This window comes from Anaerocolumna sp. MB42-C2, assembly GCF_030913705.1.
Classification (GTDB): Bacteria; Bacillota; Clostridia; order Lachnospirales; family Lachnospiraceae; genus Anaerocolumna.
On sequence record NZ_CP133190.1, the window covers coordinates 2,615,172 to 2,672,842 of the forward strand.

Sequence of the window (57,671 nt, forward strand, 5' to 3'; positions counted from 1 at the left end):
TACGCTCAATATTATTGGTCATATCAGAGATTTTTGTTGCTGTTGTCTGTATATCATTTGCATCCAGTTCATATTGGTTACCCATCTCCACAAAAACTTTATAATCAGGCGTTACAATCTCCCGGATAAAAGTTAACATCTGCCTTGCATTTTCAAGGAGGTTATGAAAGGCTAGCTGAACTTTATCCGTAGTTTGAGTAATTTCATTTACGGTTTTAGTTGTCTGGTCTGCCAGCTTACCAATCTCTTTCGCCACTACTGCAAATCCTTTGCCCTGTTCTCCGGCTCTGGCAGCTTCGATGGAAGCATTTAATGACAGCAGGTTAACCTGTTCGGCTATTTTGGAAATAGCTGCTGCCATGATTCCTATTGATTCAACTATTTTAGCATCTTCCATACTTTTATCTAATTGTTTCTCATTCTTTTCAGATAGCTCCATAACCTGATCAAAGGAAGTACTGCTTCTTTTCTGAACTTCTTAGGCCCTGCCTTTAATTGCATAAGCCTTATTATGGCTGATGACCGTCTCCTGGGACAGGATATTGATAAATGCATTCACCTCTTCTACTGAGGCATTCACTTCTTCTGTTGCGGCACTGGAACTTATGATATCTTCGTTAATATTTTGTATCGCTGAATCAATCTGATTAAAATTATTTGACAATTTTTTCATAATCTCATCCAGTTGGATGCTGGTTTTACGGATATCCTGGGAATTGTCTTTCATAGTCTGTATCACTGCTTTATTATTCTGAAGCATCTGATTCAGTGCTTGTCCCATCTGTCCGAACTCATCTTTTGTCTTTATATTAACTCCCTGAACTGAAAAATCACCGTCAGCCAGGCTAAGTGCAAACCGGTTAACTACTTTAATATTTTTTATTACTCCTCGAACCAGCAAAATAATTACTGCAAATAATAACAACAGACCTGCCGTACAGATCGTAATCAACTTAAATAATAAAGTATCTAATGGTTGATTCATCTCCGACTCAGGCATCTGGATCATAATCCTCCACCCCAGATTCCCGACCCTACTGTAATATGTTTTATAAACGATACCTTTCATATCAAACTCACCGGTTCCGTTGTCTTTTTGCAGCATAACCTGCCCCATGGATGCGAGGGATTTATTCTCTTCTTCTTTAATATTGGCAGTCATAATTTTAGACGGATCTTCATTTGATATATAGAGTCCGTCATCTGTAAGTAAGGTAATCTTACCTTTTTTCCCAATGGTAACCTTATTTATCATATCCTGTATGGAGGATATCTCCATATCAATGGTGATAACTCCAAGGAATTTCTCACTTCTGTCATACATGGGTACTGCACAGGTAGCCATAGTTGTATCCAGGGTGGAATCATAATAAAGCTCCGAAAATACAGGTTCTTTAGAATCTATGGCATTTTTATACCAATCATAACTTAAATAATCATATTCTTCGTTACTGTAATCATAAGTGACCACCGGAGCATCTTTATCCTTATATGCATAGGGTCCAACATACTTTTCCTGCTTATCATAAACATAGGGTTCAAACCAGATACCACCGCCAAAAGCCAGATTGCTTTCAAATATGACTTTACCCAGCATATCCTCGTATTGGGTTAGTTTCGTTGTCGTATAATTGGATTCAACATTTCTGGCTATCTGAGACGCAATGGTAGAAATCTTTTCTGTCTTTAACAGAATATTATTGATCTGCGCCTCCAGCTCGGCATTCATATTTTGCTGTATCTGATTATCGATAATAGCTTTACTGCTGGTATAACTGACAATAGATAATAAAATCATTGAAAGCAGACTTACGGTTAATAAAGTAACTAGCATTTTCGTTCCAATTGTTCTGAATTTCATAATCGTCATCTTCCTTTCCACACTGCGGTAAACTATTATTATTTGCTCCTTTACGACATTGCTGAAAATATTAGCAGTATTATACTTTACTTTTCTACGCTTTACAATAGCAATCCTGTTAAATCCATGTTAAAATCAGAATATATGTTACTGTTCACTCCCCTGCAAAAAGCAGCAGTTCCGTGAACAATAACACGCTTCGCGATGCACACAAAACGCGAAAACAGCGTTTTGGCGCTGCAATTCTCCGGTTTTCTGTGACAATACACTCACAAAAAACACGTCGCGTTTATTAACCTGTGAACAGTAACGAATATATTCAGTATAGATATCAAACTAAAAAATCTCTGATAAAAATCAGCAAATAATGATATCATAGTTGACTTATTGAATAATCGGATATATAATCTATTTAGACATAATTCTAAATAGAATGAAGGAGGCAGTTCTTTGGGGTTTGCGGAAACTTTTAAAGCTTTGTCAGACCCGGTGCGGCGGGAGATATTAGTTATGCTTCGCAACGGTAAATTATCCGCGGGCGATATTGGCAAAGAGTTTGCTATGACCGGCGCTACAATTTCATATCATTTGTCACAGTTGAAAAAAGCGGGGCTGGTAACTGAAAGCAAGTATAAGAACTATATTTATTATGAATTAAATACTTCGGTCTTTGAAGAAGTTATGCTGTGGTTTTCACAGTTTGGAGGAAATGAGGATGAAAAATAAAACAACTATTTTGTCGACTATTCTATGTCTCCTGCCGATGGTTCTCTCGGCTGCCGTATATGAAAAACTTCCCCAACAGGTGGCAGTACATTTTGATATCTCCGGGAATCCCGATAACTATGTTCCGAAGGTGATCGCAGCATTCGGTATCCCACTTCTGTTAGCCATAATCAATTTATATACAAATTTTCGTGTGAGCAAAGATCCAAAGGTTGAAAATGCATCTTCCTCACTTCGGGCGATCACAAGATGGCTTGTTTCGCTTCTATCTGTAATAATGGTTCCGGTCACATTATTTGGAGCTATGGAGAGAAAAATACCAATCATCATGCTCACGACGGCAATTACCGGTGTTGTAATCGTAATCTGCGGAAATTATCTACCCAAATGCAAGCAGAACTACACTATAGGCATTAAACTTCCATGGACATTGGATAATGATGATAATTGGAACCGGACCCATCGTTTTTCCGGTTTTGTCTGGGTGACCGGTGGTTTTATTATCATTATCAATGCGTTTATTCAGATACCGAATTTACTGACTGCTGTAGTTATAGGTCTGGTATTGCTGCCGTTTTTATATTCGTATTTATTTTATAAAAGCCAAAAGACACAGGGTTGATAGGCAACTATCTTTCCCTGTGTCTTTACTTTTCTTTAAGCCTTGATTCCTGATTCAGATTTTAGTCCAGTTTATTTCTCATAATCCATTAATCCATGCAGCAATATCCATAATTACCTGAGGTTCTACATGGTTTGGGGCATAATAAACTGAAATATCGGGAATTCCGTTTGCTGAAATCTGGTTGGGCATAAACAGATGGCTAAGACCCTCATAGAGGTGATAAGTAACATTATTACGTCCTTCCAGAGTCGTCTGCCATAGTTTATAGTCTTTGTCCGGATAGATTTGAAAATCAGCACTGCCCTGCAGAATAAGCATTGGAACTTCTAAATTTTTTACTATTGCCATGCTGTCAATGTCGTTAAGACTTTTCCAGTAGTTTCCTGTAGCGCCCAGGATATAATCCGTACCGGTTGCATCTTTGGCTTTTGTTTTTTCAATCTCAGCTTCAATCTGCTTAAGTGAATCATTTTTTTGCTGTTCGGTTAGTGTATTTTCCGCATCGATTGCTGCTTTGCACTGGTCAAGCATTATGTCCTGTAAGGAGCGTAAGGAGCCGGCCATCGATATAAAACCTTTTATTTGGAAATTATCGTTAGCAATTTTAGGTGCCAGCATTCCACCAAGACTGTGTCCTAATAAATAGATCCGTTCTGTATCCACCCTTTTATCATTACAGAGCATTTTAACTGCAGCCGCCGCATCATCCAGCACCTCATATTCAATTGTATCCCCTCCATCGGCAGGATATTGATAGGTAGATTTATTATAACGAAGTGTTGCTATCCCTTGTTCGGCAAGACCAAAAGCAATATCTTCGAATGGGCGGTTTGGTACAGGTCCAAGCGACTCATTCATGTCATGAGCTCCGGAACCTTGTATCATTATAACTACCGGAGGTTTCTGCACACCTTTTGGCAGGGTGAGCATACCCGGCAGTTTTTTCTCACCGACAGTGACCGGAATTTCTTCCCACTTATCTGAAGTCTGAGGTTTCGGCGGAGCCTTTGGTACAAAATTAGTCCAAATGCCAACAGGTACACCACTAGAATTATAGCTGATTGTTATAATTATATTATAAAGTGTGCATTCAACCTCTTCCGCTACGATACTCATGTTTTCCTTCTGGGAATACTTGCAGCTAATAACCTTGCCAGGTTTGCCGGTCTGTACCATTATCTCATCCCAGCCTTGTTTCAACGCACTTTTTGTAATACTCTTTCTTATCTGTTCGGCAGAATCTTTATAAAAGTCATCGAAATTCCCCTTTATAAATTGAGATACATAATTGGAAGTGCGCTTTTCTAAAACCGCTTTATTATTTGATGTATTTGTTGTGTTACCGGTATTACTTTTTGCAATAACTCTTATTGGGTTATTGCTCACGCTGAGACTTAAAACCATTACAATAGTAAATGTTAAAATTAATTTAAATTTCTTTGCAATTGTAAGCATATCATTACTCCTTCGCTTTAATATAATTTTATTTATGTACTACTTCAGAAATACAGTGAGTAAATAATTAAGATAAGAACTCTTAATGTTACAATAACGGTAAATATCTTAACAAAAGGATACCTGCCGAACGAACTTAATATCATAATGAATCCTGTGAGCAGAGAATCACACCAAGGGTAATCCCATTAAATCACCTCTTTCTATTTAGGATTTTATCTAAATACATTTTACTTCTATTACCACTTACTGTCAATGACTATTTAGATATTTTTCTAAATAGCTTGAACGCATGAGTAAACTATTAGCTCTGCATAATTTGTATACTTTGGTCCGAAAATGTTAAACTTGCGAACGCCGGGGATGCAAATTGAATAATTCTAAGAGAGCTGATATCAATAATAGTAAAAAAAGCAGCAAAAAAACAAAACTGCAAATAATTAATGTCCGGGGCATCCACACCCATACCATGTAATAGTTATAACCGGCCAGGTATGGCCAGAACCCTAAAGCTAACGTCATTCCAAGACATAATACACCTTTCATTATTAACAGGGATTTTTTAAATTTAGTTTTGGACTTCCTCTTTTTAGAGACATCTTTTTTTGACGTCTTTTGCCGAATTATAATTAGGATAATAAGTACTGCTCCTATAACAATACCTATACTTAGAAATTTATCTAACGGCCCATTTATTGAATTCTGTCGATACGAACTCTCACCCAAAAAAGCCCTCATAATGTTCTGAGATATATCAACCGTGTGATTACCTTGAATATTGGACATAACACATACTGATCTACCAGTTTCAGGCATTATGATAATGTTTGATGAATAACTTGGGTTACTGCCACTATGAGTAATCATTTTCCCATCTGCTGATGTTTCCCAGCCATATGTATAATAAACCGGCTTCTTTCTAAATTGACTTATTACGATTGTATTATCTTCCTCTATTTCATGAGATTTTTTAATTAATCTTGACAATTGTTCCGGTACATCCTCTCCCCCCATTTGAGCATTTAACCATAAACCCATATCAGAAGAACAGGTTATTAAATATCCGTCAGCCAGGCATCCCTGATAGCGGGGAGCATTATATTCTCTTGCTTTCATAAAAAACTGCGAATAACCTTGGGCCATTTTACCGGTATTGATTGCATATGGATAATCAAAAGTACTATTTTTCATTCCCAGAGGAAACAGAATTCTATCTGTAACAAAGTCTTCATATTTTTCTCCTGTTACGGCTTCTATTATATATGCCAGCAGATCATACCCAATATTAGCATATTCGTATTGTGTACCCGGCATAAAATCAAGCTCTGTTCCCTCCGTAAGTCTGACCGTTTCTTCAAGGAGATCTTCTGACGTTCCTTCCGGGAAATGATTCATTATGCTACTGCGTAACCCACTGGTATGCTGAAGTAATTGTTTTATCGTCACTTTCACATTTTGGTCCTGATATCTCACATGAAACCACGGTACATATTTTGATACATTATCATCAATGGATATTACCCCATCATCCTCCAGAATAAGTACGGCAAGGGCTGTAAATGCTTTTGTTGTTGAGCCAAGTTCGTATAGGGTATTCTCAGTTGCTTTTTTCCCATCATTTATATCAGCATAACCAAAATTATAATAGCTCGCATCCGATCCATCTGTTATCACTATTGATACACCCGGTGCATTTTCATCCTCCATGGCATCTTTTATCATCTGCTTTACTTGCGGATTATTTATTACATCGGATATATCATGATTAGTCTCTGCAAAAACCTGTAAAGAGTAACTATTAAATATTAATATAAAAAGCAGCACTACAGTCGTAACAATTTTACTTTTCCCCATATTTACCTCACTTTTTTGTTAGATTTTTTTCTAAATACAATATTACCGCTCGTACCAATTAATGTCAATTGTATTTCGAAAATATTCTAAATAGTATTCGCAGCACCCACATACCAACACAGCTTCTCCCGTATCACCTGATAAAAAAAGAAATCAAACCCGAAAGTCTGATTCCTCTTTCTATGCTAAATTAAGCAATAATTCTTAAGTTTTAATACTTCAATTATATGCTGCAAGAAATATAAATGCCTACCTTTTTTTAAATCTTCCGCACTTAGTCAGTCGATCCGGTAATTTCGGAAGCTTACCGACAGACTTTTTAATTGCACCTGCTTCGCAGACTTCAATACATCTTCCGCATTTTGTACAATCAAATTCATCAATCATATGTATATATCCACTTTTTCCTGCGATACAATCCGTGGGACATATATCCATACAATCTCCGCAGCCCTGACAAATTTCAGGATCGATATAGATACCTGTTAATGCTGTACAAACATTTGCCTGACAAATTTTCTTTTTAATATGAGTTTCATATTCTTCATTAAAATTATTTAAAACACTTAATGCTATATCTGAAGATGTCTGACCAAGAGAACAGTTTGTACTATATGCCATCGCATCTCCAATTTCATTGATTATCGGGATATAATCAAGTTTACCCTTACCCTCCGTAATGTCTTTGTGCATATTCTGCAGCTGAATTAAACCTTCTCTGCAAAAAACACACCTGCCGCAGCTTTGCTGTCTTGAAGCTGATAAAAGTTTTTCTGTTTCACAGATCATACAATCATTGTGAGTAAATGATTGTATAACCCCATTCGTGATATTTGCTTGTTCTACCGTTAGGTTCAGGGCATCCGGTTTATAAATTCGACCGCCAAGCCTCAGTGCCTTAATCTCCTCAACTCCCGATAAAAGATCCGATATCTTTATATCCGGTAAAACTTTTCTTAATTGTTGTCCATTGACTGATACATAAACTCCGCAGCTATATTCGTTATTCAAATATTCTACTATTTCACCTGCGGTAATCAGATGAATAATCAGGCTCCCTTTATAATGCCGATGGTCTACAAGTCCAAGATTGATATCTATCCCATAGGTATTTGCAGTTGCCTGCAGTTCACTGACATATGCTTCTGCATATTCCGGAATACAGATTATTTTATCCTTTATATTTAAAGAATAGGCTATTATACTTAACCCCTCCATAATCTTTACAGGGTTTTCTTTCAGGATATCCAGAAGTACACCGGATGTGTCGCTATTATCTAAGGCAGCTACTAATTTCATTGAATTACCTGTCTTATGGCTTTCTGCCATAGCAGCATCAAGCTTTTCCGATAGCTTCTCCCGGTGCACACCATAGTCTTTTAACCCGGCTGATACAAGTTTTTGTATTATGTCTTCCGGTTTCATCTTTTTGACTTTATCCAATGTATTCATGGCTGATTCACTTCCTTACTATTGAAATCACCCCATAACCTGGGCTTTTCAATTTTTAACCTTAAGTCACACTGCAAACATCTTCCTGCTTCCCCACATACCTCTCCGGTCTCTAACCCCAGATCAACAAGATTAAAGTTGTCTTTTCTTTCTTCTGGAGCAAGAACTGATGAATGTTTACGAGATTGATATCCAAACTCCTTAAATTGCCCGATATAAGGCTTGACATTATCACTGGGTGCCAGTATTTCTGTAATGTCTCCATCCCCGCCCAGATACCGGTCAATTTCTATTGCCGCTGATCTTCCTGAAGCAACCGCCATTATAACAGATTTTGTTCCATAGATTCCATCACCTGCAGCGAATATACCGTTCACCCCTGTAGCAGTAGAATTATCCTTTACAATGATTAAGTTCCCTTTTCTCAGGGGAAGACCTGCTTCCGGTATAATACCAGGTCTTTGTCCAACTGCAAAAATAACTGTATCTGCATCAATATGGTGTTCTGAATTTTTTTCTTTTTGAATCATAGGCCTTTTATTTTCATCAAATGTAAAGGATTCCACATTCATAAAGTCTATACCGGTAACATGATCGGTACCGGTAATTTTCTCAAAGGTCTGACCAGGGTGTATCAATATTCCTTCCTCTTTAGCCTGTAAGATTTCCTCCTGATCTGCAGTCATATTATCTGCCGATTCAAGACATGCCAGATGAACTTCCAAAGCTCCAAGCCTTCTTGCAGTTCTGGCACAGTCAAATGCAACATTCCCACCGCCAAGCACTATTACTTTACTTCCTATACCTGTATATTTCCCCATACTTGCATTTCTTAGGAAATCAACATTTAACAGAACTTCAGGCAAATCATTACCATCCATTGGCAGACGTACTCCTGAATGATTACCGATTGCTGTAAGTACAGCATCATATTCTTTCAATAGTTCAGTTATTTTTTCAATCCTTGCATTTGTTGTAATCTGTACTCCTGCTTCTTTAATTACACTTATTTCTTCCTCAATAATTGATCTTGGCAGACGGTAAGCCGGTATACCATAACGTATCATACCTCCCGCCTCGGGAAGAGCTTCTTTAATCGTAACTTCATGCCCCTGTTTTCTTAAGTAATAGGCTGCCGTCAAACCGGCAGGACCGGCCCCGATAACACAAACCTTTTTACCGGTGTTCTCTAACTGCTTACCTTTTCCCTTCCAATATAATCCGGTATCATGTTCCGCTGCATATCGCTTTAAATTTCTGATAGACATAGGTTCATTGAGTTCTTTTCTATTGCATTCCTGCTCACAGGCATGGGAACAGATATATCCGAGAGTTTTCGGGAACGGAACTTTCTCCCGAATCACTGCTGTTGCTTCATCGTATTTTCCATCTTTTACATACCGTACATATCTGGGTATATCTGTATGAGCGGGACACGCATATTTACATGGAACTAAGGTATCTTCTCTGCTAGTATTGGAAGCTGACAGCTGTAATTTATCTCTAATTGTACCGGTTGGACATACTTCTGCACAAGCACCGCAAAATCTACAGTCAGAATCTATCAGTAACTGATTATGTAGTGTTCCGACATAGGATTCCAGTTCCTTTTTTCGATACTGTAACACTTTAACACCTCTTAGTTCATTACATGCACGTACACATCTTCCGCAGAGAACACATCGGTTCATGTCATGAATCAATAGCGGATTTCGTTCCTCTGCCTGAAACCCCTTGGTACGCATTTTCAAACGGCCTGTTTTAGGTCCTATATATTGAATAAGTGCCTGCAATTCACATTGACCATACTTAGGGCAGGTAGTGCAGTCTTCCGGATGCCCGGTTAATAATAATTCCATTGCCAGTTTTCGAAGTCTTGTTATCTCCTGACTATTGGTCCTGATCTTCATTCCATCCTTAGCTTTCAGGGTACAGGAAGTAACAATTCCCTGTTCTCCCTCCACTTCAACAATACACATGCGGCAAGAACCAAGTTCACTTAAATTTGGATGATGGCATAGATGCGGAATGTAAATGCCTGCATCTAACGCACAATCCAAAACATTTTTATTATCTGGTACATTCAACGAAATTCCATCGATTGTAATAATTGCCATTTTTATCTCCTCCATTTATAATATTGGCTCGGTTATTTCATCTCTTTGGGCCGATTCGACTGTTTTTGAGAAAATACAAATGTGATTACACATAGAACTGCCATACCAATCAGACTGATAATGAATTGATTCGCAGCTGAATTTTTTTTCAAAAAACCCTCCGACAAATATTTTATTATAATCGGTGAAATCAAACCGCCAATTCCTCCAATTACAGCAAATATTCCACTGGCCTTAGCAACCGCTTTTTCATCTACAATAATTGAAATTATATAAGTCGCCTGCGCCATAAAACAACTTAACGACATACCGCATAAAGCACTGCCGAAATATACCCCGGTTAATCCTGGAATAAATAAAATTGATGCATAACCGGAAGCCGCCAATAAGACAGCAAAAGGAAGGGTAAATTTATGAAATATCTTTGATATTTTAGCAAATACCGCACCAATGATTAATGCAAATGCCGCATTGATTGCCGTTACAACTCCTGTTACGGCAGTATTACTGCTTATCTTCTCTAATACATAAATCCCGATATTGGTACTGTAAGAGGTTATAAACAAAGTATGCAAAAATGATAACACCGAAATAATATACACTTTTCCATTTAATTTCATTGTTTTTTCCTTTGCCTCACTTACCGGCGGAGTATGGGGAAGCAGTATTATAATACCGGCCATGGATACAAACGCTATTACATATACTAAGAAGTAATACCGGTAGCCTAACCCAGCCAGTATACCTCCTAGAAGATTACTTACCATACTGCCAAAACCCATACCCACAACATGTATTCCGATATATGCAGCCCGTTCTTCTGCTTTAAAGAATTCAGCTATGATTGCTGCATTGATTGGTGAGACAATACCAAATCCAAAACCAATCAAAAGCCTTGTTGTGAACATAAAGGAATAGTCTTTGATAAAGAACGGCATTACCCCACACAGCCCGATAATAAAGAGGCCAATGGCTGCAATCGTTTTTTTACTTAATCTTGTTGTTAACCACCCAATGAGCAGAGAACCTATGATCAGTAATACATAAGGTATTGTCTGCAACAACTGAACAGCACTTGTTCCCTGAGATTGATAATTCTCATTGAGTACTCCTAATACCGGCATAATACCTGTAATATTTAATCCGAACGCAAATGCTATCATAAAAACGGATAATGCAACTTTTTTATTGCTCATATAATATGTCCCCTTTGCCTAATTAATTTATCTGTCAGCTTATATTCATTATTTCTCCGTCCTGCATGATAGTTACTAAATCAGGAATAAGCGCACAGCAATGCCAACTATGCGCTTATCCTTATATCATTAACTATATTTCTTTCACGCCTGTTATTCCTGTTGATTCACTGATCCAGCTGCATTTCTAGCTGCTATTTTTTCTCTGATATCAGTCATTTTGCTCTCAGGTAAATTATAAAAGATCAACGGAATAATGGAAATCAGGAAGAAAAACATAGGTATTAAGTTTGCTGAAATATTAATTCCATTTTGTACCCCGGGAGTTGGATCCTGTCCGGCCACATAACCAAACCACCCAATAATAGCAATTCCCAAAGCACTTCCTATAGCGGATGCAACCTTTGTCCCAAGGCCATTCATAGCAAATGCCGTACCGTCACTTCTAATATTATGTTTAATATCGTAATCATCAATTGAATCAATGATCATTGCACTTCCGCAAGGTCCTGCAATATAACCCAAACCATAAACGATATGGCTTACAAATAGATACGGTATGTTAGTATAAGGTCCGAAGAAAATCATTGCCATACCGATTGCCTGAATTAACATTGCTATGATACAGGTTGTTTTCTTACCGAATCTTTCAATGAACTTAGGAGCAAAAGGCATTACTATTGTACCGACAATCATCTGCATCATCATAAATACCGTAATAAACCGGAAATCCTTAACACAATAAATGTAGAAGTATACAGCAACACCGATTCTGCCGAATAAACCTGCCATTGAAATAATCGTATAAAGAATAACCATCATTAAGTTCTTGTTCTTCGCAATTGCCTTCACAGTTGTCTTTAATGGAACCTGTTGTTCCTTTTTGACTGTAATATTTTCTTTACATAGAGCAGCCACCAGCCAAAAGATAGGAAGTGCAACCAAAGCAAAGATAGCAGCCGTCTTCTGATACCCGTCAGACTGCACACCATTTCCAAAATATTTAACCAAAGGAAGCGTAAACAGATTTAATACAATCATACCAACGGTCATACCAATCATCTGCGCGGCATATAAACGATTAATCTTTTTCGGGTCATTTGTCATAACTGCAGGCATTGCAGTATAAGGTACATTGACAACGGTATAACTCATGCCAAGACCAATATAGGTAACATAAGCATATATTAATTTACCGGTACTTCCAAAACCTGGGACTGTGAATGTTAAGATTGTAAATATAACCAGTGCTGGTGCACCGATTGCTATGTACGGCCGAAACCTTCCCCATCTGGTATGGGTTCTTTCCATGATAGCGCCCATCATCGGATCGTTAATTCCGTCCCATATTTTAGCAATTAACATTAATAGTGCTACAGCACCTGTAGCAAGTCCAAATACATCGGTGTAGAATAAAATCAGATACGAGCTAACCATTGTCCATGACAGCTGTGATGCAAAGTTTCCCAATCCATAGATACCAATTTGAGCTTTTCCCACACTTTTTACTTTCTCCATAAGTAATCCGCCTTCCTATTGATTTATATATTCATCAAATTTTTCATATTTTTCAAGCATTTTAGGTAATGTATCTTTATTCGCCATAAGTTTTGGAATACATACTTCTTTCATCCCTTGAATTTCGTAATAATGTTCATATAAACCATTCATTGTGCTGCGTGCACGATTTTTCTGCTCTTCACTGAAAGTAACAATAATCTTATTATTCTGAATCTCTAAATTACCAGTAATACCGCATACAGGACATTCGATATTAGTACTGCAGTCCTTACCAATGCTAAGCAGGTTATTATGACATACCGGGCAAACTCCCCTCTCCCCCATCCATTCTATTTCATCATAAGGTCTTCCTACCGATTCAGCCAATTTGCGCCCCAGATCACCACATTGTTTTATTAACTCTGTATCAAATACGGGATTTGCTTTTCTGCCCTGATCATATGCATCAATATGTCCGACAGCTTTCATATAACAAGAAAAACCAAACAGATGCATTAAGGGAAGTCCCAAGGAAACCCAGTTCTGCGTAGAAGCACCCCCAACCGAGATATACCCAACATAACGATCCTTAAAATATCTCGGATCTAAGAGTTCGTCACCCGTTTTTCCCTCTTTCAGTCTCTTCTTCTGCTCTTCCTCTAATGCTGCCCTGTCGTGTGCCGGGCCAAAGCGGTCAACAAAGTTCTTAAATTGTCCAACCGTACCAACTGCAAAAACCGGAGCCGCCAATATAATTGCATCAGCGTTAAGGACTGCTTCCTCTAATATTAAGTAGTCATCCTTAATGATACACTTTACCTGACCTCCTCGATCTCTCATGGTGCTGCAGGCTCCGCATCCTTTACAGTGACCGATCTCCATGTTCACGGTGCTGATAAATTCCACTTCGGCTCCAGCTTCCTTCGCTTTATACAAAGCTTCTTTTACCATGATTTCACTGCATTTCATCTTACGCCCAAAAGAAATTCCTAATACTTTCATTCTTTACTTCCTTTCTGTTTTCTGTAAAATATAATATAAATGTAAAAAAATATAATTGTAATAAGATTGTTAGTTTGCTTATAATCTTATATTTCAACATATTCTGCTGCGCTCATTCCGGCAATACGTCCTGTATTGACCGCATATCCCATTGAATTGCCCGGTAAAAGGAACATATAACTGTCATCATAGATATTGCAGGAGTCAGCTCCCGCTGCATATAATCCAGGTACAGGCTCAAAGCTTTCATTGACAGCCTCACAGTTTTCATTAATTTTTATACCACCCACCGTTCCATAACCTCCGGTGCGGATTTTAGCACAGTAATACGGTGCTTTAATCAGTGGTCTTAAAAATCTGTGATCCTTAAAAAATTCTTCATCCACACTATCACAATAATCGTTATATCTATCTACAGTATCTATTAGTGCAGTTTCATCAATCCCGGCCATTTGGGCAAGTTCTTCAATACTGTTTGCAATATAAAGGTCTTTATTATTATTTTCCTGCGCCATTTTTATACCGTCATAAAAATCAGAAACATCCGGATTTGTGCGGACAAGGCTTACATTATCCACACCATTACGTACATAGTGCTTAACAATGGAAGAGTCAACTATGCTGTAACATATTTTATCCTTCTGATGCACGACGACATTAGATAAATAGGTTGAATTCTGCATCTGTTCCTCATTCATGACTCTTTTACCCAGTTTATTAACTAATAGATTCGGCTGACTGAAGATATTGGATATCCCTTGCGGCAGTTCTTCCATTCCCTCAATACTGGCAGCCATTTCAATACGTACCTGTGTTTTTCCCGCTCCGGCTTCCCATGCCATCTTCATACCATCTCCGGTTAACCCGGGTATGGCAAAACTGAATAGATCTTCTCCATGTTTCAGTCCTGTTTCTTCCTGAATTAACTGCTTATTTGAGCCCGCTCCGCCGGTACAGATAATGGCCGCCTGACATGAAATTTCTATTTCCTGCCCCGTCTTATCGATACCAATTACTCCGCCAACTTTACCATCTTTCATAATGATTTTCTTCGCTGGTGTCTCCAGAAGAAATTGTACTCCCAGTTCAACTGCTCTTTCATATAAAGCTTTGTTCATAAAGGAAGCTGCTCTGGGTCCGATTCCATGATCGGTTTTTACGATGTGCCAGGTTGCCTCTGATTTCGGGAAGTAACGAAAAGCTCCCTCGAATTGAACTCCCATTTCTTCCAACCATTCAATCGTATCCGCAGACTGCTCAAAATATTTTTTAACCAGTCTCGCATCTACATTGTAATGTGTATATTCCATAAACATGTTAAATGCTTTTTCAACAGTAATATCTATCATTTGTTGTTTTTGATATCTGGTCCCTATTCCCAGCGGTCCCATTCCCATATTAGCAGCGCCGCCCACGGAAGCTGATTTTTCAAGTACTATTACTTTAGCTCCGTCTTCTGCAGCCTGAACCGCTGCTGCCAGTCCGGACGGTCCTGCTGCAATTACCACAATCTGAGTTTCATAATTTATCATAATAACCTCCGTTTCTGCCTTTCATTAACCTTCACTGGAATTTCATTTAAAATTTAAGCCGGAATCTACCGTGCTTTGCATTCGAATCGAATCGCTTCACCAGTTTTTGCAGATTTTCTTACCGCATCCATGACACTTAGCACTCTCCTTACCTGGTCAGCTTTTATTACAAGTTCCTCTTCTTTTTTAAATGCTTTCACAAAATGGGTAAAATAATCCCTGTGAGAGACATTCACTTCCGGTAAGGGTTCTTCCTTTAGCAGCCCCGGCTCCGGCGGTCCAAAGCTTCTTGTCGGTCCAGCTGCCGTCATTGTAATTTTACCAGGAACATTTTCAAGCAGATGAGCGGTCCTTACAATCTTGCCCTCTCCGTGAAAACCATCTATTAAGGCACTGCCTTTATTTCCTCCAATAAACCAGGCACGCTTTGGTGTCAGATAATAAGTTCCCAGTTCTATTTCTGCCATTACCTTATTCTTGAATTTTAATATTATCTTAAAGTAATCATCCACATCTTTGTTTATAACATTCCGTACATCCGCATACAACGAATCAACTTCAGAATCAACCATATCAAGGATTTGATCTATCAAGTGTACTCCCCAGTCGAAAAGCATACCTCCACCCATTTCGGGAAATACATGCCAGTCATGCATATTACCATTAACACCGTAAAGCTGTGACTTAATGATATACATATCTCCAACCAGTCTGTTATCATATACTTTCTTCATAATTTGGTAATCTTTATCCCATCTTCTCTGTTGATGAACCGTAAAGATTACATTATTTTGTTTGGCCGCTTTTATCATTTGATCAAATTGGGCAACCGACATTGCGGCAGGTTTTTCACAGATGATATTTTTTTTGGCATTTGCACTTTTTTCAACCATTTCCAAATGACTGGGATTTGGTGTTGATATAATAACCGTGTTTATATCTGCATCAGCCAGCATATCATCAATACAGGAATAGGTTTTTATTCCCTCCGGTATCTCCTTTAACTGATTACTATTGGTATCTGCAACAGCTACAAGTTTAATATCATCAATGGTTTTTAACATATCTGCATGGCAATGCCCCATGAACCCAAATCCGACAATACCAATTTTTACTTCCGCCATAATAAATCTCCTTTATTCTTCAATTGCCCTTCTTAAAACCTCCTGATGGCGGCGAACCTGTTCAATACTGTCAACTGGAAGTGCATCATTTAACATTCGGTTTCCTTCATACTCTGTCGATAAAAATCCATGATATCCTGCTTTTTTATAGGCTTTTACTACCTCTTTCACAGGAATGGAGGGTTCATTATAATCTTCCGTCAAATCATAGCATTTGGCATGGGTATGATAAATGTATTGAATATTATCTATTATGTCTTTTGGATCATTCCAGGTATATCCGAAAGATTCCATTGCATAGTTAAAGTCCGCCTGATTTGCATTTGCTTTTTTAAGGGCTTCCATTAATTCGGGGAAACCATTTGCTTTCATATATGCCTGATGTGCCAGCCCTAAATTCAAATCATATTTGATTTTGGTAAATCCTTTTTCAACACGATTGCTAAATGCATCATCAACAATTTTTACCCCTTCCTTACTCGCTCCCAGACGAAATGCCTGTGAACGAAGCTGAGCCGGTATCTGCCTGCAGAATATCCCAAAATCAGGCATGAATCCAAAATGTTTCGTTCCGGTTCTTAATATCATTTCCATATATCCGTCCGCCCACCCGGAATTTAAGGAAAAGGGAGAATGAACTTCAATACATACCTTAATATTATTTTCTTCAGCGCAAGCCAGAGACCCCTCAATAACATCAAGCGGAGTTGCAACCAGTGTTCGAAGAGTCTTAAACCCCAATTCCTGTGCAATTTTAATATCCCTGTTCATCATATCAACTTGTTCTCTAATTGTAAGAGTCCGGTTATCATAAATATGATTTTCCAAAAATGCATCATAGCAGGTTGGTTCTGTTTTGTACTTCTCCATCCAGCCAAACCATTTTTCTTTAAATTCAGGTGTTACCACTGGGAAATCATCCATCATTTGTTCCGGCAGTAATTCAATTCCTGTAGCACCGGCCTTGGCAGCCTCACGGATGCATCCCTCCAAATCCAGTTTTCCCTCATAATACTCTTGCTGATAACTATATAAAGAAACACTTCTTCCAATCTGATAGTCCATTTGTACCCTCCTCCTAAACTTCAAAGTCATATTCGCCGGAATGAACCAGTATATGCGGCATATATGATGGTGCAATTGTCTGGGTGCATTTAATATGATGTACTCCCTTATCCAACCCTCCGTCTGATAAAACAGTTACGGTGGCATACTGACCAAATAACCAGCGGTTGCTAATCACCGTACGCATTTCTTCCAAAGTGAACGTTTCACCATTTACAGTAAAGCGAATTGCATCTCTGGGATAATCTATCCCATCCACATTTACTTCTATATTTCGAATGATGGAGAGGGTTACACCTCTGTAATATTGAATTTTCATATCAAAGGAAAAACCAACTACCCCCTCTTCCTTTTCTACGTTTTTAAACCCATCCGGTCGATACATTTGTTTTGGGAACATAGTTCATACTCCTTTCTTATATGTTTAGGCCTTATATTGTAGTAATGTAATAATTCATTTCGAAATGATTTATAAATAAATCTCTTTTCCGGTTTCTGCTGATTTATAGATTGCATCCAGAACTTGTGTTACCACAAAAGCCTGTTCCGGTTTCACCAAAGGTTCTGTGTCGTTTAAGATTGCATCCATCCATTGTGACTGCTCACGTACCCCCTCCGCAGAGGCGCCTCCCTTAAAGAAGTCAACTACACCTGCGGGTGAAATTGTTTTCTCCATTAACTGATTATGTTCGACTGTATTATAGATCAACTCATCCTTAGGGTAACTTCCGCCGTGATGGATTTCCGCACCTGCCTTAGTTCCGCAGAGAGTCGTTGAAGCTTCCATTGATTTTAAAACATTAAGGGCCCAGGAAGCCTCCAGATACACTGTTGCACCATTCTCCATTTTAACTAAGCCAAACGCAGAATCTTCAACTTCAAATGTTTCAGGATCCCATGGACCGAACACATTACCCTCCGGCCCGTTTGACTGACGTCCTAATTTGTAGAATACCTGCCCGGATACAGAAACCGGTTTATAGTTATTCATCATCCATAAGGTTATATCAAGCGCATGAGTTCCGATATCAATCAACGGACCGCCGCCTTGTAATGCTTTATTGGGAAATACCCCCCATGTTGGTACCGCTCTTCTTCTTAATGCATGTGCTTTGGCGAAATAAATTTCACCCAGTTCACCATTTTCACAGGAAGCATGCAAGGTCGTTGTATCGTCGCGGAATCTGTTTTGGTAGCCAACCGTAAATTTTTTACCGGATTTTTTCCACGCATCGATCATTTTTTGTGCATCCTCTGTATTATGCGCCATTGGTTTTTCACACATTACATGTTTCCCTGCTTCAAAAGAAGACACTGTAATTGGGCAGTGTGCTACGTTTGGAGTACATACGTGAACAACATCAAATTCTATGCTTTTATCTGCAAGCATTTCTTTATAATCGGTATACACCTTAGCATCCGGAGTACCATATTCTGAAGCAGCTTTTTCAGCTCTTTCTTTGATAATGTCACAGAAAGCTACTATCTCTGCTTTTTCTGAATTAGCCTTTAATGATGGCATATGCTTTTGATTTGCTATTCCTCCACATCCTACAATTGCAACTCTGACTTTCTTATTTTGACTCATAATTTTTACTCCTTTACTTTTCTATTTCACTATCTATTCCTTGTTAAAGCATGCTTAGTTTACAAATATTGTTTTAGATATTTCTGACTTAACATCAGAGATTTTTCTATATTTTCTCTACTTCCCTCAAATGCTTTGTCCTCAATCTCGATACAGGTATTACCTTTGTAACCAATATCCGTTAATGCTGACACATATCTGCTCCAATTAACATCTCCCAGACCGGGAAGCTTCGGAGACATGTATTCCAGCGGATAAGCCATAATACCACTATCATTTAAGCGGTCCGGATATAATTTAATATCTTTATAATGTATGTGAAAAATCTTATCTGCAAAATCATAGATGGGTTTAATATAATCCATCATCTGCCATACAAAATGAGATGGATCATAATTAATTCCAAGATTGTTACTTGGAAGAATATCAAATACCTGTCTCCAGATCTTCGGCGTTGTCATAAGATTTTGTCCTCCGGGCCATTGGTCTGCGCCAAATAACATCGGACAGTTTTCTATCGCTATTTTCACATCCTGTTCTTCTGCCAGCAGTATAATAGACGGCCATATTTCTTTTACAAGTGCTAGGTTTTCTTCCACATTTTTAGTCTGGTCTCTTCCAATAAAAGTTGTAACCATACCGATTCCCAGCTTATGACTCGCCTTAATAAGGTCCTTAAGATGTTTTATTGCTGCTTCTCTCTTTTCTATATTCCTATCCATTACATTCGGATAATAAGCCAGTGATGAAATTGTCACATTTTTTTCTTTGCTGTATCCTTTTATATGTTCCGCATAGCCATTGTCAGCAAGTACTCTTTGGATATCAATATGACTTACTCCTGCATATCTTCTCTCAGCCTTTCCTTGTGGCCAGCAGGCTGCTTCTACACACTCAAATTCATGACTTGACGCAAAATCCATCATTTCTTCGTAAGAACATGAATCTAAAATTGCACTAACAAATCCCAGCTTCATTTATCAATCTTCCTTTCTTACTCTCTGATATAAACATTTTAGCCGAATAACTGTACAAAATCTTTAATGAAGTTATCTATATATACCCGCTGAATCAGTCAACTTTTACAAAAGAAAAAGAGAATGACAAAAATAATACCATCATTTTTGTCATTCTCTTAAATTTAAAGCAGATTAATTTGTTTATTTTTTATTCAACTCTGCTTTTCATATTGGTAACTGATATCAATCAGGCATATTTCATGGGGCTGCAGTATAGAATCCAATTGAATAATACCGTCTTTCACTTCTATCTTTTTTAATTCCATATACGGCATTGATGCTCTTTTTAGATATTCAATTTCATCCACTGACAGCCTCACCGTATAATCCATCTGTCTCCAAATATCCTGAACACTTCCACTTTGCTGATTAATCATATAAATTTTAATTAGATATATCCCATTACTGACTTCATTAATTCGAAAATTCAGGGAAAGCGGATCCAGATCCTCATACAATGAATTCATCTGATCGATTGCTATCTCATTCTCAGCTTTCATAGTATATTGATAAGAAAGCCTTTTATAATTATGACAGACTATAGAATAGGCTCCTCTCCCATTGGTCGTAATAACAGAGTTTTCATTTTTGCCCAACAGCTGATGATATAAACTCTTTAAAAACCTAAATGCATAAAATGCCGGTTTGCGGATACTATCCTTTGAAAGTAATCCGCTATCCCCATTTAAAATAGCTTCCGTATCATAATATTCAGAATACAAATCAGTTCCATGCCAATAAGCTAATAAGTCGGCTGTTTCCATGCAATCGATACAGCTTTTTAGAATGTAGGCTCCTTGTGCACAGCTGTCATTGATATAGTTACGATTAGAGATTGTAAAATTCCATTCACTAACGTGAATTTCATCTACATCAAATTTCTCTTTTAGCAGTGCTTGTCTAAATATGGCTATCTGATTATTAATAAATCCACTATCTAACGATTTCTTTCCGTACATTACTCCTCCCTGTTCTATTGTCACATAACGATATGCATATACTGTTAAAAAATCAGGTTTCACATTATGTTTCTTCCATATTCGAAGTATCTCAGGATATCGTTGGTTTTCATAACCGAGTAAAAAACCAGCTCCGCCTATTTTAATTTTCTCCGATACTTTCTTTAAAACCCGATAAACTATTTCATAATATTTATAATATAATCCTTCTTCATCCTCACTGTTTAACCTTGGATCATTCCACATCTCGAAATACCAGTTCTCAATTTCTTCTATGCCATATCGATTTGCTAAATGGACTGCCAATTCCTGAACAGCTTCCTGATATTGGCTGAGCTTTTGAAAGAAAATCTCATTTTCATTTCTCATCAGATATTCCTCTTCCGTATTAATGAGCTGAAGAGGTTTAAAACCTAATTCAATATATGGCCTCATTTGATTTTGATTTAAAAAGTCTAATACTCGATCAAGCTTGCTAAAATTAAGCCTGCTTCCAGGCTTTCCGTTTTCACCATACATAGAGGGCAGGAAAATATTCCATAAACGGATATATTTAAACCCAAGTTCTCTTTTAATGAGCAAAACATGCTGCTGTATATCAGACCTCAGCATGGAATTGGCATCTCCGATATTAATTACCTCTTCCCATGGTTTTTTCATTTCGGTTTTTATTTTTGTATTAACATTTAGTATTTTAACTTGATTTAAAACGGGTAAATCTTCCGAAGCACCTATACCTTCCAGGTATTTACGAATTTTATCTTGTACTTCTTCTTGATTTTCAACTCTTTCCTCTTTATCCTGCTCCTGTCTGGCTTTTATTCGATAAGTGGAGGGTGTCATATGATAAAATTCGTGAAAAGTCCTGTTGAAAGCTGCGGATGTGGGGAAACCGTTATCCAGAGCTATCTTTATTATTTTTTTATCCGTATAAAGGAGTTCGTCAACTGCATGAAATAACCGCACATTATTTAAATACTCCAAAAAACTCAATCCAAAATGCTTCTTGATATATTTTGACAGATAAGCATTGGATAAAAACAACTGCCCGGCAAGGTCATTGAGACTTACCTGCTTTGAATAATTTGATTGTATATAATTCTGTATTTCTAATACTCTGGAACCCTCCTGTAAACCTGCAATTTTTAAACGGTTATCATCGGTTTTTATCATAAAATTTGTGCTTAACAGGTATAACACTTGAAAATACAGGCTATTCAGATATAAAGAGCCTTCTCTCTCCCTGTCATAATACCTGTTTAGTATACGGTTCAAAATATTCCGTAATTCATCGTAAGCAATATTTTTATCCACTACCGTATTACACCAAAATAACAAATGACTGGATCCAATATAATCTATAAATAAGGAATAATCAATTTGAAATCTGGCACTTAGTACTTCTTTTGAAATTGCTTCCACCGAATGTCTTTTATTGGAGTTTATAAGAATATAATCTCCTTTATGCATTTGATACCTTTCCTCATCAACTTCAAGAATCAATTCACCCTTCAATAGATATAGAATTTCGAGATTTTGATGTAAGTGTGAATTTTGCACACTTCCGGCAGCAAAACCAAAGTCTATGATTGCTTTCTGCATTACGGATTTCACCTTCTTTTCTTTGTGTTACTTATTATTTAACGAAATAATAATTTATCTATATTCGTAATATTATATAATAAAACCGTGGAAACCGGCAAGAAATATATAATACTTTTACACATGTTATATATTTATCGTTATTGTTCACTCTCCTGCAAAACATGATGCCGCAAAGCATCATCTCAAATAATGATGAAGAAGTACAAAATGAAATTTAGGAATTTCATTTTGGAGTTCTTCGAAAGAATTTTGGCCTTTTCAAAATTCTTTTTCATTCTTCCCCCGATTTAATAATTTTGCTTTTTCCTCTTCTATTATCCTTTTATCGATTCTTTCAAATAATATCTCTATTTCGGGTAATTGATATCCATCCGGCACAAATTGCTTTTCCCATACACTGCTTATTTCTAACCAATTACAAACCTTTTCCGATGAAAATGGCAGAAATGGGTATAGTAATACTGCTAAATTTGCTATAATCTGAACACAATTATAAATTGTATTATCACAGGCATTGATTTTCGTAACTCTTGTAATCCAAGGCTGCTCTGTATCAAAATATTTGTTTGAATATCTTACAAACTCAAATATACCATCAATAGCATCCCTTAGATTACCTGCCTCAATTTTTTCTCCTGTTTCACGAAAAAGCTGATCTAACTTCTCCTCGATAGATGAACTCAATATTCCTGTTGGAACTATTCCATTCCTATATTTATTGATAAAGGCCAGTGTTCTATTGATAAAATTACCATATGCACCGAGTAATTCACCATTATGGCTGTTCACATATTCCCGCCACGAAAAATCCGTATCTTTTTTCTCAGGTCCATTTGCCAGTAAATAATATCTTATGGAATCAGCATTATATCGATTTATCATAGCAAACTGATGGAACTTCAGCTTGCTTTCTGTTCTGTTGTAATGTCTATTCCCTGTTTTCAAGCCGGTATTTACCAGGCGTCTGCTTTTCATGCTTTTTAAAAAGGCGCAACATTGTCTGTATGTTCCCATAACCGACCTTTTCCGCCACTATTGCAAGCGAAATCTCCGGTTCCTTAAGAATCAGTTCCTTTGCATGGTTAATCCGGCATATGTGAATCGTCTCCAGAATACCGGAGCCTTTGTGCTGTTTATACATCTTTGATAGATATGGAAGAGACATTGAAAAAACTTCAGCTATCTGCTGCACACTCAAAGCCTGATCTTTATAATGAGCTTCAATATACCGGTCTATACGATTCAGCTTCTGCCCGGGTGTTTCTTTTTTGTTTTCATTATGCACGACAAAGCTTTCTATAATATCCATCATCTCATCCTCTAGTTTCTGTATGGAGGATGCCTCAAAAAGCCGCTGTACCAGATTCACTTCTTTATAAAACTGTTCTTCTTCAGGGGATTTTTCAATCTCAATAGCGTTAAGCATCATATTTATTAATCCAAACATACGGCATTTTAATAGCTGAATGGAAGCACCTTCCGTATAGCTGTATTGATCTATTATATTAACAAGATTCTCCTTGGCTTTTTTATAATTATGGTCTGTCATACATTCCATAAATTGTATTTCTGCCTGGATGGCATTAACATTCTTCCAATAGGATGGAAGCTTAATAAAGCTCTCGTCAAAGAGAATCACGCCCCATTTTCCCGTCACCTCGCTGTAATCAAAAGCAGATTTGGCCTGCATATATGCCTCTGTTATTTCAGGAATGCTATGAACGCTCCTGCTGACTGTTATTCTCATGTTTGTTTTGAAGTACTGCAAAGTTACAGTCCGAATCTCTTCAATAATGTTATGCAAAAACATCTGGCTGCTAGCCGTTTCCGGCTTGTCAGACCATATTATTCCTGTGATCCCGGTATATTCCCAGAAAAAACATCTATAGGAATCCCCCAGCAATTCAGTGCCTATATTTCTTAAGCAAAAGATTAAAATTGATTTTCTTTCATCTGCTGTCAGCTCCTGCGTTTCCATACTGCTCTCCATATTTTGCACAATTAACACAATCCCATATTCAAAGGACATCCCGAATTCTTCTTTTAGTAATCGTTCACTTTCCGGTTTTTCACCATATTCCCGAACCATTTCACTAAAACGCTGTCCCCAAACGTCTTCTCTCTCCTTTTTCACTCGTGAACGCAACTGATAGTTATCATGAAGAATGCCTTCCATAAAATACTGTAACTTCAGAAATACATCCTGTTTCTTATCTGAGACAACCTGCTCTTTATGATACTGTTCCCAGTTCAACTCCAGATTTTCTCGTAATCTCTGAATTGGACTATATTTCTTTCTGGTTTCCACATACACACTGTAGAAAGCAAGCAAAATAATGACGGCTAAATACACATAAAGAGCCAGACGCAGATTATACATTTCTCTCAAGTATTCTTTCACAGGCATGACAGTAATGTATTCCCATTCCTCATTATTAAGTTTCCTGCAATTAACAACCTTTTCATCCAGATAATTAACGCCCTGCTTTAATAATCCGTATCCATATTCTACCTCATTGATATTGCCGGATGATATAAAAACTTCACCCTCTTTGGAAATGATGTAGCTGTAATAACCTCTTCTTGCCATGTTGGTATCCTGAAGCAGAAGCTCTTTATAAGCTTGCATATCCAGTTTGACAATTGCCAGACAGATAACCTCACTCTTCCCATTCTTTTTCAGAGGGCATAAGAAATATACTGAATCTTTCATTTTCACAAATGAGCTTGTTTTTTGTTTTTTTGCAAACTCCTTCCATTCTTTCGGAGTTTTGGAAAAACTATTTTCCGATAAATTTCCTCTATTATTATTTGTTAAGGTATAACATCCGGTAAAATAATTACTATTACTGTAATAAATATATATATCCTCCAGACCACTATAGGAATATATTCCTATTAATTCTTTCCCCGCCTGATGAAATGCATAATAATCCTCCGCTTTAAACGGAGGATTAATGTAGGATGCGGAAATAATTCTGTCATTAAAAGTGAGTATGGAAATATCCTGTTTCAAATTCATAAGCTTGTTGTCAAGCAAATTTCCTGTATGCTCGACCGACTGCTCCTGAGATATAACCAACACCTTTTTTGTTACATAGAGTGCTCCCAGGTAAAGCAGCATTCCGGATACAATAAATATGAATATGGTAATAATGGAATCAATGAACCATTTACGAAATACTTTCTCATAAAAATACTGATTTCTATGCAATATTTTCATAGCAATTGCTCCCCTTTTCCTTTTCATCTCTGTGAAAGCGCCTTCTTTTTTCTTTTTGTAATCAATCCATACAGCACTCCTGCGAAAAAAATAGGGATAACATAAATACGAAACATAAAGGGATACCCTTTTGTATCAATTAAACCAGCCGCAATCACCGGTGAGGAAGCCTGTCCAAGATCTGTCCCCACATAGAAAGTACTGGTTGCCGCTCCTCGTCTGTCAGAGGGAACAGACTGGAGTGCCGCTGCCTGAAGTGCCGGCTGAATTGCTCCTGTTCCCAATGCCTTAAGTACGGAGGCTGCCGCAAAAAGTAAGGCCTTATTTCCCTCCGGTACTAAGCTTAGAAGAAAGAGTGCACCTACAACAGCTGCGATACCTGGATACAAAACAGCTGCCAGCCCCTTTTTATCCACCAGTCTTCCACACCATATACGGGAAAATAGAAGTATTATGGCACTTAATGTGAAATACCATCCAATATCCTCCATCCCCACCTGTTTTCCATATAAGGTGATATAGCTGCTTTCGATACCGTTAACAGAAGAAAGCGTAAAAGTAAGGATGCAATAAATTACCACTTCCTTCATAAAAAAATCCTTAGCCTTCAATCGAAGGCTCTCTGCCGCTTTCACAGGCTGCTGATCATCTAAAAACAAAGCCGACAGCAATGACAGAAATACGCAAAAGCCAGCAGAGTAAAACATTACGATACTTCCTGCTTTTTTTGACAATACAAGTCCAATGAATGGACCTACTGCCATTGCAAGAGTCTGCGTCAGTCCAAAATAACCCAGACCCTCCCCCATACGCTTTGAGGGTATAAATTGTGCAATATATGCCACTACAGCTGTAGTCGTAATTCCAAAAGATAATCCGTGAAGAATTCTTAATGCCATATATGATATATCCGATTGTACCATACCATATCCTGCAACACAAAAACAATTTACAGCCAAAAATAAAAGTAGAAGCTTTTTTTTACTGAAATGGTCACATATCCACCCGCTTACCGGACGTATCAGCATGGATGCCATGGGCATTGCACCTATAATAGTTCCGGCCACAGTAACCGACATGCCAAGAGCAACCAGATACTTTGACAACGTGGTGGATACCATATAAAAGCTTATGTTCAAAATAAAGTTCATCATAAAAAGAATTGTGAACTGTCTGTTCCATATTTTATCCTTGCTCATCTATTTTCTCTCAATTCTACCTAATTAAGCATTCCTTTAAAGATCAGGATTCTACTGTCCTTTTGCACCATTCCATCATTGCAGGAAGCATTTTCCCCCAGAAATACATATCATGCTTTCCTGTATCCTGATGCCATTCTCCCTGAAAACCAAGCTCCGTTAGGTAGTTATATGTGGTTTTTGCACTGTCAAAAGCACGATCCTCCGTACCACAACACACAAAAAGTGCAGGAAGCTCTCCTTTTCGTTCCGCTGCTTTCCTTGCCAGATTCAGGATGTCATGCTCGCTTCCTTCCAAATCCTTTACATGGGTTGTACCAAATATTCTCATATTCAGCTCTGCCAGAATCCCCGCGGGCGGATCTCCCAAATCAATAAAATTTCCGGCTGAGAATATTCCCACTCCTCCATATTGTTCCGGCTTTGTCAGTCCAAATTTATATGCGCCATGGCCTCCCATAGATAAGCCCCCCACGATATTCTTCTTTCTTGCAGTGTCAAAGGGAAACATTCCGGCAAGATCATAAAACAGCTCATTTGCAACAAAATCAAAATACCGCCCAGTCGATATGTTGGCATAAAAGCTGTTATCTGCAGATGGCATGACCACCGCTATTCCATACTGTTCCGCATACAACTCTACGGAAGTAAATCTCCACCAGTCTCCATAGTTACCCATAGCTCCGTGTAAAAGCCACAAAACCGGATACAAACCATTTTCCGTATTGTTCTCCGGAAGAATGACAGCCACATCTGTGCTTCGTGTCAATGCTTTTGAATAATAGTCCATTTGTATAAAAGCCAAATTGTCCACCTCTTTCTTTGTTTATTGTATGTGCTCTATAAAAACCTGAATCCACTTATCCCAGAAAGACCAGTCATGGGGTGCAGGTTCCGTATGGAATTCATAATGGTACGGGTTATTCTTTATGGATAAAAAATGCTTTCGCAGTGCCAAGCCTACCTCAAAGCCATGATCTTCCGTTCCGATTGCATGGAATATATGTGGTAGTGCTTTCCCGTCTTTAATATTCTGAAGAGATTGGTGAAGGACATCATACCGGGTTCCAACCAGCATATCCGGATCCTCCACACCCAGATGAATCATAGGAAGACTAGGGGCTCCATTTCCTCCCGGGGGCGCCGGATATCCCTGCGGCTGCCTTAAGTGCTCCAGTGGTATCACTGAGCTGGTGGAAAGAACACATACCTTGGCAAACCTTTCCGGATACATCATGGCAAGTTCAAGTGCCCCGCCGCCTCCCATAGACAAGCCACCGATATAGGTCTTCTCCCTTTTTATTGATAACCTCGGAAAGAAACGTCTAAGTGTCTGGGGTAATTCCTCTATCACATAATCACCATAAGCTGGTCCCTGAGACATATTCAGCCAACGGCTGGGTCCTGCGGAGGGCATTACTACCGCAATCTCTTTTTTCATAGCATAACGTTCGATTCCTGTATTGCTAATCCAAGCCATACAGTCCTCCATTCCACCGTGAAGAAGATACAATACCGGCACCTCCTCGCTTTTAGAATGCTCAGGATAAATAACCATAAATCGGCTTTGTGAACTGATTATTTTTGAAAATGTATGAATATTTAATAGAGCCATAAAAAAACCTCCTATCCCTTAATAGCGCCAATCATGACGCCTTTTGTAAAATATTTTTGTATAAATGGATAAATTGCCAATATGGGCAGTGTACTAATAACTACGGTGCAATACTTTATTAAACTTTTATAAATGCTGATAGCTGCATTCGCTCCACCCGATGTCATATTAGTATTTCCGTCAATTAGTATTTCCCTTAAAATAATCTGCAAAGGGAATTTCGCCCTTTCCGTTAGATATAATGAAGCCGGAAACCAGGAATTCCAATGCATTACAGAGATAAACAATACAATGACAGCAATAGAGGCTTTCGAAAGCGGAAGGATGATTTTCAGAAAAACATCCATATCATTGGCTCCGTCCAGCTTTGCCGATTCCTCTAAAGAATCTGGTATTCCCTGAAAAGATGTTCGCAAAATTATAAGATTAAATACATTAACTGCCGTCGGAAGAATAATAGCAAGCCGGCTGTTCAGCATACCAAGTTTCTGTATCAGTATATAATTGGGTATCATTCCTCCATTAAAAAGCATTGTAAAAGAAACAAACAGCATAATTGCATTTCTTGGGCTAAAATATTTCTGTGACAGAACAAAGGCTCCTACAGAAGTCATGGCTATGCCAAGCGCTGTTCCTCCTACTACATATATAACCGTATTAAAATAACTTTTCCATATTGATGAATTGGCAAAAACAATCTGGTAGCCCTTTAGCGTGACAGTTCCGACCGGCCAAAGTAACAGACTCCTGTTTGAAGCTAGGTCCCGGGGTGAAGAAAAGGAGGCACAGACCGTATGCCACATTGGAACCAGGCATAAAACAGCAATCAACAGCAGTAATAAATAGTCTGCCATTATAAAAAGCCTCCTGGAAAGCTTCACTTTTCTTTTCATACAATTTTCCTCCTTTAAAACAGGCTGGTCTCAGAATATTTCCTGCTGATGTTATTTGCACCCAGAATCAGTATCATCCCGATAACAGAATTAAACAATCCGACCGCTGTACTGTATCCATAGTCATGGTTTAAGATACCCTGTCTGTATATATATGTGGATATTACATCCGCCGTTTCATAAACCGCACTGTTATATAAAAGCAGCACCTTTTCAAAATTAACGGAAAGCAGCTGACCGATTCTTAGAATCAGCATGATAATAATTGTCGAAGCAATACCTGGTATTGTAACATACAGGCATTGCTTCCAATGGCCTGCTCCGTCAATGGTTGCCGCCTCGTATTGCTCCTCATCAACCTGAGACAGCGCTGCTAAATAAATAATACTGCCATAACCCATCGTCTGCCATATATTGGTTGAAATAAAAATAGGCCGGAACATATCAGGCATTCCCAACAACGTCCCTTTTTTTCCAATAATAGATGCCAGCGCTATCGTAATTGGGCCGTTTGCCGCAGTAAAATCCCTTATCAAACCGCATACAATGGCAATTGATAGAAAATACGGCAGATAACTGATAGTCTGCACCACTTTTTTATAGAATTTTCCGTGTATTTCATTTAGTAACAGTGCTAAAATAATTGGTGCCGGAAAATTAAATAAAAGATCCCAAAAACTTAATAAAAGAGTATTTTTTGTTACCCTGATAAAATTGGGGCTTTTAAAAAATTCTATGAAATTATTAAGACCGATCCACTTGCTTCCGAAAATACCTGCCTGGGGCGAATAATCCTGAAAAGCCATGATAATGCCGGCCATGGGCACATAGTTAAAAACGATAAAAAACAATATCACCGGCAAAATCATCCAATACAACATTTTATGCTGTCTATAGTTTGTAATCAGATCCTTCATAAAAGAAATGCTCCTTGTTTTTATTGATGCTGCAAAGCCCCTCAGGTTTTGCAGCTGTTTTCCTATCGGGCGTTATAGCGTTCCAAAGCAGCCTGGTATGCTGCCATAGCTCCATCTATATTCATGTCCTTTATTTTCTGAACAAATGTGTCGTAGTTATTAAAGGATTCTATACCCATAATATATTTTACCTGCATTTCTTCAACATAATCGATTATATTGGACATAATGGAATTATAGGTTTCCGTCTCCTCATCAGTCAGTGTCAGAGCACTACTGATGACATAAGAATTATCGTTTTGTTCATCGTACATCTTACCCTCTTCAATTAGCTTATCATCTCCAATGGTTCTGTCGTTTTCCACAATGCAGGGATAATCGGCAATTGAATAAATCATATCAAGAGCCGCAAATCCATCCGGATTGCTAAATACCTGATCGTTAAAATGATATGTCCCATCTGCCGCCTTTGTATAATAGGTGTCATCCGGTCCAAAATTACTGGTATCAATGACATCTTCAGAATAAAATAAATCGCACCACTGCAGAGCCAAATCCAGATTTGTGCATTTACTGCTGACCTGAATGCCCGCGCTGACTGGTGAGCCTGATGCTCCTATGTGAAGTTTATCTCCTTCCGTCACCACCGGATTCGGCACTGCCACATATTCTGCATTTTCATCAGTATTTAATTGTTTTATTACATCTCCCATAGAAAGTGGTGCTACCATGGAACCTGTCTGCGGATCAGAATAAGAAGTCATCTCCGCATTCATAGAGCTTAAAGATAAAAAATCCTGATCAATCAGACCCTCACTATACCACCGGTTCATCATCTGCAGATATTTCTTAAAGCCGTCCTCCAGGGGTGCATAATGTATCTTTCCATCCACCTGATAAAAGGGCTGTGTATTTCCGCCATAATTCATATAACCGAATCCCAGTCCTCCCGTAAACATATCAAGCTTCGGGAACCCGGTTGAATTCAGAAGATAAGGCTTTTCAATTCCAAGCTGGTTTTTAAAAGCAGTTAATACGCTGTACCACTGATCATATGTCTTTGGTACTTCAATTCCGACCTTATCCAAACAATCCTTGCGCATCAGAATTCCATACCAGGTGGTATCCGGCTTATCTGTTTTGTTGAAGCGGTAAAAGGCTGCCATATTACCATCGTCGGAGTAGCTTTCCTTTTTTCGCAGATCACTTTTGTTCAGCTGTGCCGAATAATTGGGGAGCTTGTCCAGATACTTTGCGATATCTATTACCACCCCTTCCTTTAACAGTCCGTAAGCACCTGTGCTGTAAACTAAACCTGCGTCAAAAAACAGATCCGGATATTCTCCTGAGCTTATAATAACCGCAAGATTATCTGCCTCTGTACCACCTACAGGCGTAAGCCATTCGATATGAATACCTGTCTGTTTTTCCAACCATTTTTCAAACAAAGCATCTTCCCAGCTTTCAATCCGGGTTCCGATTGTAGTATGCGTAGGCCTCCATGCCTTTAGTGTTATAGTTTCTCCCTCCGGAGCCAATCTCCTAAGCTTGGCAGCATCACTTGTCTGCTGCATTTCCTGTGTGTCACCTGTCTGTTCTTTTACCGAATTCTTATTGCTTTCAATATTTCCTGTCTGGACATTCTTACTGCATCCTGTCATTAATCCCAATACTGTACACAGAAGCAAAGCTACGACTGTTTTCACAAGCTTTCTATGCCTTTTCTTCATAATACCCTCTCTCCTCCTGATTAGATTTAATTGGATAATTGCAAAACTCACATACTGTACTATATGTCATGCAATTAATACAATTTCAGAGCTGAATCTTGCCCGGAAGGCAACTGAAGCTCTGAAATTCGTATCAATTGTATGGCATATTCAAAAAACTATTTAGTTTCGCAATTGCCTATAGATTTAATATAAACAACAAGCTTTCTGACATGTCAGCTTTTCTCAATATGCAACACTCAATCTGCCAGGCAAACCTTTGCTAACTGCTAAAGCACTTTTATTGTATTGCTCTTCGGCTCATTGCATATCTCGTATTTACAGTCTACCTTTTCCCCCGTTAAAAGTAAATTATCAGTATTTTTTTACATGTTTTTATTTTTTAACCTTTCTGAAATATACATTTTACCTTATAATTTCATATATCTTATAATAACCATTATAAAAAATGAACAATTTTTAATCATATATTATCTGTTTTTATCCTTAATCAATATCGATTTTTTCTGCCCACTGAGAGAACAATGCTATCCGAAGTTAAATACATACAATGTATCTTATACAATGAGGATAGGAACAGTAATAATTCAGAGGATTTAAGATATCTGATTCAGTCATAGAATCAGATATTAAATGAACAGGTTAAATTTTTTGGATACGTATATTCCTGAAAAGCTTTATATCTATACTGGCTGCAATCCAAACACGAAATGCAACACGCTTAGCATCCAAAATGCGGCCCCGTACATCCTCAATAAATGGGTCTTTTTAGTATTGTAAATATCACATTGTATATATCATGAAGATTTATGTTGAATACTATTGTAATTTATGGTAATATTGATAACGGTCTATATGCTCCCCAGTATAAGATCGATCTTGATGAACCCCATGCGCTAACCCTATTGTGCATGGGGATTTTAGTTTACTGCAAATATTACTGCAGCAATAAATGAAAAGTATTATACTTGTAAGGTTACAGTAAATGAAAAAACTGTAGATGTTATTTATAGAGCTTTAATTTTCGATGATACTACAATTGAGGAATACACTGAGAAATACCACAAAGAAAAATATGAAAGCAGTTTTGACGGGTTTGGAACCGTTATTGCAGTTACGTCCATCAGTGATATAGTACAAGCTTTAAATTTAATAGATCCTAAAGATAGAACATGTAATATATCTGTTATTGATAATAAAACAGGAACAGCTTTAGATTCCTACTAAAAATATTATAAACAATCTAATCCCCCCGGACTTTTAGGCCCGGGGGTTTTTATCATGATAGTAATGCTTTAAGAGCCGTAGCCCCCAGCTTACCATTAGCACTCCATTTATTTAATTTCGTGAACCTATTCACTGCTTCGTAAGCGCTTAATAATAAAGTGCCTTGTATAAAATTAAAGGACCAGTTATAATACCGATCCATAGTTACTTGCCACATACTGTTTTTACATTTTCGGACCACGGCATTAATACATCCAGTTCCTCAGGATGATTACGCCAATCTGTGTCTGGCATATATAAAAGCAGATATTCAAGATAGGTATATACATTAAGACCATTTGCTTTAACAGTCTCGATGATACTATATACAGCCGCTGATGCAGAAGCTCCTTTCGGGGTATCTGCAAACAGCCAGTTCTTACGTCCGACTGTAAAAGGACGAATGGCATTTTCAGCTGCATTGTTTGATAAAGAACATCTTCCGTCAAGAAGATAATTCTCCATATATTTCTTTTGGTTTTGGGCATAGGTTACCGCCTTTCCAAGAGCTGAACCATTTAAGACATTCAAATTTTCGAGCCAGCACCAAAAGGCCTCAAGAACTGGCTTTTCCAATTCAAGACGCTTATGGTATCTTTCTTCAGGGGTGAAATCTTTCAGGGCTTCTTCCATCTTAAAAAGTTGATTGCAGTAGTCTCTTCCGATTTCTGCATTGGTAAGATGAGCATCATTTGCTTTCTTGCCAGGGATTGCTTCGACGAATTTTCGTCTCAGATGAGCCCAGCAGCCACACCTTATAACATCGGACAGTTTATTGTATCCTTAGTAACCATCCGAATGCACATATCCTTTGAAATCTTTCAAAAAGGTTGCTGCGTGGTCACCATTTCTGGAGGGCTGGTAGTCATAAAGAATGACCGGTTCCTTATCATCGTTTCCGGTACGGTATAGCCACATATATGATTTTGTCTGTGGCTTCTTACCTTCTTCCTTTAAGACCTGTACCGGAGTCTCGTCACAGTGAACGATATCTCTAGTGAGCAGTTCCTTTCGAAGATGTTCTATTATTGGAAGAAGATAATCCTCTGAACACCGGATTACCCAGTTAGCCATCGTTGCCCTTGATAGGGAGATGCCAAGATGTTCCCAGTCTTTTTCCTGACGATAAAGGGGAACACTGTTTACATACTTTTGATACATTACATTTGCAACCGAACTTGGAGAGGCAAGAGAATGATTCATTAATGAAGTAGGTGTATCTGCCTTCTGAATATAAGGATGATCTGTGCGCTTGCACTTAGGACATTCATAAGCCATTCTGACATAACGAACGATTTGAAGCTTGGCCGGGATGTATTCCAACTCCTCACGGACAGTTTCCTTGCCGATCGGCTTAAGCTCCGTATCACACTGAAGGCAATGCATATCTTCTTTCGAAGATTCACAAAGGATTTCTCTAACAGGAAGGTCTTTGATTAGTTCTTCGCGTTTGGACTTAGAATGAACTCGTGTATATCCATCTACTTTCTTTTTGATTGGTTCATGGATGGAAGAATCCGCTTCTATTTCCGCTTCATTAAAAAGAGAAATCTGTCCATCGATTTCATCCTTAGGAGTTTTCTCGCTAGAAGAACCAAACTTTTCTTTGCGGAGTAGTAACACCATCTCAGTAAGGTTGTCCACCTGGGTTTGCAGATTCTTTATTGTATTTTCAAGGTGATCTATATAAGCATCTTTTTGATTCATATTTATACTAAGTCCTTATCGTTTTTGATAAGGTAATTATACCATAAAACATGTCAGAAATCCAGCAAATATGCGGTTTTAAGTTATATTCATCACTAACAAAACGCACCTGGAAGTGCCGGTTTAATTGCACCTTTTTGCTCTATTTCTAGTCCCTCCATTAACCACCTGAATTCCTGCCAGCTAATGGGGCGGACTTCTGTTTCACGACGTGGCCATTTGAAGTTGCCGTTTTCTAATCGTTTGTATAGAAGAACAAAACCATCACTTTCCCACATAAGAGCTTTCATACGGTTCCTACGCTTTCCGCAAAAAAGGAAGAGACATTTTGAAAATGGATCCAGATGAAACTGTTCTTGGACAATGGCAGCAAGTCCATCAATGGACTTACGCATATCAGTATAACCATAAGCGATGTAGATTTCCTTAGCAACTGTGATATCGCCTAACATATATTTCGCAGAGCAAGAAGCACTGCTTCAACAGTCTGCCTACTGGTTCCTTCCCTGACTTCAACCGTAGCAGAAGGTAAATGTATAATGACAGCAGCTAACGTATTTGGAACAGGTGCCGTAACTTCAAGCTTTTTAAAAGGAACCGGATTACTTTCTTCTGTAACTGTCGGGAGATTTTCACAAGTTTCTTCACGTAACTTACGAAGCCAGTAGTAATAAGCATGTTTTGTGACATCATGCTTAGCACACCAATCCTCGACATTCATGCCGCTCTTTTGGCATTCAAGAATTAGTTTTTCCCATTGTTCCTTACGGAACCTTGTTTTGACTAAAGTAACTTCATCCATAGAAACTATACTCCTTACCGAGTTAAGTTCAAGTTGAAAAACTTGAAAAACTCTAGATTATTTAGTTTGAGTTTGGAGTCATTATCTCATGGATGTTAACTATAAAAAAGGCACTTTGTTATTGAGCGCTTTCACTGCTTCGGTTGTTTTTGGTCCCCTGTCCCCATCTGTGGCTAATCCTGCCTCTATTTTAGTGATCGCTGTTGGAGGATTATAGCTGCCCCTTAATCTCTTCTTGCTACTAAAAATGCAACACGAAATGCAACACAAAAAAATAAAACCCTTGAATAATCAAAGGTTTTAAGATGCAGTCGACGGGACTTGAACCCGTACGAGCGCAATGCTCACTAGATCCTTAGTCTAGCGCGTATGCCAATTCCGCCACGACTGCATATAATTATAAGACGACAAAAATATTTAATTAACATCATTAATTTGTCATTCTATACGCTGGCTGTTGTCCAGCGAACGAATTATATTATATCAATTTATTTATAAAAAAGCAATACCCAAATTAAAACTTCCCATTAAACTTTTAATAAAGTTTAGAATCTAAAATTTCTAACATTCCGTTTTACTATTATGCTGGCAATTCACTTTTATTATTAAACAAAAACTATAGCAGTCACTATGGTACTTCATGTTATAAATTATTGCATAAAAAAACTCCCCGAGTTGGGCTCGAACCAACAACCCCACGGTTAACAGCCGTGTGCTCTACCATTGAGCTATCGAGGAATACATCTGTAATTTTAATACTGTCCCTAACGAAAGTCAAGTACTAATTTGAGAAAATAATATAAACTAATTTGAGAAAATAATATAAACCTCCTGGTAACCATTGATTTAATCAATCAGTTTATTATATTCAGGAAATAGTTTACATTAATTTTTTAATCATTTTCTTATTGCCCTTAATACCTTTTTTTGTTCGCTGTTTCAGACATATTTTACTTGACTTTTTATTATTTTGTAGTAAAATAAATACGTTACTAATTTTGCAGTCGTGGCGGAATTGGCATACGCGCTAGATTCAGGTTCTAGTCCGGGTAAACTGGGTGAGGGTTCAAGTCCCTTCGACTGCATATAGAAGAATCAAGGGTTTCAGAGTTTTAATAAACTCCGAAACCCTTGATTTTTTGGTATTGGGAATGCAATAGTGGAAAGTTTTTGTTTCAAAACTATTGAAACCAATTTATGTGCAGCATATTATACCTTATAATATTCCATCTTATGACAGCAAAAAAGTGAGGATAGAGAAATTAAGCGGTCTAGTACCAGACAATTTAATAAATGAATAATTCTTAATAAAACTGCCCCGCAAGTGTTATTATTACGTTCTGCTTCATGTGGATACCAAACCCATTCTAATGATGTGGTAATATGATGAGCCAATACTATAATAGTCCTGGTTCTTGAATAAAAATCTTTTATGATATTTTGTTCCTTTAATGTACAATCCGAGATATTTAAAAATCCAATATCACAACACGACGGAAGTATATTAATAATTTTTTCCTTTAGCATAATTTTCTCCTATTATATAAAAACTCCAGTAAGCTTTGAACATAATTTACTTTTAGAAGCAGAGTATTGTCGCTTTAAAATATGAAATCATTCTTGTCATCCTCCGGTAAGTATGATTTTACATATAAATTAAATCCACTGCTGCCTACCCACAAACTGGGAATCTATATTTCAATAAAGCACATCATTAATAAATGATAAGAAGTTGCGTTAGCTTTTCAGTTTGCTCATTATACAAACTCTGTCTGACAATTCATTATATTTATTACACTTTTTTCTTATTCTTAAAGAATACAAAGCTGCCACAAATAATATAAAATACTAGAACAATAATCCCGATTGGTATTTCATTGATAATTTGTCCTGTTTCTTGGGTTCCCATATAAATCATATGAATTGCAGGTAAAGCACCCAACAAACTACCCCAAAAAATATTTTTGCTCAAAAGAATACCACTTGTTAAAAACAGAACCAGCCACACAGCTGCAACAGGTGAAATAATACTAATACCGCCACCGATAACTACTAGGCTGTAAAAAAACGAAAAGATAATTGTGGGTATATAATATACTATTTTTCTCACTTTCATATCCTCCAATTATATAAAAAAATGTATTTTTTTGCTTCTCTTAAAAATAAATGCTAAATAAATAATGGGAATCTCAGAGGGATAACCATCCAGTTGTACTCATGTTTAATTTACAGGCTTATGATTTTTCTTATACATCACACCCATTAAAAGTATTCTCGCTATAGAAGCCTCTTACTTTAAACCCATTTTTTAAGTACAGTCTTTGAGCTTTTCTGTTTTGATAATATGTAACTAAATATAATTCACTAAACTTATGGCTACACAATAAATTGTTAATATAGTACTTTAAGATTTCGCTTCCATATCCTTTTCTTTCATATTGAGGATGTATTGCAATTGTATCGATATAATTATCATCAACAATTCCAACACCTACTAATTGATTCGCAACCCAAAAAGAATGAAAACCATGATTTACACTTAAATTCTTTAACCATTTGCTTTTTTCTTCACTATTTTTACAATAACCATCCTGTTCTTCATTACATTCCATTTGTTGTGCCCTAAAAGCATCATCCAATAGATGTAAATAATCTAGCGCATATTTATCTTCAAATTCTTTTATTTGCATATCTTTCCTCATTGAATAATTTTCTAACTCTTTCACAGTATCAAAATCTGAACTGATATAAAATTCAAAACCATAGGAATCTCGCTCCAAAGATAAATCTGAAAAATAATTATTTAATATCGCATTAGCCGCATTTATATTGACATAAATATCTCTATCTTGCCTCTCTTTTATTATTGAATGATATTTTTCATCTATAAATTGAATTATTTTATAATTACAAATATCTTTCTCAAAAGATAACTGTATAGAAAAATAATCAACTGCTCGAATTATAATAAAAATCCCTCTATTAGTTATACTTTCAAATACATAGCTTTGATATATATTACCGTTTCTATAAGATTCATTAAAAACCTCTACTGCACACGTGTTGATTTTATGTAACATTTCATTTGCAAAATTGATGTCTCCTTTATCCATATTTCTAAACATAATATCTCCAAATGATTTATCATTCCTTACCACAAATCATCTTATCCTTTCTTATTTATCTATGAAAAAGCCTATCCGTTATAAACTATGGGAAGTTGAATATACTAAAATAACGAAGTATCAAACTTCATTGTTTGCTCATTTTGTGCGGTATTTCTATTAGCTCTTTGCATGCAAATGAAAAAAAGGTGTAATTCTATCTCATACTATACATCAAGTGTATATCTCCCATACTTGAAAAATCTTTGCTTGAGATGGGCATTCTTTTAAAATGCCAAATTCAGGATCATAATAAATACCTTTGTAATATATTCCCCAATGTCCATATCCCGGCAATACCATTCTTATTACACATAAATCCGGTAAAGGAACCTTCGGATCATATCTCATTGATTTTGGGGCATAGCGGATACCGTAATAGTCGAGACATTTCTTCAAATCCTGTTTATTGGTACCCTTGTCCGTACCGATTACTTTTATAACTTCACAAACAGATACACCAGCAAGCATCGCCACACATGATTGTCCACATAAATATCCTGTAGGTTCCTTTATATATGATATGTTATCAATCCTTCTGACAGGATTATCTATACTATAGGGACTACCCTTGATATGCTGTGTTTGTTGCTGAGGTTTACCGCTTCGGGTCGTTGGTTTTTGCTGATCATACTTTATGAGAATATCTCTTATGTTTACATCTTCCAAATCTTGTTCTGAAACATTATATAAATCAAGATAATCTTCCCGAGTTAAGAAATAGCAGGCATTTGAATCTGGATTATCTTGACTATGTCTCGGATATATTCCCCGAAACTTAAATTTACACTTTTCAATTACTCTTTTGGATTGATTATTAAAAGCCTTGTGATAAACAGTCATTACATCGCATTGCAATCCCATAAAAGCATATTGCATCAATTTTTGGACGGCTTCAGTAGCAATTCCTTGCCCCCAAAATTCTTCTGCAATTAAATAACCAAAATCAAATGAAAAGTTATAATCCTTAAATTTATTTTTGTGCATGCCAATTGAGCCTATTATTTTATTGCTATTATTAATTTTTAACGCAATTGCCCATTCATCTGAATTTCTTTTAATCCAATTTTCTATTTTTTCTCTTGCTTTCTTAACATCAGTAATACGCTTCCAACCACCCGCTGCATTAATAACATTCTCGTTTGAGGCAAATATAAGCATATCCTCAGCATATTCCAATTTCCACGGAAGTAGAGCAAGCCGATTTGTTTCTAACGTGGGAAGCACAATTGAACTAACCATTTAATCCTCCTATAATAATAAACTCTTAATCCTAAACTGTTCGTCAAATTCAAAGTTGCCTATGTTTTTTGTTTTACTTCATAAATATAATGGAAACCAAAATCAGCTGCTTCTGGTAATTCAGCTTTTACATCAATAACATAATGTATCTGGACAGCTTCTTCACTTGAAAAAATAACCTCTTTATTTTTTATTTCATATCCATTTATGCAAAAATCCTTAATATATTCTGCGTATTCAACGCCAAGACATCTATACCCGCTACATATCATAATAGCATCATCAGAAACCAGCTCTTTAAATGACACAACATCCCTTTTACTTGCTGCTTTCCACATATCATCTTCTCTCTCAAATATAATTTCTTCCTTGTTTTTATTACTCATTTATTTTTCTCCAAAAATATGAATATATTTTGAATTTATAAGAGGATACTACATGGGACTATATATATTTATTCCAAAAATGTTTTTCGTTGAATTATGTATTTTTCCCTTCCTAATTCTTATTCCATATATTAATTGCACCAACTGCCAGTACAGTAGTTCCACCTATGATTAAGATACCCGACCAGCCTTTTTAATATATAAAAAGAACTTATCAATTAAATTTTGCTCAGATGCTAAAGTCAATAGTTATCGTATTATGCTTTATCAATTAGTTAATAAAAATATTCTATTTACTTGTTCAGCTTCTGGTATTAGAAATTCATATTCATCATTAATAGTAAATATAGAATTTAATTCACCCCTCCATTCATCCGTCGGTCTATTCCATAATATAAATCCATCATCATAAAGGTCTTTATCAAGTTCTTTCATGTTCCATTCTATTATTTGTTCTTTCGTAATAAATGGATTCAGTTTAACTAATACTCTTCCTTTATCTGTTAAAATTCGTTTGCATTCAGTAAGGAGTTCTCTTACATCATCCGGATACATATTGTCTATAATATTTGACAGAATAATTCCATCCATACTTTTGTCTTTTAACTCACGTATTAGTTCTGTACTTCCATTCTTAAATTGATATTCACCTTTTTCCATCATATTTGCTCGCATTTTGGCACAAGAGATTCCTTCACTTGCTAAATCAATTCCATAGTGCTTTTTTGTTCCCCTAATAGCACATAAAAATAATAAGCTTCCGTTTCCACAACCAAAATCTAAGATATTTTCCGTTCCATAACATAACCAATCTATCGCCTTATCAAATTGTTTCCAGCCTGTCGATTCGGTTTTAGGCACAGAGAGGTTCCCTCTCGTTTTCATATATATATTATTTTCTGTATCAATTGCCTTTTCATACTTCTTATTCATAACAATTCTCCTTTTTGACATACTACACCATTTACAAATTATTTCCATAACAAATTATAAAAATTTTCTGTTTTTTTTATTTCAGTTAATATTAATTTTTTATCTTGATTTATTATTAATTCGATATCATATAACTTCGCATTTTCATATAAGGTCCCATACTCATCGCCCAACTTCCCAGTATTGGTAATATATGTAGTATAAATATATCACTTTATGGATAATATTTCAAATTATACACTATGAAATTATATTTATTACGTACCTAACTTATAAAAATGACAAAGCTAATTTAATCGACATTACAGTGATTTTTCTGCTTAAGATCAGACAGTTTCAATATATAAACAATAAATAAAAGATATGTCGGAATCCTTTGCACAGAAAGTTTTCGACATATCTTTTTTCGATATTACATATTATTTATTATTGTTTGTAATCCTGCAGATGGAAGAAATATTCCTTTAAAAGGTTAATCCTTTTTTCATCCAGTCATACTTTAAGTAAGAGCGGATAAATTCATGTTCCGCCACATGGGTATTTATCTCCTGACTTTGATATAATGAATTTTCATTCTCCAGCTCCAGATCCGAAATCTTGCCAAGCTCATGTTTCATGATTGCATAACTTCTATTCGTGCCTGCCTGTTCCAGTTTCTTGTTTTCCTGTTCAAATGATGTTTTTTTACTGAGTACCTCTTCATAAACTTTATTAAAAGAAAAGGACACATCCCGTTTTGTCTCATCCAGCTTTATATTCTCATTTTCCAGGTTATATTTAGCTGCCTCTTCGCTTTGGGTATCACTACCGCCTGACCGGTTGAGCAATCTTTGTTTGGTTTCCCGTTCTAGAGTTTGTAATGCTATAGAATAATTATTTTCAAGTACACTCTCTAAATCCATATTATAATTGTTTTCATTAAAATTCTCATACACAGGTTTTAATTCAGTATCTAAAGTTAATTCAAAATCATAATTATTGCCTAACATAAGGTTAAATTCACCAAGAACCGCTTTTTTTTGTGTCTGTAAATCATTTAAACCTATTTGCAGATCGCTGATCTTAAGTTCCATAGAAGTTATCTCTGTTTTCGTTATTTTACCTAAAACCTCCTGCAGTCTGGCGACCTCAAGCTGTTTCTTCATTAATTCTGTCTGATTTACTAAATCCGTTTCCTTATTCCGTAATACATTATAAGTAATATAAAGGTTTTGTGCTGTAAAAACCAGCTGACAAGCGGACATTTTTGACTGAACCCTTAATTTATTTGTGGCATCATCCAGATCTTCTGCCTGATCATCCAAAGAAAACTGCTGCTTTCTTAAAGTTTTTCTGCTGTCAACAAGACTGTCTTTGTTATATTGATAAATACCAATGAGGGCATCATAGTTTGATTTGATGTGGTTTATCAGATCCTGATCTCCATCAATTCTGGTTTCCAGGCTGGCTCTATCCTGCTGCAATTTTTTTATTTGGAGATCCATCATATCAATGGCATCCTCCAGATCATCTCTGTCATCTTCCAGGTCATCCTGGGTATTCTTAATCTGCTTATAATCTTCATCCATGGCACTAATTGCATTTTTGTTAATTAAGACTGCCGGATTACTCTCCAAAATTTTATTTTCTATCTCTTCAAACTTAAGCGTTCCTTTATTTTGGCTGTTATTATCATAGGTAGCTTCACTTGCAACTTCATTGACAGATTCATTCACAGCACCAGCTTCCTTCTCAACATTACCATCTACGTTACTATCAACTTCACTGGCATGAATATGTACCGGAGTAAAAAATATAACTAAAACTGTTAAAACCAAAAACGTACAAACTTTATTCATCCGGATACCTCCTTATATCTATTGTTAGATTTTTTAAAACAAAGTCTTTATAAGCTATTTTTTAAAATATACATCGGCAGTATATCCCGGTTTCAGCAGGTTATCCGGATCGTCCGGTTTCACCAGAACGCGGATAACACGTTTCCCGTCCTTTTCCACGGCGAGACTGGGAATCTGCGTAACGGTTCCGGTGAGTGAAACATCCGGTACTGAGATTGGAACAATTTTCACTGTTTCACCTACTTCCACATTACTGATAAATTCCTCATCAACCTCTGCACTGACGGTAAGAGAGTCCCCATCAATAATTTGTAAAACCTGTGTGGGCATGCCCTGTGCTCCGAGATGAGATGCATCACTGACCATAATATTTAGCACAATGCCATTTTTTATATTAGAAACGATCTGATTGCCTTTGATATACTCTTTTGCGGTCTTTGCCGTAAGCGAGTCCAAATCCACCTGCGTTGCTCCAATTCCACTCTGTTGCTTGGTGATATTGGCAGTATTTCCGTGCTTGACCTGGGTAAGCTGCACTTGCTTGGATTTCAATGAAACATTCAACTGGTCCAGTTCGTCTTTTAAGGCAGTTTTCGTTTTCTGAATGTTGTCCTGTATGTCGTTTACAGCCTTCTGTCTCTGATCCAGTGCATCCTCATACATGTCTATCTCGTCTTTTAAAGCGGTTTTCGTTTTCTCAAGGTTATACTTTATATCCTTTACGGCTTTCTGTCTCTGATCCAGTGCATTCGTGTACTGATCCAGTTCGTCTTTTGAAATAGCTCCGGCATCATACAATGACTGGAACTCATAAAGGTCATTCTTTGCGGTCTTAAGCTCTTTATTTGCCAAATCAAGGGAATTCTGCAGCAATTTCAGATCTGCATTCGTGTCGTTATTATACTTTAATTGATGTTGTTTCAGATCACTCTTTGCGGTAGCCAGCTGCTTTCTTGCCAGATTCAATGAACTCTGAAGCAGCTTTAGATCCACATTCGTACCGCTATTATACTCTTGGGTCTTACGGGCGATCTGTTCTTGCAGCTGCTTTATATCGGCCTGCAGCGCAGTAATGCCCTGCTTTGCAGCGGGCAAAGCTGCCTGACCGGCGGTAAGCTGTTGATTCAGTTTCTCTACATTTCCATTATATTCGGAGAGATCCAGCGTTACAAGCGGCTGGCCAAGTGTGACCCTTTCTCCCTCCTTTACCAGTATATCTGTTACTACAGACAGAAAGTCGATACTGATATCCTCCATATGTGTATATTTTACCTCACCCCACGCATCGATCTCCGCCGCCTGATTAGCCGAATCCCCGATGTCCATGGTCTCTTGTGCAGAGGTATTGTTTTTCTGATAATAAAAAATCCCCAGTAAGACAGCGAGTATGACAAGCACACCAGTCCCTGCTAATACCGATTTTTTGTGGGTAGTAATCCATTTATTCATGAGATAAGCCTCCATCTATTATTATTCAACGCTTTTCAGCGCTTCAAGCATATCAATCTGTTTCATCTTTCTGGCTACGATGCTATTGGTAATCCAGGCGAAACACAGGGTCATAACGGTTGCAATCAATACATCGGGCAATGTAATATTCCCCGGAAGATCCATACGTTCATCCAGGCTACTGGCGATTACCCAGGATATAAACCGTCCCACAGGGATGCCGGTTAACGTCCCAAGCAGTACAGAAAAATAATTTTCGATCAGCACCAGGTTTCGGATTTTTCCATGATGGAAACCAAGGACCCGCAGGGTAGCAAGGTCCCTGATCCGTTCGACAAAATTAAGAATGCTGGTGTTATACAGCACCACAAAAGCCAATGATGCACCCATTACAATCAACGCCACTACTGCGAAGTTCACCACCTGCATACTTGAGGATAAGCCGGATTGCTGGCTTTCACGGGTTGCCGAATCTACTACCGCATCACTTCCCAGAAATTTTTGATCCGGAGGGCCGTTCCATTGTATAAGCAGGGCTGTCGGCGAAAAGGTTTCGCCCAGGGCCTTCCAGTAACTGTCGCTCATGTAGATTCCCTGACCGGAGGCCATATAGGCTACCTGAAGTACCTGCACTGATATATAATCCCCTCCTGAACGTTTGATCCGAATACTGTCTCCTTGCTTTATACCAAGATTATCACATAATTTCCGGGTCATTAACACTCCATTTTCCGGTAAAGAGATAGGATTCCCGCTAACATCAGACATGTGAATCAAAGGGCTGTTTTCAGTGGTAATAGTGATGGGTTCCATTTTCTGTTTACCATTCGGGCAGATCACCTCTATGGCAGATTCCTGTATTTGCTGGGTGATGCCATTTAGTCCCAGGTTTTTAAGATAACGAGAATCTGCTTTCTCTGTGTCAACAAGAACTTTCTGATCATAGGTGAATGTGTTTCCATACATCTGGTCAGTAATTCCGGATATGGTACTTCTTACGGTCAGAGCGGCAATTATTACACTGACACAGCCCATGACACCAATGGTACTCATGACAAGACGTCCTTTGTTTTTCAGGGTGTTCCGTACAATCAGTTTATCACTGAACTTCATCTTCCCCCAAAGGGATGGGAAAGCTTCCAGAAAAATATGCGCACCTTTTTTAGGCGGTTTATCTCTTAGAAGCACTGCAGGAGTATCCCCCTGAAGTTTCCAGCAGGCATAAAAGGAAACACCGCCCGTACATAACAGGATAAGAAAGAATGATGCCGCGAAGTTCCAGTAATTAATGTGAAGACTGTAACTGTTTAGCGTAAGTTTTAACCGAGGGACCAAAACCCTGCCGAACAGATTGGGGCCGAGCAAAAGACCGGAAATTGAGCCCATCAGACCGATTATAACACCATAAGAGGTGTAATGCCAAAGGATACTTATCTTGCTGTATCCCATCGCTTTCAGAATCCCGATTTGTGTACGTTGACTTTCTACCAGTCGTAACATGGTACTTTGAGTAATCAGAGCCGTTACCAGAAAGAACAGAGTGGGAAATACAAAAGAAAGTGTTTTGAACTGCTGTATGCGGCCATTAACACTGCTGACGCTGGTGTTATCCTTCTGCAAGGTGGTGCCTATCATCTTATGGCCAATTACTGCATCCACCTTTTGCACCACCTGAGTAAGATCAGTCCCAGGTTCCGTTTTCACACTGATTTGGTTGTAGACTTTCTGACCGTAAACACTCTTAAGCGCACTGGTATGAACCACTACAAAACCATAAAGCATGGGATCCGGGATAATAACTGCAGTATTTTTTACTGCATAGACATGCTCACTGTTCAATGCCAGCCCGTCTATGGGAAGAGACAGCCATATGCCATTTAGTTTTATCGAAATAGTATCTCCGACTTTCAGATTATGGGCTTTTGCAAATTCACTATCTAATACCGCCCCGCCGCCGCTTTTCCTAAACCGTCCCTCCTGCATCTCAGGCTGGTCCAGAGTACTGCCATCATTCAACGCATAGACATGCAGTGTGGGTTTTCCGGGCAGTTTGGTATCGGCTTCGGCAGAGAAACGCTTCTCTACCTGCTTAACCCCAGAGATCCTATGTATTCCCCAGAGATCCTGCTCCGAGGGATTCTGTACGGTCACCCACAGGTCTGATAGGTTCGTTGAGTCATACATGGTATTCGTGTGGTTCCAGACAGTAAACCAAATACAGTCAAGGCCTGTCATTATAGATATGGCAAGTGTTGCCATAATAAAGATGGAAATAAACTGCGCTTTCGCTTTTTGCATATCACGCAGGGATTTTTTGAGCAATGCACCCCTCACCATACGATTTCCTCCACATCTTTGGGATGCTCATGTAATTCTATTTCGGCAATTTTGCCGTCCCGCATATGTAACACCGTCTGTGCCATCTCGGCAATCGGCGCGTTGTGGGTAACGATGATTACGGTTTTGCCAAGATCCCTTGCCACGTCTCGGATCAGACGCAGCACCTTTCGGCCGGTCTCGGAATCCAAAGCACCGGTCGGTTCGTCACACAGTACAATCTGTGGATTCTTCGCCAGAGCCCGGGCGATGGAAACACGCTGCTGTTCACCACCGGACATCTGGCTTGGGAAATTGTCCATCCGCTTTTCAAGCCCGACTCGCTGCAGCATTTCCCTGGCGTCAAGCGGGTCGGCACAAATCTCCTCGGCGAGCTGCACATTTTCTAATGCAGTCAGGTTAGGCACCAGGTTGTAAAACTGGAACACAAAACCGATCTGCGTCCTTCGATAGTCGGTAAGCTCCCTCTCTGACATACCGGAAACCTCATACCCGTTAACCGATATCCGGCCGGCGGTGGGCGAATCCATGCCGCCAAGCAGATTAAGTACCGTGGTTTTTCCCGCGCCGCTCTGTCCGAGCACCACATTGAATGTGCCTTTGTTAAGTTCAAAACTGACACCGTCCACCGCTTTGATGATGTTTCCGCCGATGTGATAGTCTCTTTCTACGTTTTCGAATGTGATAAAGTCCATATGTTGTCTCCTTTGCTGCGTAACTTGCCGGCACACCTTATCTATTATGAGAAGTCGTGATCTATATATCACTGCTTATCTTTGTAACGTTGCAGTTTAGCCTGTAAACTCTAACTTCGTAACCCTTGCAAGTTTTACACATTCTTGACTTTTAACTAAGAATTCATTATAATGACACTGTGTTGATTATGCAACCATCAACTTTTTAATAGATGTCTTGTTTGCAACAAATTATCTTATAAATGTCGTTTTAAAAACAAGATTGGTCAATTTTTATATTTAAGTGAGGTGAGCGGAACCTTGATAAAAGAAATGAAAGAAAACCGAAAAACACGTTATACAAGAATGGTTTTGCAAGAGAGCCTTTTTGAATTAATGGAGATAAAACCCATTGCTAAAATAACAATCAAAGAACTCTGTGAGAATGCAGATATCAACCGGACGACTTTTTATGCGTATTATACCGACCAATACGACCTTCTACGTAAAATCCAGGATGAAACCCTGTTATGGGTGAAAGAGTCCCTTTCCAATCTAATTGGCCAAACGGACAAGCATGAAAAAATGATGGTCCTGGAAAAGATTTTCCAATATTTTGTAGAAAACAGCAGACATCTTAAGATTCTGATGAGCGAGCAGGGTGATATCGATTTTCAGAAACAGATGTTTACCTTAATATACCAGCAATGCGGGATATCCCCCACCGCTACACCCGAAACGAACTTTGGTATCAGCAAGGATTATTTTATATTTGCTGTGAACGGAAGCGTCGGCCTCTTACAGCACTGGCTGAAAAATGGTATCAATCAATCTGCACAGGAAATGGCCGAGACTATTTACAATATGACTTTCCGATTAGTCAGCTGGTAAATGCCGGCTGAAAATCCCGACTTAATGACGAAGTTTGTCCTTAAACACAATCCTTAAAAAGAAAGAGCTAATTTCAAACATTAGATACTAAATCTGTTGTCTGAAATTAGCTCTTTAGCTATATAAGTTTTACTTACTGTTAACCATATCATGTATACATGCTTTGATTAACTGAATTTCATCTTTGTCTATAGAAGCTTCTTCTCCCCTTGGGGGCAGATAATTATTAACTAAGAGATTACCTTTTATTACATATTCGTACCAGGTTGCTGCCAAAGCATATCTTCCGTAAAGGTAATGCATATGAAATCCATCTCTGCAAAGGCTTTTCCCGCCATTTTTATAATCAAAAGCCGGAAGGGTACGCAGTTTCTGAATCACTTCCCCAAAAGGAATAATGTCCAGAGACAATTCCTGTGCAACTGTACTGTAACATTTTCTTAATGCCTGATACATCTCTTCCTGGCTTCTATGATACAGCTCATACTGTGAGTGATCGGAATCAATTTCATATGCCCAGGTCTGATGAATGAGTTGTTTTGCCTTTGGAGCGTATTGACTCACATATGCTGACAGGTCCTTACTATATGGGTGGTATGTATCGATTAATCCGCTGAACCCGCTGCATTGCTGCATGGTGACAATATCCCAGTCCTCTTCTGTTAAAACTTCTTTAATGGTAACGTATTTACCTGTAGGTACTCCGTTAAGCTGATATTCATAATCCGCTTTCTTCCCGGTGATATTATCCCAATGACGTTCTAAAGAACATCCGCCGATATAGAGGTTCACTACTTTTGTATCAATACCGCCTGTCTTGGCCAAGTCAAACAGATATGTAGTAGAATCCTGCGAGAAACTATTGCCTATACATAATATTTTTATCATATTGCTCCTGCCTTTACCAGATAATGTATCTCATCATATTTCTCATTAAATATAACAGTAATTTTTTGAATTTTCAACATAGATCCGTCAATTATTTTGTAACTTAGATCTTAAACTTGGAAACGGCTTCAACAAGTTTATTAGAACTGTTTCTTGTTTCCCTTGCATATACAGAAACCTTTTCTGCACTGTCTACTATATTTCCTGCCTTTTCCGCAATATGATAAGTACCCTCTGCTTCTTCCTGAGTTGACGCAGATACTTCATTAATCGCTTTAACCATTCCTGACATAATGGTTGACAGCTGCTCGGTAGTTTTATTCAAATCTGCTACAAAAGCAGCAACCAGATTAGCATCCTTATTATACTGCTCCCCTGTAGTTACGATGGCATCATAATCTCTTACTATACTAGTATCCACAAATTCCAGCAGTACTAGAGAATTGGTTGACAGGTTTTCCACGGACTTAACTACTTCTGCTGTCACAGACTGTATTTTTTGAACCAGATTCGTTGAATTCTCAGCAAGTTTCCTAATTTCATCAGCTACAACTGCAAAACCCGATCCCGCTTCTCCTGCTCTGGCTGCCTCAATCGCCGCATTCAGAGCCAGTAGATTTGTCTGTTCGGAAATCTGTAAGATTGCCTCCGTTAAATTATTTATCTCCTCAACTTTCTTTGCCTCTTCAACTGAATTTTTTAATGATTCCGATGAAGTAAGATATATTTCTTTTGCACGATTACTGGAGTTAACCCCATTCTCTTTTAAATTTAATGCTCTTTTACTAATTTCTTTTGCATTATCTGCCCCTTCTGCTGCTCCATTTGTTATGGAATTTATTGAGTATTCTATTTCAGCGGAGGCTGCATTCATTTCCTCTGCTGAGGCTGCGGTTTCTTCTGCTCCCGCCGACAATTCCTCTATTGTTGCAGAAACTTCTTCTATTTCATTTAAAAGTAATTTTATACTTGATTCCTGTACATCTACGTTTTTTGAAACATTTTTAGATTCATCCGATACCAGATTAATAATATTGGAAACCGATTTTTTCATGATATCTAATGATTTTGCTAATTTTCCTACTTCATCGTTTTTCTTCAGCAAGGCTGCCGGTATGTCACAGGTGAAATCTCCCCCTGCAATTTGGTCCAGTTTACCGGTAATCGCTTTAATTGGTTTCACCAATGCATCGGTAAAAAGAAGCGTAATTAAGATAGCTATAACCAGAAAAATTAGAGCGGCAACTCCCAAATATAATGTCATAGAAGTTAAACCGGCTAATACATCTCCTCGAACCGCAGATACTGCAAGATACCAATCTGCTCCTTTAATTGAACTATAACCGACATATTTCTTAACCCCTTGATAAGAATATTCGCCATACCCATTCTCACTTTGCACCATTTTGCTTGCTAACGATGCAAATTCAACAAATGAAGCATCGGTTTTACCTAATTCTATAACATTAACTTTATTTTTTATTTTTTCAATATCTTCATTAGCAACCGCCGTGCCGGACCCATTAATCATAAAAGTCGTACCGGATTTACCAAATTTTATTCCATTTGTAATATCACTGATGGTTTGGGTTTCAAGAGCTTTAAATAAGATTCCCACAACTTGACCATCCCAGGTTACAGGTACTGATATTGTATTAATATATCTCCCCTTCGTCGATGCATCTTCTATAGGATCTGATACTGCGCGCTCACCTTTGATAGACTTTTGAAAATATTCTCTTGAACTTACATTAATAACGGTAACACCATCAGGAGCTAATGCATTACCTTGTGCATCGGTATAAACAATATTTAATACCCCTGTGGCTTCCACTATCTGCTTTAGCAAAGTACTCTTATCCGCCATAGATATGCTGGGATCTGCGATAGTGCTAATGGAAGCTAATTCTTCTAATGAACTCCACTGTCCTTCCAGGTATTCATTCACTATATTTGCACCCTGTTTCGCTAATTCTTTTAATTCCGTGTGAACAGTGTCCTCCAGCTGATTTTTTGAAACTTGATACGACGTAAACCCTAAACCAATACAAACTACCAGCAGCATTGCACTAATAACCCCTGCATACTTCCATTTAATACTTTTCATAGATTCTCCTTTTGTCATTTGTTATTTAATTATTTGTATCTAATTATACATTATTAGACATAAATCGACAATGTTTTAATGTAAGTTTTACCAATTAGTTTAATTTGAGGCTATATAATTTATTGATCCTATTATTTCTAGTGGTACTGTCACTCCCCTGCAAAAAGCAGCGGTTTCGTGAACAATAACACGCTTCGCGATGCACACAAAACGAGGAGAAAGCGTTCCTCGGCTGCAATTCTCCGGTTTTCTGTGACTTTCCCTTCGCTGCACTCACAAAATACACGTCGCATCCGTTCCCTGTGAACAGTACATTTTTAGAACTACTGCTGCCCGTCGGGCTTACTTATCGAATCTGATAAAATTTCTTATACGATAAAAAGAGCTTATTCAAAATTAAATATTAATTAATAATTTTGAATAAGCTCTTTATCTATATCAATGATTTTGAATTCAATTTAATTGGAATGAATGATTTAAGCTATTTTGGACTTTGCAACTTCAGTTAAAGCTGTGAAGCCTGCAGGATCGTTGATAGCCATGTCAGATAACATTTTTCTATTGATTTCAACTCCGGCAACTTTCAAGCCAAACATAAGTTTGCTGTAAGAAAGACCGTTCATTCTTGCTGCTGCATTGATTCTGGCAATCCATAATTGTCTGAATTGTCTCTTTCTCTGTCTTCTTCCGGCAAATGAAGAAGTTAAAGCTCTCATAACGGATTGTTTTGCTACTCTATATTGTTTTGATCTGGCTCCTCTATAACCTTTTGCCAGTTTTAATACTCTATTATGTCTTTTTTTAGCATTTAATGCGCCTTTAATTCTAGCCATGTTCTATTTCCCTCCTTATATCACCTATATCTTATAGATATGGCATAATCTTCTTCATATTCTTTACTTTTGTTGCATCTGTTAAAGTAGCTTTTCTAAGATTTCTCTTTCTCTTAGTAGACTTCTTTGTTAAGATATGGCTTTTATAAGCTTTCATTCTCTTTAACTGTCCTGTACCGGTTTTCTTGAAACGCTTTGCTGCTGATCTGTTAGTTTTAATTTTAGGCATGATATTTCCTCCTTAATCATGATACAATTAACTTATCCCCCTTACGGGTTGTCCAATTGTCTTTTTTATTATTATCCACTCGGCAAAATCTGTTCGGGTCTTTCGCTGCATAACCGAAGCTTAAGCTTCGGTTATTGCTTATATTATATTAAAGTGTCCCGTATATTTACAAAGTGTAATTAACGCTTTTCAGTCAAAAACAGAATCATGCTTCTGCCTTCTAACTTAGCTGGTTTCTCAACGACTGCAACATCCTCAAGCCTTGCAAAGAAATCATCTAATATCTGCTTACTGGATGACATATGTGCCATTTCCCTACCACGGAAACGAAGAGCTACTTTTACTTTATCACCTTTTGTGATAAACTTTCTTGCCTGATTTGCCTTAGTATTAAGATCATTCTCATCAATATTGGGTGATAAACGAATCTCTTTTACTTCGGTAATCTTCTGCTTTTTCTTAGCTTCTTTTTCTTTTCTTGCTAATTCATATCTGTACTTACCATAGTCGATAATTTTACATACAGGCGGTTTAGCGGTAGGAGCAATCTTAACCAAATCAAGATTGGCTTCTTTAGCAAGCTTCAGTGCATCCTTAATCGGTAATATACCTAACTGCTCGCCTTCTTCTCCAATTAAACGGACTTCTTTGTCTCTAATTTGCTCATTGATCATTAATTCACTAATAGTACTGCACCTCCATAGGTTGAATATTCCATTGTCGTGTTATTTTATGAAATAAAAAAGTGGATAGCAAAGTCTATCCACGTTCCAATTCGTTAAATTCCTCACTGAATTCAATCAATAAGTACTAATTACACAGCTTTTTGCTGTCTTTTACCGAAATTATGAACCAAAGTCACACGTTAGTGCTAAGGTGAGAGTGGATACTCTGCTTTGTTGTTATCGTTGAATCACCATAAATATAATTACGTATGATTCACAAGCTTTATAAGTATAACACAGTTAATAAAAAATGTCAATATTATATTTTTTATACTTATAATAATTTTATCTGGTATAACTATTCCGGATTTCTTAACTTCATATCCTATAACCATGGAAACTATTCTCTAACTTGTATAAGTTAAGTATATCCATAATTAAAAGTATAACACATTTCTAAAATACTTATTTGTAACAAATATTAAAGGTTACTCTCTGCCGAACTCCGATAACTTAAGTTCCTTGTTACGGTCTAAAACTGTCTGAATACTCCAGCTGTGTACAAAAAGCAATAAAGGATTTCCTTTTAAATCTTTTACTTTTTTCGTATCGGAAGTAATACTTAGTTTACTTACATCCAGACTTTTGTTTTCTATCCAGCGGATATATTCATATGCTAAGGGCTCCAGGCGAATTTCCACACCATACTCGGACTCCAGGCGGAATTTTAATACGTCAAACTGCAATACGCCTACCACTCCTACAATGATTTCTTCCATCCCCGTATTAAATTCCTGAAATATCTGAATAGCACCTTCCTGGGCAATCTGGGATACTCCTTTTAAGAATTGCTTTCTCTTCATGGTATCCACCTGTCTTACCTTTGCAAAATGCTCCGGTGAAAAGGTCGGAATTCCTTCATAAGCAATCTTTTTGTCCGGCATACACAAGGTATCACCAATGGAAAAAATGCCCGGATCAAATACACCGATAATATCTCCGGCATAAGCTTCCTCTACGATTTTTCTCTCCTGTGCCATTAATTGCTGGGGTTGGGACAGTCGTATCTTTTTCCCGCCCTGTACGTGATTTACTTCCATACCGGCTTCAAATTTACCGGAACAGATACGCATGAATGCAATTCTGTCTCTGTGGGCTTTGTTCATATTTGCCTGAATTTTAAATACAAAAGCAGAGAACTCATTCTGCACCGGATCAATGACTCCCTCCGTTGATTTTCTTGGTAACGGTGAAGTTGTCATGGACAAGAAATGTTTCAAAAACGTTTCCACACCAAAATTCGTTAATGCGGAACCAAAAAATACCGGCGTTAATTTGCCTTCTCTTACTAAATCAATATCAAATTCACTGCTGGCACCATCCAACAAATCGATTTCTTCTGCTAAAATCTCATGATTCGCCTTACCGATTAAGTTATCCAGACTTTCATCTCCTAATTCTACTTCTACGGTATCAACTTCTTTCTGTCCGTTATTGGCTGCGAAAAAACGTGTGATATGTTTTGTTTCCCTGTCATAAACCCCCTTGAAGTTTTTACCGGAACCAATGGGCCAGTTAATGGGACAGGTACGAATTCCAAGAACAGTTTCTATATCATCTAACAATTCAAATGTATCTTTCGCTTCCCGATCCATTTTATTAATAAAAGTAAAGATAGGAATATTACGCATAACACAAACCTTAAATAGCTTAATGGTCTGATTCTCAACACCTTTTGAAGCATCGATTACCATGACTGCTGAATCTGCTGCCATTAAAGTACGATAAGTATCTTCCGAGAAATCCTGATGTCCCGGAGTATCCAGAATATTGATGCAGTAATCTCCGTAGTTAAATTGCATTACGGAAGAAGTAACCGAAATACCACGCTGTTTCTCAATTTCCATCCAATCGGAAACTGCATGCCGATCTGTTTTTTTCCCCTTAACCGAACCAGCCAGGTTAATAGCTCCACCATATAGCAGAAGTTTTTCTGTTAGAGTTGTCTTTCCGGCATCCGGATGGGATATAATTGCAAAGGTACGTCTTTTATTAATTTCCTTCGTATAATCAGCCAAAATAAATCCTCCAAACCATCTGATAATTTAAAATTCTGTTTTTAAATAATTTATATACAAAATTTATGTCAATTTTCTGTACTATCTAATTTCTCTCATACCAAAATTATGTGGAATCAAATTTATTGTTACGCAAATACAATTTTTCTATCATTTTTCTCTTTCAATAAATATCCATCAAAACCTCTTCATGATATAATAAATAAGTACTAATTGTCAAGGTATTTATACAACTCGGCTCTGTAAACTACATATTAAAACATAAAAATATTTATGTTCCTAACCTAATACAACTAAGTTACCTTATAGACTTTATTGCCAAGAAATGTTATCACTATTTGTTTCCAGATATTTCTTATGCTATAATTAGTTTGTACCTTATAAACCATCAAAAATAAGTACAATTTTAAGTGTGGGAAAGCAACGAGGAGATTTTATATGAATACTATATGTAAGCTTATGAAGTTTAATAGAAAAAAAATAATACTCTGCTTAGGTACCTTCTTATTGATTCTATTTTCTTTGTGCGGTGCAGACAACGTCAATGCAGAAAACAATGAATTTACCATTGAGGATGGAATACTGGTCAAATACTCTGGCGTGAGCGATATTGTTATAATTCCTGACACTGTTACAAGTATTGGAAATTCGGCCTTTTCCCGCTGTAAAGAAATAAAAAACATATCAATTCCAGACACCGTAACAAGCATTGGAATTTCAGCTTTTTCTTCCTGTACTAATTTAGAAAGTCTTGACATTCCTGATTCCGTGACAGAAATCAGGGAAAGTGCATTTACCGGATGCACTAAACTGAGAGAAATAAAACTCCCCCAAACTATAACTCAGATTGAAAATATGACCTTTTATCAATGCAGAAGTTTAGCTTATGTATCCATACCGGATTCCGTTACAGTCATTGGTCCATGGGCTTTTAGAGACTGTAATAGTTTAAAGAACATAACTATACCAGCTTCTGTAACGACGCTAGACATAATGTCCTTTTCTGACTGTTCAAACTTAACTGATGTTAAGTACTCTAATTCAATAAAAAATATTAGATACCGGGCATTTTATAGAACCCCCTGGATACATGCCAGAAAAAAAGCGGATAAATTCGTTGTGATAAATGGTATTATGATTGATATCAGCAGCAGCCGGAAAGGAAAGGTAACTATCCCCGATACAGTAACGAAAATAGGGGAAGGGGCATTGGAAAACTGTAATACTATTACAAATATTATAATCCCCTCAACCGTTACAACTATAGAAGGCTCTGCCTTTGCAAGATGCCGTAAATTAAAAAGTGTTCAAATACCGGCTTCCGTAAAAAAAATCAGCAGCGGCGCATTTAAAGAATGCACTTCCCTTAAGACAATAGACCTTCCTCCTGACATTACAGAACTCAGTGATAGTATTTTTATGGGTTGCAGCAGTTTAACTAATATAACGATTCCCAAAAAGGTTACCAAAATTGGGGATAGTGCTTTTTGTAATTGCTATAACTTAAAACGTATTATAATACCTGATAAGACTACAAGTTTGGGCAATTATGCCTTTTACCATTGCGACGCTTTAAAAAGTATAACAATACCGGCCTCGGTAAAAAATATGGGAGAGTATATGTTTGGTGCTCTCAATAAAGATTTAACTATTATCTGTAAGAAAAATTCTTATGCACATTCTTTCGCCAGAAAAAAAAATATTAAATACTCTTTTATAAAATAAAATGAAACTCTACTTAATAGTTACTGCCAACGGTCTTGCAATTGCTCTCACCTCTTTTGAGATATTCACGTTTTGCTTGATATAGTGCCATGCCTGGATCACACAAGTAGAGAGGGGGTGCTGCATTTTTGCAGCCCCCCCTCTATTATTCTATATTTACTGTTCAACTTCAATCTTCTTAATTTCTTTTGTTCTGATTT

General features: G+C 37.5%; 47 protein-coding genes, 3 tRNA genes and 1 pseudogene (2 of these 51 cut by a window edge). 5 read left to right on the plus strand and 46 right to left on the minus strand.

The genetic code is table 11. The features are described 5' to 3' along the window. Both RBU59_RS11445 and RBU59_RS11450 read right to left on the minus strand, forming a co-directional pair. Positions 1 to 439 carry the 5' portion of a methyl-accepting chemotaxis protein gene (locus RBU59_RS11445; protein ID WP_308147997.1) on the minus strand. Its footprint begins 194 nt before the window's first position, so 439 of the gene's 633 nt are visible here — the first part of the coding sequence; the start codon lies at positions 437 to 439; its stop codon lies off the left edge, out of view. A gap of 39 nt (positions 440 to 478) precedes the next feature. Next, positions 479 to 1,861: a methyl-accepting chemotaxis protein gene (locus RBU59_RS11450; protein ID WP_308147998.1), complete on the minus strand. Its 1,383-nt coding sequence runs from the start codon at positions 1,859 to 1,861 to the stop codon at positions 479 to 481. A 450-nt stretch (positions 1,862 to 2,311) separates the two neighbouring features. Here RBU59_RS11450 and RBU59_RS11455 point away from each other — a divergent pair, with 450 nt between their 5' ends. Then, complete coding sequence (locus RBU59_RS11455; protein ID WP_308147999.1) at positions 2,312 to 2,587, plus strand: autorepressor SdpR family transcription factor; 276 nt, start codon at positions 2,312 to 2,314, stop codon at positions 2,585 to 2,587. Further along, complete coding sequence (locus RBU59_RS11460) at positions 2,577 to 3,209, plus strand: SdpI family protein (protein WP_308148000.1); 633 nt, start codon at positions 2,577 to 2,579, stop codon at positions 3,207 to 3,209. The genes RBU59_RS11455 and RBU59_RS11460 overlap by 11 nt, the downstream gene beginning before the upstream one ends. Positions 3,210 to 3,287: 78 nt before the next feature. Here RBU59_RS11460 and RBU59_RS11465 read toward each other — a convergent pair whose 3' ends face one another. The 27 genes and pseudogenes from RBU59_RS11465 to RBU59_RS11595 form a co-directional block, all read right to left on the minus strand. After that, on the minus strand, positions 3,288 to 4,667 hold the full coding sequence (locus tag RBU59_RS11465; RefSeq protein ID WP_308148001.1) for an alpha/beta hydrolase: 1,380 nt from the start codon (positions 4,665 to 4,667) through the stop codon (positions 3,288 to 3,290). 342 nt (positions 4,668 to 5,009) lie between these two features. After that, positions 5,010 to 6,521, minus strand: a complete 1,512-nt coding sequence (locus tag RBU59_RS11470) for a serine hydrolase domain-containing protein (protein ID WP_308148002.1) — start codon at positions 6,519 to 6,521, stop codon at positions 5,010 to 5,012. A 249-nt stretch (positions 6,522 to 6,770) separates the two neighbouring features. After that, entirely contained in the window at positions 6,771 to 7,973 is a 1,203-nt protein-coding gene (locus tag RBU59_RS11475) for an NADH-ubiquinone oxidoreductase-F iron-sulfur binding region domain-containing protein (protein ID WP_308148003.1), read from the minus strand. Then, positions 7,970 to 10,090: an FAD-dependent oxidoreductase gene (locus tag RBU59_RS11480; RefSeq protein ID WP_308148004.1), complete on the minus strand. Its 2,121-nt coding sequence runs from the start codon at positions 10,088 to 10,090 to the stop codon at positions 7,970 to 7,972. The genes RBU59_RS11475 and RBU59_RS11480 overlap by 4 nt, the downstream gene beginning before the upstream one ends. 32 nt (positions 10,091 to 10,122) lie before the next feature. Next, positions 10,123 to 11,286: an MFS transporter gene (locus tag RBU59_RS11485; protein WP_308148005.1), complete on the minus strand. Its 1,164-nt coding sequence runs from the start codon at positions 11,284 to 11,286 to the stop codon at positions 10,123 to 10,125. A 153-nt stretch (positions 11,287 to 11,439) separates the two neighbouring features. Beyond that, positions 11,440 to 12,804, minus strand: a complete 1,365-nt coding sequence (locus RBU59_RS11490; RefSeq protein WP_308148006.1) for an MFS transporter — start codon at positions 12,802 to 12,804, stop codon at positions 11,440 to 11,442. Positions 12,805 to 12,819: 15 nt separating this feature from the next. Then, a complete protein-coding gene (locus tag RBU59_RS11495) occupies positions 12,820 to 13,788 on the minus strand; it encodes a flavodoxin family protein (protein ID WP_308148007.1) in 969 nt (322 codons plus the stop codon). 86 nt (positions 13,789 to 13,874) lie between these two features. Continuing rightward, entirely contained in the window at positions 13,875 to 15,320 is a 1,446-nt protein-coding gene (locus RBU59_RS11500) for an FAD-dependent oxidoreductase (RefSeq protein ID WP_308148008.1), read from the minus strand. Between the two features lie 65 nt (positions 15,321 to 15,385). Next, a complete protein-coding gene (locus tag RBU59_RS11505; protein ID WP_308148009.1) occupies positions 15,386 to 16,444 on the minus strand; it encodes a Gfo/Idh/MocA family protein in 1,059 nt (352 codons plus the stop codon). Positions 16,445 to 16,456: 12 nt separating this feature from the next. Further along, entirely contained in the window at positions 16,457 to 17,509 is a 1,053-nt protein-coding gene (locus RBU59_RS11510; protein ID WP_308148010.1) for a sugar phosphate isomerase/epimerase family protein, read from the minus strand. A gap of 13 nt (positions 17,510 to 17,522) precedes the next feature. Further along, complete coding sequence (locus RBU59_RS11515) at positions 17,523 to 17,909, minus strand: C-glycoside deglycosidase beta subunit domain-containing protein (RefSeq protein WP_308148011.1); 387 nt, start codon at positions 17,907 to 17,909, stop codon at positions 17,523 to 17,525. A 69-nt stretch (positions 17,910 to 17,978) separates the two neighbouring features. Beyond that, positions 17,979 to 19,097: a Gfo/Idh/MocA family protein gene (locus tag RBU59_RS11520; protein ID WP_308148012.1), complete on the minus strand. Its 1,119-nt coding sequence runs from the start codon at positions 19,095 to 19,097 to the stop codon at positions 17,979 to 17,981. A gap of 59 nt (positions 19,098 to 19,156) precedes the next feature. Beyond that, positions 19,157 to 20,074: a sugar phosphate isomerase/epimerase family protein gene (locus RBU59_RS11525; RefSeq protein ID WP_308148013.1), complete on the minus strand. Its 918-nt coding sequence runs from the start codon at positions 20,072 to 20,074 to the stop codon at positions 19,157 to 19,159. A gap of 194 nt (positions 20,075 to 20,268) precedes the next feature. Continuing rightward, positions 20,269 to 22,677 carry a GH39 family glycosyl hydrolase gene (locus tag RBU59_RS11530; RefSeq protein WP_308148014.1) on the minus strand — a complete coding sequence of 803 codons (2,409 nt, stop codon included), beginning with the start codon at positions 22,675 to 22,677 and terminating at the stop codon, positions 20,269 to 20,271. Between the two features lie 261 nt (positions 22,678 to 22,938). After that, the gene (locus RBU59_RS11535; RefSeq protein WP_308148015.1) at positions 22,939 to 23,625 is read right to left on the minus strand and encodes a class I tRNA ligase family protein; all 687 of its coding nucleotides are present in this window, start codon (positions 23,623 to 23,625) and stop codon (positions 22,939 to 22,941) included. Continuing rightward, a complete protein-coding gene (locus RBU59_RS11540) occupies positions 23,609 to 25,903 on the minus strand; it encodes a helix-turn-helix domain-containing protein (protein WP_308148016.1) in 2,295 nt (764 codons plus the stop codon). Before RBU59_RS11540 ends, RBU59_RS11535 begins: the two co-directional genes overlap by 17 nt. 23 nt (positions 25,904 to 25,926) lie before the next feature. Then, positions 25,927 to 27,102 carry an MFS transporter gene (locus RBU59_RS11545; protein WP_308148017.1) on the minus strand — a complete coding sequence of 392 codons (1,176 nt, stop codon included), beginning with the start codon at positions 27,100 to 27,102 and terminating at the stop codon, positions 25,927 to 25,929. A 43-nt stretch (positions 27,103 to 27,145) separates the two neighbouring features. Next, a complete protein-coding gene (locus RBU59_RS11550; protein WP_308148018.1) occupies positions 27,146 to 27,907 on the minus strand; it encodes an alpha/beta hydrolase in 762 nt (253 codons plus the stop codon). Positions 27,908 to 27,928: 21 nt separating this feature from the next. Beyond that, positions 27,929 to 28,717 (minus strand): alpha/beta hydrolase, encoded by a 789-nt coding sequence (locus RBU59_RS11555; protein ID WP_308148019.1) that lies wholly within the window; start codon positions 28,715 to 28,717, stop codon positions 27,929 to 27,931. Between the two features lie 11 nt (positions 28,718 to 28,728). Continuing rightward, complete coding sequence (locus RBU59_RS11560) at positions 28,729 to 29,610, minus strand: carbohydrate ABC transporter permease (protein WP_308148020.1); 882 nt, start codon at positions 29,608 to 29,610, stop codon at positions 28,729 to 28,731. A 14-nt stretch (positions 29,611 to 29,624) separates the two neighbouring features. Then, the gene (locus RBU59_RS11565) at positions 29,625 to 30,527 is read right to left on the minus strand and encodes an ABC transporter permease (RefSeq protein ID WP_308148021.1); all 903 of its coding nucleotides are present in this window, start codon (positions 30,525 to 30,527) and stop codon (positions 29,625 to 29,627) included. A gap of 62 nt (positions 30,528 to 30,589) precedes the next feature. Then, on the minus strand, positions 30,590 to 32,257 hold the full coding sequence (locus RBU59_RS11570; protein ID WP_308148022.1) for an extracellular solute-binding protein: 1,668 nt from the start codon (positions 32,255 to 32,257) through the stop codon (positions 30,590 to 30,592). A 1,431-nt stretch (positions 32,258 to 33,688) separates the two neighbouring features. Then, positions 33,689 to 35,230, minus strand: a pseudogene (tnpC, locus tag RBU59_RS11575) (IS66 family transposase). A gap of 95 nt (positions 35,231 to 35,325) precedes the next feature. Continuing rightward, a complete protein-coding gene (gene tnpB / locus RBU59_RS11580; RefSeq protein WP_308148023.1) occupies positions 35,326 to 35,682 on the minus strand; it encodes an IS66 family insertion sequence element accessory protein TnpB in 357 nt (118 codons plus the stop codon). Next, positions 35,676 to 36,032: an IS66 family insertion sequence element accessory protein TnpA gene (tnpA, locus tag RBU59_RS11585; RefSeq protein ID WP_308148024.1), complete on the minus strand. Its 357-nt coding sequence runs from the start codon at positions 36,030 to 36,032 to the stop codon at positions 35,676 to 35,678. Before tnpA ends, tnpB begins: the two co-directional genes overlap by 7 nt. Before the next feature lie 306 nt (positions 36,033 to 36,338). Continuing rightward, positions 36,339 to 36,423, minus strand: a tRNA-Leu gene (locus RBU59_RS11590). A gap of 275 nt (positions 36,424 to 36,698) precedes the next feature. Further along, positions 36,699 to 36,770, minus strand: a tRNA-Asn gene (locus RBU59_RS11595). Positions 36,771 to 37,032: 262 nt separating this feature from the next. Between RBU59_RS11595 and RBU59_RS11600 the strand changes: the two genes are divergently transcribed. Further along, positions 37,033 to 37,117, plus strand: a tRNA-Leu gene (locus RBU59_RS11600). Between the two features lie 124 nt (positions 37,118 to 37,241). On the opposite strand, the gene RBU59_RS11605 is transcribed toward RBU59_RS11600, so the two are convergent. The 10 genes from RBU59_RS11605 to RBU59_RS11650 form a co-directional block, all read right to left on the minus strand. After that, complete coding sequence (locus RBU59_RS11605) at positions 37,242 to 37,559, minus strand: hypothetical protein (RefSeq protein ID WP_308148025.1); 318 nt, start codon at positions 37,557 to 37,559, stop codon at positions 37,242 to 37,244. 265 nt (positions 37,560 to 37,824) lie between these two features. Beyond that, positions 37,825 to 38,142, minus strand: a complete 318-nt coding sequence (locus RBU59_RS11610) for a hypothetical protein (protein ID WP_308148026.1) — start codon at positions 38,140 to 38,142, stop codon at positions 37,825 to 37,827. A 136-nt stretch (positions 38,143 to 38,278) separates the two neighbouring features. Beyond that, on the minus strand, positions 38,279 to 39,157 hold the full coding sequence (locus tag RBU59_RS11615; protein ID WP_308148027.1) for a GNAT family N-acetyltransferase: 879 nt from the start codon (positions 39,155 to 39,157) through the stop codon (positions 38,279 to 38,281). Between the two features lie 213 nt (positions 39,158 to 39,370). Further along, positions 39,371 to 40,438, minus strand: coding sequence for a GNAT family N-acetyltransferase (locus RBU59_RS11620; RefSeq protein WP_308148028.1), 1,068 nt, complete (start codon positions 40,436 to 40,438; stop codon positions 39,371 to 39,373). A 59-nt stretch (positions 40,439 to 40,497) separates the two neighbouring features. Then, complete coding sequence (locus RBU59_RS11625) at positions 40,498 to 40,824, minus strand: hypothetical protein (RefSeq protein ID WP_308148029.1); 327 nt, start codon at positions 40,822 to 40,824, stop codon at positions 40,498 to 40,500. Between the two features lie 267 nt (positions 40,825 to 41,091). After that, the gene (locus tag RBU59_RS11630; protein WP_308148030.1) at positions 41,092 to 41,757 is read right to left on the minus strand and encodes a class I SAM-dependent methyltransferase; all 666 of its coding nucleotides are present in this window, start codon (positions 41,755 to 41,757) and stop codon (positions 41,092 to 41,094) included. A gap of 464 nt (positions 41,758 to 42,221) precedes the next feature. Then, positions 42,222 to 43,595, minus strand: coding sequence for a TolC family protein (locus RBU59_RS11635; protein WP_308148031.1), 1,374 nt, complete (start codon positions 43,593 to 43,595; stop codon positions 42,222 to 42,224). Positions 43,596 to 43,649: 54 nt separating this feature from the next. Then, positions 43,650 to 45,044, minus strand: a complete 1,395-nt coding sequence (locus RBU59_RS11640; RefSeq protein ID WP_308148032.1) for an HlyD family secretion protein — start codon at positions 45,042 to 45,044, stop codon at positions 43,650 to 43,652. A 21-nt stretch (positions 45,045 to 45,065) separates the two neighbouring features. Further along, entirely contained in the window at positions 45,066 to 47,381 is a 2,316-nt protein-coding gene (locus tag RBU59_RS11645) for an ABC transporter permease (RefSeq protein ID WP_308148033.1), read from the minus strand. Then, positions 47,375 to 48,076 (minus strand): ABC transporter ATP-binding protein, encoded by a 702-nt coding sequence (locus RBU59_RS11650; protein WP_308148034.1) that lies wholly within the window; start codon positions 48,074 to 48,076, stop codon positions 47,375 to 47,377. The genes RBU59_RS11645 and RBU59_RS11650 overlap by 7 nt, the downstream gene beginning before the upstream one ends. A 300-nt stretch (positions 48,077 to 48,376) precedes the next feature. Here RBU59_RS11650 and RBU59_RS11655 point away from each other — a divergent pair, with 300 nt between their 5' ends. Further along, on the plus strand, positions 48,377 to 48,946 hold the full coding sequence (locus RBU59_RS11655) for a TetR/AcrR family transcriptional regulator (protein ID WP_308148035.1): 570 nt from the start codon (positions 48,377 to 48,379) through the stop codon (positions 48,944 to 48,946). A gap of 129 nt (positions 48,947 to 49,075) precedes the next feature. Here the strand turns inward: RBU59_RS11655 and RBU59_RS11660 are convergent, their stop codons facing one another. From RBU59_RS11660 to RBU59_RS11685, 6 genes are all read right to left on the minus strand, one after another. Then, positions 49,076 to 49,834, minus strand: coding sequence for a DUF4886 domain-containing protein (locus RBU59_RS11660; RefSeq protein ID WP_308148036.1), 759 nt, complete (start codon positions 49,832 to 49,834; stop codon positions 49,076 to 49,078). Between the two features lie 103 nt (positions 49,835 to 49,937). Then, positions 49,938 to 51,941 (minus strand): methyl-accepting chemotaxis protein, encoded by a 2,004-nt coding sequence (locus RBU59_RS11665; protein ID WP_308148037.1) that lies wholly within the window; start codon positions 51,939 to 51,941, stop codon positions 49,938 to 49,940. A 476-nt stretch (positions 51,942 to 52,417) separates the two neighbouring features. After that, positions 52,418 to 52,774, minus strand: a complete 357-nt coding sequence (rplT, locus tag RBU59_RS11670) for a 50S ribosomal protein L20 (protein ID WP_308148038.1) — start codon at positions 52,772 to 52,774, stop codon at positions 52,418 to 52,420. 31 nt (positions 52,775 to 52,805) lie between these two features. Continuing rightward, positions 52,806 to 53,003: a 50S ribosomal protein L35 gene (gene rpmI, locus RBU59_RS11675; protein WP_308148039.1), complete on the minus strand. Its 198-nt coding sequence runs from the start codon at positions 53,001 to 53,003 to the stop codon at positions 52,806 to 52,808. A gap of 179 nt (positions 53,004 to 53,182) precedes the next feature. Then, on the minus strand, positions 53,183 to 53,677 hold the full coding sequence (infC, locus tag RBU59_RS11680) for a translation initiation factor IF-3 (protein ID WP_308148040.1): 495 nt from the start codon (positions 53,675 to 53,677) through the stop codon (positions 53,183 to 53,185). A gap of 479 nt (positions 53,678 to 54,156) precedes the next feature. Continuing rightward, positions 54,157 to 55,746 (minus strand): peptide chain release factor 3, encoded by a 1,590-nt coding sequence (locus RBU59_RS11685; RefSeq protein ID WP_308148041.1) that lies wholly within the window; start codon positions 55,744 to 55,746, stop codon positions 54,157 to 54,159. Between the two features lie 438 nt (positions 55,747 to 56,184). Between RBU59_RS11685 and RBU59_RS11690 the strand changes: the two genes are divergently transcribed. Next, positions 56,185 to 57,471 (plus strand): leucine-rich repeat domain-containing protein, encoded by a 1,287-nt coding sequence (locus RBU59_RS11690; RefSeq protein ID WP_308148042.1) that lies wholly within the window; start codon positions 56,185 to 56,187, stop codon positions 57,469 to 57,471. 156 nt (positions 57,472 to 57,627) lie between these two features. Here RBU59_RS11690 and thrS read toward each other — a convergent pair whose 3' ends face one another. Further along, positions 57,628 to 57,671 carry the 3' end of a threonine--tRNA ligase gene (thrS, locus tag RBU59_RS11695; RefSeq protein ID WP_308148043.1) on the minus strand. The gene runs 1,909 nt beyond the window's last position, so only the last 44 of its 1,953 coding nucleotides appear in the window; the start codon falls outside the window, past its right edge — the gene reads right to left on this strand; its stop codon occupies positions 57,628 to 57,630.

What these genes read in the sequence shown, in the direction of transcription:
- RBU59_RS11640 (WP_308148032.1), bottom strand. Translation starts at nt 45,044, where the DNA reads ATGAATAAATGGATTACTACCCACAAAAAATCGGTATTAGCAGGGACT.
- RBU59_RS11630 (WP_308148030.1), bottom strand. Translation starts at nt 41,757, where the DNA reads ATGAATAAGAAGTATGAAAAGGCAATTGATACAGAAAATAATATATAT.
- RBU59_RS11555 (WP_308148019.1), bottom strand. Translation starts at nt 28,717, where the DNA reads ATGGCTCTATTAAATATTCATACATTTTCAAAAATAATCAGTTCACAA.
- RBU59_RS11565 (WP_308148021.1), bottom strand. Translation starts at nt 30,527, where the DNA reads ATGAAGGATCTGATTACAAACTATAGACAGCATAAAATGTTGTATTGG.
- rplT (WP_308148038.1), bottom strand. Translation starts at nt 52,774, where the DNA reads ATGGCTAGAATTAAAGGCGCATTAAATGCTAAAAAAAGACATAATAGA.
- RBU59_RS11660 (WP_308148036.1), bottom strand. Translation starts at nt 49,834, where the DNA reads ATGATAAAAATATTATGTATAGGCAATAGTTTCTCGCAGGATTCTACT.
- RBU59_RS11465 (WP_308148001.1), bottom strand. Translation starts at nt 4,667, where the DNA reads ATGCTTACAATTGCAAAGAAATTTAAATTAATTTTAACATTTACTATT.
- infC (WP_308148040.1), bottom strand. Translation starts at nt 53,677, where the DNA reads ATGATCAATGAGCAAATTAGAGACAAAGAAGTCCGTTTAATTGGAGAA.
- RBU59_RS11470 (WP_308148002.1), bottom strand. Translation starts at nt 6,521, where the DNA reads ATGGGGAAAAGTAAAATTGTTACGACTGTAGTGCTGCTTTTTATATTA.
- RBU59_RS11525 (WP_308148013.1), bottom strand. Translation starts at nt 20,074, where the DNA reads ATGAAGCTGGGATTTGTTAGTGCAATTTTAGATTCATGTTCTTACGAA.
- tnpB (WP_308148023.1), bottom strand. Translation starts at nt 35,682, where the DNA reads ATGTTAGGCGATATCACAGTTGCTAAGGAAATCTACATCGCTTATGGT.
- RBU59_RS11690 (WP_308148042.1), top strand. Translation starts at nt 56,185, where the DNA reads ATGAATACTATATGTAAGCTTATGAAGTTTAATAGAAAAAAAATAATA.
- RBU59_RS11625 (WP_308148029.1), bottom strand. Translation starts at nt 40,824, where the DNA reads ATGAGTAATAAAAACAAGGAAGAAATTATATTTGAGAGAGAAGATGAT.
- RBU59_RS11620 (WP_308148028.1), bottom strand. Translation starts at nt 40,438, where the DNA reads ATGGTTAGTTCAATTGTGCTTCCCACGTTAGAAACAAATCGGCTTGCT.
- RBU59_RS11570 (WP_308148022.1), bottom strand. Translation starts at nt 32,257, where the DNA reads ATGAAGAAAAGGCATAGAAAGCTTGTGAAAACAGTCGTAGCTTTGCTT.
- RBU59_RS11450 (WP_308147998.1), bottom strand. Translation starts at nt 1,861, where the DNA reads ATGAAATTCAGAACAATTGGAACGAAAATGCTAGTTACTTTATTAACC.
- RBU59_RS11485 (WP_308148005.1), bottom strand. Translation starts at nt 11,286, where the DNA reads ATGAGCAATAAAAAAGTTGCATTATCCGTTTTTATGATAGCATTTGCG.
- RBU59_RS11540 (WP_308148016.1), bottom strand. Translation starts at nt 25,903, where the DNA reads ATGAAAATATTGCATAGAAATCAGTATTTTTATGAGAAAGTATTTCGT.
- RBU59_RS11635 (WP_308148031.1), bottom strand. Translation starts at nt 43,595, where the DNA reads ATGAATAAAGTTTGTACGTTTTTGGTTTTAACAGTTTTAGTTATATTT.
- RBU59_RS11515 (WP_308148011.1), bottom strand. Translation starts at nt 17,909, where the DNA reads ATGTTCCCAAAACAAATGTATCGACCGGATGGGTTTAAAAACGTAGAA.
- RBU59_RS11645 (WP_308148033.1), bottom strand. Translation starts at nt 47,381, where the DNA reads ATGGTGAGGGGTGCATTGCTCAAAAAATCCCTGCGTGATATGCAAAAA.
- RBU59_RS11650 (WP_308148034.1), bottom strand. Translation starts at nt 48,076, where the DNA reads ATGGACTTTATCACATTCGAAAACGTAGAAAGAGACTATCACATCGGC.
- RBU59_RS11460 (WP_308148000.1), top strand. Translation starts at nt 2,577, where the DNA reads ATGAAAAATAAAACAACTATTTTGTCGACTATTCTATGTCTCCTGCCG.
- RBU59_RS11530 (WP_308148014.1), bottom strand. Translation starts at nt 22,677, where the DNA reads ATGCAGAAAGCAATCATAGACTTTGGTTTTGCTGCCGGAAGTGTGCAA.
- rpmI (WP_308148039.1), bottom strand. Translation starts at nt 53,003, where the DNA reads ATGCCTAAAATTAAAACTAACAGATCAGCAGCAAAGCGTTTCAAGAAA.
- RBU59_RS11665 (WP_308148037.1), bottom strand. Translation starts at nt 51,941, where the DNA reads ATGAAAAGTATTAAATGGAAGTATGCAGGGGTTATTAGTGCAATGCTG.
- RBU59_RS11545 (WP_308148017.1), bottom strand. Translation starts at nt 27,102, where the DNA reads ATGAGCAAGGATAAAATATGGAACAGACAGTTCACAATTCTTTTTATG.
- RBU59_RS11480 (WP_308148004.1), bottom strand. Translation starts at nt 10,090, where the DNA reads ATGGCAATTATTACAATCGATGGAATTTCGTTGAATGTACCAGATAAT.
- RBU59_RS11495 (WP_308148007.1), bottom strand. Translation starts at nt 13,788, where the DNA reads ATGAAAGTATTAGGAATTTCTTTTGGGCGTAAGATGAAATGCAGTGAA.
- RBU59_RS11605 (WP_308148025.1), bottom strand. Translation starts at nt 37,559, where the DNA reads ATGCTAAAGGAAAAAATTATTAATATACTTCCGTCGTGTTGTGATATT.
- RBU59_RS11475 (WP_308148003.1), bottom strand. Translation starts at nt 7,973, where the DNA reads ATGAATACATTGGATAAAGTCAAAAAGATGAAACCGGAAGACATAATA.
- RBU59_RS11490 (WP_308148006.1), bottom strand. Translation starts at nt 12,804, where the DNA reads ATGGAGAAAGTAAAAAGTGTGGGAAAAGCTCAAATTGGTATCTATGGA.
- RBU59_RS11520 (WP_308148012.1), bottom strand. Translation starts at nt 19,097, where the DNA reads ATGAGTCAAAATAAGAAAGTCAGAGTTGCAATTGTAGGATGTGGAGGA.
- RBU59_RS11505 (WP_308148009.1), bottom strand. Translation starts at nt 16,444, where the DNA reads ATGGCGGAAGTAAAAATTGGTATTGTCGGATTTGGGTTCATGGGGCAT.
- RBU59_RS11510 (WP_308148010.1), bottom strand. Translation starts at nt 17,509, where the DNA reads ATGGACTATCAGATTGGAAGAAGTGTTTCTTTATATAGTTATCAGCAA.
- RBU59_RS11500 (WP_308148008.1), bottom strand. Translation starts at nt 15,320, where the DNA reads ATGATAAATTATGAAACTCAGATTGTGGTAATTGCAGCAGGACCGTCC.
- RBU59_RS11615 (WP_308148027.1), bottom strand. Translation starts at nt 39,157, where the DNA reads ATGTTTAGAAATATGGATAAAGGAGACATCAATTTTGCAAATGAAATG.
- RBU59_RS11560 (WP_308148020.1), bottom strand. Translation starts at nt 29,610, where the DNA reads ATGAAAAGAAAAGTGAAGCTTTCCAGGAGGCTTTTTATAATGGCAGAC.
- tnpA (WP_308148024.1), bottom strand. Translation starts at nt 36,032, where the DNA reads ATGGATGAAGTTACTTTAGTCAAAACAAGGTTCCGTAAGGAACAATGG.